Genomic DNA, 56,948 nt, shown 5'->3' with positions numbered 1-56,948 from the left:
TGCCCGTGACGGAGAGAGTCGCGTTGGCGGGGGTGATGGTGATCGACTTCAGGGTGCTCCCCCCGTCGTCGGGTTCGACGGGGTTGCCGTCGCCACCGTCACCACCGTCGTTACCCGTGGAGTCCCCGCCGTCCCGCCCGCCATCCGCCGTTGTATTGCCGTTGCCGTTTCCTCCAGGACCAGGGGAGGTACAGCCAGACAGCGCCAGGGTTGTCATCAGGATGCCGAGTAGCCAGTTTGTCTTCCACATGACTGGCGAGAGTAGCGCTAATCCTGACGTCCTGCTCGTGGTTCCGGACAGATTCCTCCCGGCGCATGCACTTGCATCGCAAGCTTGAAATGTCGCGATAAAGCGCGTGTATCTGTGTTGAGAATTTCCCGGATTCTCACAACGCGTTGTGAGTGATTCCTACCGCCTTGGACGGCAGACGGAGCCCATGACCGAGTCGGTGCAGGCGAAACCCTCGGGACACTCGGCGTCCGCGGTGCAGCGGAAGGTGCAGGCCTGCTCGACGCACAGGCCCTGGACGATGCCCCGGGATCTGCAGCCCTCGTCGCCCTCACAGAAAGCGCCCACCTGCCGGTAGGCGAAGCAGCTCGAGAGCTGGGCCTGTGGGGGCAGGCACTTCGCCCCCTGGCAGGTGAAGCCCTGCGGGCACGGCGCCTTTCCCTCACACCGGGTCACGCAGGCCGTGTTGCCCCTGGGAAGCGTCTCGCAATGCGTGCCGGGCATGCACTGCCAATCCCCATTGCAGGAGGAGCACAGGGCACCGGCGCCCTCGCACCGCTCGCCCCGGCAGGAGAAGCCCGGCGCGCACTGCTCATCCGAGGCGCACTCCACGCACCGGCCATCCGCGGCGCAGTGGGTGCCGCGCTCGCAGCCGGTGACGGCGCAGCCAGGGGTGGTGAAGCCGCCGTCCGGCTCGGCCAGTTGGACCTTCAGGTACCTGTACTCGCGCTCGTCCACGCAGGCGTCCGTCTTCTTCACCGGGAAGCCGGGGACGGAGATCTCGAGGCCGTAGCAGCCATCCGGCAGGGGACCCAGGTTCAGACACCCATCCTCGTCGAGCGCCAGGCCCTGGAAGGGCGTGCCCTCCACGGAGACCTGTCCGCCGGGCACGCGCTGGCGCGAGGGCGTCTTCACGCGCAGCTCCAGGAAGCTGGCCTCTCGCGGCACCACGTCCTCCAGTTGTGCCGAGCCGCCCCCGGGCACCTGCACCGGCAGGCGCACCGCCTTGTCCGCGGAGGCCACGATGAAGAGCTCCACGGGGCCCGCGGGGACGTTCTTCAGCACGAAGCTGCCGTCCTCGGCCACGCTGGCACGCAGCGCCGGGTCGCCCACCAGCGACACCATGGCCACCGACGGGTCCGCCTCCGTGAGACGGCCCCTCACGGTGCCCGTCCGGAAGGGAGTGTTGTCGAAACCCCCGCACGCGCCGACCGCGAGGGCGAGGAGCATCATCACGCTGTAGTAGACGGTCTGGCGCATCAGAAGCGGTACCCCACGCCGGCCCATCCACCGGAGAAGCCCACGGCCTGCCCCTGCCCATCCACCACCACGTACGTCAACATCAGCTGCGTCTGCGCGGCCAGCTCCAGCCGGTCGCTCAGGCGCCACACCACGCCACCCACCACGCCCGGGCTGAAGGTGAAGTACTGCTGAGCCCCGGTGAAGGCCTCTGTCTGGAAGGACCGCTGAAGCAGCAGAGCGGCCACACGCGGCCCCGCGTAGAGCGACAACCGCTCCCATCGCCACGTGTAGGGAACCGCGGCTCCCAATGACACCGAGGTATAGGTGAAGGGCACGGAGCCGCCGGGCGTCAGGTGGAGGTTGCGCCGGCCCCGGCTGCCACTCACGTCGAGGACGAGGCTCAGGTCCGGCAGCGGGCGCTCCTCCAGCCGCAGCACCAGCGCCAGCTCCGGCGCGGCCGGCAGCAGCTCGTTGCGGCTGCGCGCGTCCACGAAGGAGAACATGCCGCCCATCACCGTCAGCGAGCGGCGCGGGAAGGCCTGGGACAGCAGGCGCTCGAGCGGCAGCCGCTCGCCCTCGGTGATGTCCACCACCTCGCGGATGAGGATGTCGTCGCCCTTGGTGAGCTCCACGGTGCGGCGGCCGGGCGTCACGGCGGCGCCTCCGGGCAGCTCCGTGCGCGTCTCGCCATCCACCTTCAGCGTGAAGCCGTCCAACCGGGGGTTGTACGAGAAGAGCTCCGGGCGGCCCATCCGGTCGATCCGGCCGGAGAGCACCACCGGATCCGCGCCCACCTCGAGGATCTCCGCCGAGGGCCGCTGCCGCCCCTCGGTGAAGGCGTAGGTGCGGCGGCGCGCGTAGTCATGGGCCTCGGTGGCGGTGACGGCACCGTCGACATTGCGGTCCGCGGCCCCGTTCAGCCCGTTGATGAGGAAGTGGGTGTAGATGTCGTTTCGCAGCCCCTCGTCCTCGCGGGCCGTCTCGCCCCAGTCGCAGGCGGCGAACACCATGGAGGCGCGGCTCGACTCCTCGATGGGGCGCGCGTAGAAGCCGGACTTGATGCCGGCCAGCTCGGCCTCCAGCTCACGGGGCAGCAGCGACTTGCCGCTGCCGCTGTGACACGTGGCCAGCACCATCAGCCGGCGGCGCGAGGGCAGCTGATCGAACTCGGACTTCAGCACGTCCATGGACAGCGCCGTGCGCGGAATGTCCCGGTACGCCGCGTCCGTGGTGACCAGGTATCGCTTGAGCTCGCCCGTGCCGTCGCGGGCCAGCGTGCCGTGCGCGGAGAAGTACACCACCACCACGTCATCCGGCCGGGTGGCCTCCTGCCGCAGCTGGCGCAGCGCGGCGAGGATGGAGGTCCGGGTCGTCTCCTCGGGCCGGGTGAGGACGCGCACCCGATCGAAGTGACCGCGCCCGGGATCCCTCAGCGCCGAGGCCAGATCCTCCGCGTCCTTGGAGGAGTAGCGCAGGTTGCGCCACTGCGAGTCCTGGAACTGCGACACGCCCACCAGCAGCGCCAGGCGCCGGGGGGCATAGGCGTCGGAGAGCGCCGTCTCGTCCACCCTCACGGACACGAGCCCGCCCTTGCCGCCCTTCTCGAGCGGGCCCGGGCTCGCGCAGGCCGCGAGTACCGCCAGGAGCGTGAAGAGGAAGCGTCTCACCGTGGGCCGGGATTGTGCCCTTTATCCGCGTTGACGAGGAGATCGAACCGGTTGACGGCGAGCGCCGAGAGTGCCCCCATGTCGCCATGGGTGAGTGCCTCGCGCACCTCGTCGGGAGGGAGCGCCTGTCCCGAGGGGAAGCCCACCAACCACACGGTGAGCGGACCGGACTCGCCCTCCAGGCTGAGTCCCACGAGGCCCTGGAGACCTTCCAATTCGTGCGTGCCGGCCTGGAGGGGGAACTGGCCGAGCAGCTCGGGCTGCATGCCGTCGCGCTGTTGGAAGAGGAGGGCCTCGCCGGCCTCGGTGGCGTGGTAGCGCAGCACCAGCACCTCCTCGTCCGAGGCGGTGGCGCCCGGATCCATCCGGCGCAGCTCGCCGGACGGCTCGCGGGCCACCACGGACATCTCCAGGGCCAGACGGCCCACGCCCTTCACCCCATCCCAGGCCGCCGTCTCTTGCACATGGGGCACCTGGGCGCGGGTGAGGACGACGAGCCCCGCGAGGCCCGCGGCGAGCGCCACGCCCGCGGCCACCTTGCGCCAGACGGGGGCGGGGCCGCGCAGGCCCCGGCGGACGCGGGCGAACCCCACCTCGTCCAGTGGGGGCTCCTCCTGGCGGGCGGGCGCCAGGTGGAGCAGCAGGGCATCCACCTGCCCGTCGAGCAGTCCGGGTCCCGGTGTCTTCGCCAGGAACTCCATGCATTGCTCGCACGGGTGCGCCAGGTGCTCGCGGAAGTACGCCACCGACTCCGGCTCACCGGCCGTCAGGGTACGCAGGGCTTCGGCATCCAGGTGTCTCATCCCACTTACTCCCACCGTCCGGCGAGCACGCGCCGGAGCAGCTCCTGCTTGATTCGGGCCCGGAAGCGCTCCAGGCGCATCGTCACGGCACTCTTTCCCACGCCCAGCTTCTCGGCGATCTCCCGCGCGGACAGCTGGCCGTCCACATAGAAGAGGTACACGGTCTTCTTTTCCTCGCCCTCGGGAAGCTCGTCGATGAGCTGGCGCACCACGGCCATGTCGCGCTCGAGCTGGAGGGCCTCGGGCATGAGGGCGACGGTCTCCGGCTGGGGGTCGGGGTTCTCCTCGCCGAGCCGGCGCGTCTGGCCCTTGCGCTCCAGGCGGGTCCGGGCCCGGTTGCGGGCGATGGACAGGAGCCACGCCTCGAAGGCCGCTGGCTCCTTGAGCCGGGGGAGCGCCTTGAAGGCGCGCACGTAGGTCTCCTGGATCACGTCTTCCACCTCATCCGGGTCCAGCGGGGCAAAGCTGGAGGTCAAACGTGCCACCAGGGGGCGGGTCCGCCGGTACAACTCGCTGAAGGCAGGCGTTTCCCCCCGTGCCGCCCGCACCACCCACTCCCTCAGGTCCCTCGGGGAATTCACCTGGCTCATGGACCCTCCTGGCGCCGGAGCGGCCACACGCCCTGGGGTGGACGGTAGCCGCGCTTCCCGCTTCCCCTGGGGGGAGCGTTGGGCAGAATGGCCGCGCGGTTGTTCACTTTCGTGAGGACACAGCCATGCGCGTCATCAACTTCAACCCCGGTCCCGCTGGACTGCCCCTGCCCGCCCTGGAGCGGGCGAGGGACGAGTTGCTCGACTTCCAGGGCTCCGGCATGTCCATCATGGAGCACAGCCATCGGGGCAAGGAGTACGACGCGGTCCACACGGAGACCCTCTCCCTGCTCACCGAGCTGCTGGGCATCCCGGACACCCACCAGGTGCTCTTCCTCACGGGAGGGGCCTCGCAGCAGTTCGCGCAGGTTCCGATGAACTTCCTGCCGCCGGGAGCCAGCGCGGACTACCTCATCACCGGGGGGTGGAGCGAGAAGGCCTATGAGGAGGCGAAGCTGGTGGGGCAGGCGCGCATCGCCGCCACCACGGTGTTGCCGGACAAGCGCTACGTGCGGGTGCCTCGGTCGGACGAGGTGAAGGTGGACCCGAAGGCCGCCTACGTGCACATGACGAGTAACAACACCCTCTTCGGCACGCAGTGGCACACGTGGCCCGAGGTGGGGGACGTGCCGCTGGTGGCGGACATGAGCTCGGACTTCATGTGGAAGCCGACGGACGTGAGCCGCTTCGCGTTCATCTACGCGGGGGCGCAGAAGAACCTGGGCCCCTCGGGCGTCCTCATCGCGGTGGCCCGCAAGGACTTCATCGCCCGGGGCCGCAAGGACATCCCGAAGATCTTCCGCTACTCGACGCACGCGGAAAACAACTCGCTCTACAACACGCCGCCGACCTTGGCCATCTACCTGTGCCGCAACGTGTTGGCGTGGGTGAAGCAGGTGGGAGGCCTGGCGCAGTTGGAGAAGTGGAACCGGGAGAAGGGCGAGCTGCTCTACGGGGCGCTGGACAAGCACGCGGGCTTCTACCAGGCGCCGGTGGAGCGGGACTCGCGCTCGTACATGAACGTGGTGTTCAGGCTGCCTTCGGAGGCGCTGGACGACAAGTTCGTGGCGGAGGCGAAGAAGGCGGGGATGGTGGGGCTCAAGGGACACCGGATCACCGGAGGCATCCGCGTGTCCACGTACAACGCGGTGACGGTGGACAACGTGAAGACGCTGGTCTCGTTCATGGAGGAGTTCATCCGCAAGAACGGGTAGCGTGGAGGCCTCTACCTTCCAGGAGGGGTCATTGAAGAAGAACGCCGCGCTGTTCGCAGTCGTGATGGCCGTTGTGCTCGCGCTGCCCGCCGCCGCCAAGGAGGTGGCGGGCGTGCAGTTCCCCGAGACGGTGTCGGCCGAGGGGAAGGAGCTGAAGCTCAATGGAGTGGGCCTGCGCAAGAAGGTGGTCTTCAAGGTCTACGCGGCGGGCCTGTACGCGGAGAAGCCGTCACAGAACGCGCAGGAGGTGATCGGGTCTGACCAGGTGAAGCGCGTGCGAATGGCGATGCTGCGCGATCTGGACAAGAAGACGATCACGGATGCCATCGTGGATGGCTTCAAGAAGAACGCGAAGGACAAGCTGCCGGCGCTGCAGCAGCGGCTGGACACCTTCTCCGGGGCGATTCCGGATCTGAAGAAGGGTGACGAGCTGTTGCTGACGTACGCGCCGGGGAAGGGAACGACCATCGAGAGCAAGGGGGGACAGAAGATCTCGGTGGAGGGCAAGGACTTCGCGGACGCGCTCTTCTCGGTGTGGCTGGGGCAGAGTCCTGTGGACGAGAGCCTCAAGGACGGGATGCTGGGCAAGGAGTAGCGAGCCCCGAGTCACAACCCAGGAGCCAAACCCCTCTCCCTTCGGGGGGAGGGTCGGGGTGAGGGTATCGAGTCCCCCGGGTTTCGCCTGTGTCGACTCCCTCTCCCTCTGGGAGAGGGCCGGGGTGAGGGTCTTCGCGGGTGACGTCCCGAGCCGCCGTGTCGCACCGTGTCAATCCCTGTCGAGAAGCGGAAGGACGAAGAGCGGCGCACATCCAGGGGTTGCAGGGAGCCGTCCGCCGAGTAGGGTGCGACCCGCTTTCTTCCCGACCTGGAGAAATACTGGATGAGAAAGGCATTGCTCGCCGCCTGCTGTCTCCTCGTGTCTGCCTGCAAGACGGCGGAGCCCGCGCCGCAGCCGCCGCAGACGACCCCGGAGCAGCCGCAGCCGGCGCCGGAGGCGAAGCCGCTTCCGCCGGGACTCGATGGAGCGGCCATCAACGACAAGGCGGATCCGTGCGAGGACTTCTACGAGTACGCGTGCGGCAACTGGGTGAAGTCCACGGAGATTCCGGCGGATCGCCCCCGCTGGTCGAGGGGCTTCGACACCATCGCGGCGCGAAACGAGGAGCTCCTCCGGGACATCCTGGAGTCCACGGCGAAGGGCAAGGCCCCCGAGGGCACGCCCTACGCGCAGAAGCTGGGTGACTTCTACGGCTCCTGCATGGACGAGGCGCAGCTCGAGGCGTCGCTGCCGGCGCTCAAGGCGCAGCTGGCGAAGCTGACGGCGGTGAAGAACGCGAAGGACCTGGCGCAGGTGGTGGGCACGATGCACGCGCAGAGCGTGTTCCCGCTCTTCCGCTTTGGCTCCAGCACGGACCTCAAGGACGCCACCCAGGTGATTGGAGAGGTGGATCAGGGAGGACTGGGGCTGCCGGACCGCGACTACTACGTGAAGGAGGACGAGAAGTCGAAGGCGCTGCGTGCCGCCTACGTCGAGCACATGAAGAACATCTTCGTGCTGCTGGGCGAGACGCCCGAGCAGGCGGCGAAGAGCGCGGCGTCGGTGATGGAGACGGAGACGGCGCTGGCGAAGGGCTCGCTGACGCGGGTGGAGCGGAGGGATCCGCACAAGCTGTACCACCGGTTGGAGCGCAAGGGCCTGAAGCAGACGGCGCCGGGCTTCCAGTGGGACGTGTACTTCACGGCCGCGGGGGCCAGGGACGTGCAGCCGATCAACGTCAGCCACCCGCCGTTCTTCCAGGAGGTGGACCGGCTGGCGAAGACGCTGAAGCCAGAGGCGTGGAGGACCTACCTGACCTGGCACTACGTGTCGGGGGTCACCCCGGCGCTGCCCAAGAGCTTCCAGGACGAGCGCTTCCGCTTCACGGCGGAGAACCTGACGGGCGCGAAGGAGGACGTGCCGCGCTGGAAGAAGTGCGTGCGCTTCACGAACGGGGCGCTGGGCGAGGCGCTGGCCGTGCCCTTCATCACGAAGACGTTCGGCGAGGACGGCAAGAAGACCACGCTGCAGATGGTGGAGGAGATCGAGAAGGCCTTCGAGCGCAACCTGGACACGCTGGCGTGGATGGACGCGGCCACGCGGGAGCAGGCGCTGGTGAAGGTGCGGAAGATCGTCAACAAGATCGGCTACCCGGACAAGTGGCGCAACTACGACGACATGAAGGTGGAGCGCGGTTCGTTCCTGGGCTCGCTGCTGAACGCGTCGGCGTTCGAGCAGGCGCGGCAGCTGGCGAAGATTGGCAAGCCGGTGGACAAGACCGAGTGGTTCATGTCGCCGCCGACGGTGAACGCCTACTACAACCCGCCCTTCAACGAGATCGTCTTCCCGGCGGGAATCCTCCAGCCTCCGTTCTTCAACCGCGAGGCTTCGGCGGCGGTGAACTTCGGCGCCATGGGGATGGTGGTGGGGCATGAAATTACCCACGGCTTCGACGACGAGGGCCGCCAGTTCGACGCGCAGGGGAACCTGCGGGACTGGTGGACGCCGGCCTCGGACAAGGCCTTCCGTGAGCGAGTGGCGTGCGTGAAGAACCAGTACGACGGCTACACGGCGATAGACGACGTGAAGCTGAACGGGGCGCTGACGCTCGGCGAGAACGTGGCGGACCTGGGAGGCCTGAAGCTGGCGCACGCGGCGATGGAGGCGTGGCTGGCGAGGGATGCGGAGGCGGCGAAGAAGGCGGAGGGCTACCGCTACACGCCGAGCCAGCAGTTCTTCCTCGGCTACGCGCAGTCGTGGTGCTCGAAGTACCGGGACGCCTTCGCACGGCAGATGGCGGTGGTGGATTCGCACTCGCCGCCGTACTGGCGCGTGAACGGGCCGGTGGTGAACCTGCCGTCGTTCCAGAAGGCCTTCCAGTGCAAGGAGGGCGCGAAGATGGTGAGCCCGGCCGCGCAGCGCTGCGAGGTCTGGTAGCCGGAGGCACCGGGTTGCATCGCTGAAAAGGAAAGGGCGGGATGGCTCGTGCAGTGCCATCCCGCCTCTTCTTCGGGGCCGAACCCGGCCATTCAACGTCTAGACGTCGAGACTAGTAGTTGTAGCGGTAGACGTAGATGTTCGACACCGAGCCGTCGGACTCGTGCCAGGCGACGATCGGCTGGCCGTTCTTGTCGAGTGACAGCGTGGGCCGGAATCCGGCCGTGGAAGCACCCGTTGCCGCACTCAGCCGCGAACCCAGCTGCTGCCAGGAGCTTCCGTTCCAGCGGCTCACCCAGATGGACGTCTCCGGCGCGGCATAGCCGCTCCAGGCGACGATGGGCAGCCCATCATGATCCACGACCACCGAGGGGTGGGTGTTCGACGTGGTGTTGCCGTTGATCGTGCTTCCCAGCATCTGCCACGACTGCCCATTCCAGAGCGCGGCGTAGACGGTGCTGTTGGGTGAGCTGGACTCCTCCCAGGCAATGATGGGGAGCCCGTTCCCATTCAGTGCAAGGGAGGGGGAATTGGAGCTTCCCTTGGACGGGCTGATCAGCGGATCTCCCAGCTTGCTCCAGTTGCCGTAGATGTCCCTCTTGCTCGCATAGATGGCCCAGTGCGTGTCCGTTCCCGTCTCCCAGTGAGCGGGGTACGCCATGAACCAGTTGCCCGTGGCATCGATTGCCAGATCGGAGTTCACGGGGAAGCTACCGTCCTCGGGCGCGGTGAGCGTCTCCCAGTCATTCGACGCCAGACGGAACACTTCCAGATCGTAGGTGCCGTAGGAGGCCAGGAAGGGCGTGACGACGAGGTTGCCTGCCTTGTCGAACGCGATACCTCCAGGATTGCGACTCCCCTGATCTGCTCTGATGGCGGGGAGGAAGGGGGGAAGGCTTGCCCAGGTGGTACCCGTCCACCTGCTCCCATAAAGCTCCCGGTCACCCTTGTTGGTGCTGACCTCGTTCCACACGACCGTGGGGCGGTTCGCGGTATCGAGGACGAGGTCGGGTTCAATGGTATCGAAGCTGGCGCCAGGAACGGCATTCAGGGCGGGACCCAGATCGGTCCAGCTCGTTCCCGTCCAGCGCCGGACGTAGATGTTCTTGGCGGTGCCGTCGGACTCGGACCAGGCGATGACGGGGTTGCCGTCCGTGGCCACCTTCATGGACACGTTCTCCGCGGGGGTGGGTCCGTTCACCGCGCTGATGGCGCCACCCATCGGCAGCCAGGCGGGAACCGTGAACGTCCACGGAGTCGAGGCGGTCAGGGCATTGCCGGCCAGGTCCGTCAAGGGCGCCGTGCTCGAGCCCAGGTTGATGGTGACGGTGGCCGGCAGCGTCAGCGGCGCGCTCGGGGTGAGGGTCAGCGTCCTACCATCCGCCGACAGGGAAAGGGTCTTGGCGACATTCGACGCACCCGCCGTGCCCAGGACCACGGAGGCATCGGTCACGGTGGACGCCTTCAACGGTTCATCGAAGGTCACCTGGATGGTGTCTCGCACGGCGACGGCGGTGGCGCCGGGAGCCGGGCTCTGCGTCTTCACCTTGGGCGCCGTGTGGTCGACCTTGATGGTGCGGGCGGAGCTGGTGAAGGTGGCGCCCCCGCGCGTGGCGCGAGCGGTGAGCTGATACTCCCCCTCCGTCTCCTGGCTGGTGTCCCAGGTGTACTGGTAGGAGGGCGCGGACAGGCGCGTCAGGAAGACCGTGTCCTTGTACAGGTCGACGGACTCGGCCGTGCCTCCCTCCACCACGACCTGGAACTGGACGGAGTCCTTCACGTGGACACTGGACTGGCTGGGGCTCGCCCACTGAACCAGGAGGTCACCCTGGCCCGCCACCGAGAGGGACACGGAAACATCCTGGGAGAGGGTTCCCGCCGTGCCGCGCAGGGTGAGCGTCTTGGGGCCGGGCTCCGCGTTGGCACTGACGGAGATGGTCAGGGTGGCGGAGGTGGTGCCAGAGGCGATCGTGACGGAGGGGGCGCTGATGCCCGCCGGAGGATTGAACAGGCTGACCGTGACGTTGTCGGTGAATCCGCCGGTACGGGTGAGGGTGACCTGGATGTTCTTGCTTCCTCCCTGGAAGACGCTGGCCTGGGTCGGGTCGGCGGAGAGGGAGAAGTTGCCTACGGGCTGGTTGGGCGTGCCCTGGTCGGGGGGATCGACATCGGGCACATTGATGCAGGCGGAACCGCTCAGGATGCAGAGGGGAATCAGGGTCTTGAAGAATCGGTGCATGGGGCTCTCACAATGCACAGCGTGTTGCGACAGTGCGTGCAGGCAGCCCGAAAGCACGTGTCGTGCCAAGCGTGCGATTTCGAACCTTCCGAGGCGCCAGGGCTCCAGGACCCCGCGGTTCCTTCCGGATGAGCGTCCCGCGTTTTGGACGGCCGTACACGCGGTGAGACGGTTTTCTCAAAAGAAGCTGAGCTGAGTGCCCGGCTTCATGGGCCGGCGGAAGGGGCTCTCCTTCTCCTCTTCCTCCGTGCTCCACGAGGTGTTCAGCCCCAGGCGGCGCGCGGTGGTGTGGAAGAGCTTGTGGAGGGTGTCCGCGTAGAGGCCCTCACCGCGCATGCGGACGCGGAAGCGCGCATCGTTGAGCTCGCCCCCACGCGTCTCGCGGATGCGGTGCAGCACGCGCTCGGCTCGCAGTGGGAGCTTCTCACGCAGGCGCTCCTCGAAGACGGCCCGCACCGGACCCGGCAGCCGCAGCAGCGTGTAGAAGGCCCTCGTGGCCCCGGCCTCGCGCGCCGCGGTGAGGACTCGCACCATGTCCTCGTCGTTCAACCCGGGAATGACGGGCGCCACCGCCACTCCCACGGTGATGCCCGCCGCCGCCAGCCGCTCGACGGTCTGCAGGCGCCTCCGGGGCGTGGCCACGTACGGCTCCATCGCCCGGGCCACCTGCTCGTCGTGGAAGGGCAGGGTGATGTACACCGACAACCGCGCCTCCTGCGCGAGCGTCGTCAGCACATCCAGGTCCCGCTCGATGAGCGGCCCCTTGGTGATGATGCCCACCGGGTTGCGGTACTCGGCGCACACCTCCAGGCATGCGCGGGTGAGCCGCAGCGAGGCCTCGAGTGGCTGGTAGCAGTCCGTGACGCCGCTGAAGGCGACCGACTCCCCCTTCCAGCTCTTGCGCTCGAAGGCCGCGCGCAGCAGCTCCGCCGCCTTGGGCTTCACCACCAGCTTCGTCTCGAAGTCCGTGCCCGCGCCGAAGCCGAGGTACTCGTGGTAGGGCCGCGCGTAGCAGTACGCGCACGCATGGAGGCAGCCCCGGTAGGGATTGACGCTCCAGGTGAAGCCGACGTCCGGGCTGTCGTTGCGCCCCAGCACCTCGCGGCTGTGGTCCTCCAGCACCTCCAGCTTCGCGGGAGGAATCTCCTCCAGGTACTCCACCGCGGTGGTGTCCCAGGGGTTGGGTGGGTTGGAGACGGGACGGGGTTTCACACTCCCAGGGTGAATCTGAAAGGACGTTCAGTCAAGGCTCCGTTGGCCGCCTGTCCCCGGACCTGGACGGTCAGGAGAGCGAGCGGCCGAGCCCGCCTGCCTGCCTCGTCCTCCCGGGGTGCCTACCGTCGCCCCATGCGCTCCTGGCTCGTCCTTCTGTGCTGCCTGCTTCTCGGGGCTCCCGTGCTCGCGGCGGGAGAGCTCCCTCCCTTCGAGTCCGCGGTCCGGGCCCGGGCGGAGAAGGAATCAAGGGAGGTATCCCAGGCCCTGTTGCGCTTCTACGAGACCCGGGGCTTCCAGCCCGCGTGGTTCTCCTATGACGGCGCGGTGCGGCCCCAGGTGGACCAGTTCCTCGCGGCGCTTCGAGAGGCGGAGTCGGAGGGCCTGTGGCCGGAGCGCTACCACCGCTCGGCGCTCGAGGACTCCCTGCGACGGCTGTCGCTCGAGGGCGAGCCGGAGGACGCGTGGATGTCGGTGGAGTTGCGGCTCACGTCGAGCTTCCTCACCTACGCCTCGCATCTCCTCTCCGGGCAGGTGGCCTCGCAGCGCATCCCGTGGCGGACGAAGCCACCGGGAGCGGTGGTCCTGGCGGCGGTGATGGAAGGAGCGCTCGCCAGTGGCGATCTGCGCACGACGCTGCGGAGCTTCTCCCCGACGCACGAGGGCTTCGTGCGACTCCGGGAGGCGCTCGCCCGCTACCGCGCCATCGCCGCGGCTGGAGGCTGGCCGCTGGTGCCGGAGGGCGGGCCGCTCGAGCGGGGGATGAGGGATCCTCGCGTGGCGGTGTTGCGCGAGCGGCTGCGCGTCACGGGAGATCTGCCCGCCGCCCCGGAGGAGCGGTTGCTCTACCCGGGTGCTCCCAGTGTGAGCTCCATGGTGCTGGTGGGGGATCTCGTCCGCGCGGCGATGGAGGTGGCACCGGAGTCTCCGAGGGAGCCTGTACCGGAGGACCTCTACGACGCGAAGCTGGAGGAGGCGGTGAAGCGTTTCCAGCGGAGGCAGGGGTTGGAGGTGGACGGGAAGGTGGGCGCGGGGACGCTGGAGGCGCTGCGGGTGCCGGTGGAGGAGCGCATCGCGCAGCTGCTGGTCAACCTGGAGCGCTGGCGCCAGGCTCCGAGGGAGCTCGAGCCCCGGTACGTGATGGTGAACCTGCCGGCCTTCGAGTTGGAGGCGGTGGAGCGGGGGCGCACGGTGCTGCGGATGCCGGTCATCATCGGAGAGCCGGACTGGAGCACGCCCGTCCTCGCGGACGAGGTGGAGTACCTGGTGCTCCACCCGGAGTGGAACGTGCCGGGGAAGATCACCCAGGAGGAGGTGCTGCCGAAGCTGCGGGAGGACGCGGGCGCGGCCGAGGCGCTCGGGCTGACGGTGATCGACAAGGCCACGGGGCAGGCGGTGGACGCGAGGACGGTGGATTGGAACGCCCTGGGGGAGGGCCCGCTGTCCTACCGCTTCGCGCAAGCCCCCGGGGAGTCCAACCCGCTGGGCCAGGTGAAGTTCATCTTCCCCAACCCGTACTCCATCTACCTGCACGACACGCCCAACCCGGCGCTCTTCACGAAGGCGAACCGGGCCTTCAGCCACGGCTGCGTCCGGGTGTCCGAGCCGGCGAAGCTCGCGGACTTCATGCTGCGGGGCCACGAGGGCTGGACGGAGGCGTCCCTGGCGGCGGAGATGGAGAAGGCCGGAACGCCCCGGCGGGTGCAGCTGCCCGCGCCGGTGCCGGTGTACCTGCTCTACTGGACGGCCTTCGTGGACGCGGAGGGCCGGGTGGCGTTCCGGCGGGACCTCTACGCGCGCGACCCGGAGGTGAGGCGGGCGCTGGCGGTGAATCCAGTGCCCACCACGCGGGGTTAGCGCTTGCTCCAGCGGGCCGCGGTGCCGCGTACGTCGATGTGGACGAAGGGCCCGTGGACGCGGTTGGCGCGGTAGACGCCGTAGCCGCCGATGAGCTCGGGTACGCGCTGCTCCACCTTGTCCACGGCGCGGGCGAGCACCTCGGCGTCCTTCACGTCGACGCGCCCGTTGCCATCGAGGTCATCCATCTGCCCATCACCGTCGTCATCGAGCCAGACGTCGGCCGCGTCGCCGTAGGTGTGGCGGCTGAACTTCGCGCGGCCCTTCTCCCCGGGCCCGTTGTACTGGGGCGTGCGGAAGCCGCTCATCACGTGCAGTCCCCTGGCCGGGTAGCCCTGGGTGCGCAGCTCCTGGAGCACCAGCTCCAGCTTGTCCACCAGCCGCAGGTCGAGCACGAGGTACTTGGGCCAGACGTGGACCTGGTCCTTGGTGAGGAAGTTCCGCAGGCGGAAGTGCTCGGAGACGGCGAAGTCCTGGTTCTGGGGCGTCACCTCGATGAGGAGCTCGGGCGGGGCGTAGCTGCCGGAGCGTCCGGCGGCTCGGGCCGGCCAGCGGCCGATGTGGTAGCCGTTGAGGCGCGGGGTGGAGCCGTCGAAGTGGACGGGGGTGATGACGGCGTGCGAGCCGCCGAGCGTCCAGACTCCCGGCCGCTCTGGAGCCTTCAGTCCCTCCGCGGTCGGGGACGCGGGAGTCTGGGTTCCGGAGCCCACCGCGAGCCACCGCGCTTCCTTCAGATTCTCGGGGACGGAGAGGTGGGGCTGGAGGGATTCACCCGGGGGCACGACGACTGCGCGCAGGGCTCCGCTGTGGCCGCGGGAGAGCAGCTCCGCCTGGGTGGGGACTTGTTGAGAGGGACCCTGTACCGCTCCGGGTTTCGGGACGGACGCCATGGCGTACTGGGCCAGGAAGAGCAGGGTGGCGATGAGGATGAGGACGGCCGAACGGCCGAGGGGCAGGCGGGTACGAAAGGAATTCACGCGAGTTCTGCACAACTGGCCGCGAGAAGAAATTCCCCCTGCCGCCCGTTCGGCCTCGCGAGCTGGGGTCGACGCTGGAATGGACCTGGGAAACGACACGGCCGGTCGCTCCTTCCCAGGTGGAGGAGTGATCGGCCGTGTGTGACGGGGGAGTCCCCCGGATGAGAGCTATCTGCCTGTCGTCTCAGCGGATGACGGGGACGACCTCCGTCGTCCACTGGGCGATGTGGTTGGACGTGGAGATGTCCTGGATGGGCAGCACGAGGGCGGGGTAGCTGGGATCCTGCCCGAGCGCGACCTTGTCCGGGTCGACGGCGGCGAGCCACAGCAGGGTGCCGTTGGGGTTCTCATCCCCACCGGGTAGCGGATTGCGCAGCCCGAACCTGCGGCTGGAGGAGAAGGTGAACCACTGCAGCCGGGTGCCCGGCTCGCGGGTGCGCTGGTAGAGGAAGGGCGCCCACTTGGGGAACGAGTTGGTGAGGTTCGTCCCGGGGTCGCGCTTGCCCGGAGCGTTGGCACGGGCGAGTTCGATGGGCGTGGCACTGGCCTCGGCCTTCACGGCGAACAGCCGGGCCGAGGGGTCGCTGTCGGCGTTGCAGTCCCTCACGTAGTTGCCGCTCGGGCAGGTGGACTCGTTGAAGAGCACGAACGCGTTGTCCGGCGAGATGGCCGGGTAGTAGCGGTTCCTGCCGTCCACGGCGGGCGCGAGCGTCACCGGCGCGCTCCAGCCGGTGTCGGTGCGGCTGACCAGCTGGATGGCGCCCTTGCCGAAGCGCTGGTTGGTGCCCTTCACGCCCACGCTCACGAAGGCGATCTTCTGCCCGTCCATGGACCAGTCGGGGTGGTTGGCGGGGCTGCTGCTGGTGCCGGTGCCGGTGAGGCTCTGCACCTTCTTGCCGGTCTCGCCGTTGAAGAGCATCAGGTTGAAGTCGGTGGCGCCCGAGTCCCCATAGACGCCCACGTACTGCGAGCCATCCGGGTTCCAGGACTCGAAGATGCTCTTGTCGGGCGAGGCGCTGCCCTGGTCGAAGGGCGCGAGGAGCGACTTGGTGCCCACGTCCATCAGCACGAGGCGCCCGTCATTCTGGCCGCTCGTCTCGGCGACGAGCTTCTTGCCGTCGCGCGACAGCGCGTGGCAGCCGAGGCACTTGCCCCCCGCTGCCTCCGGACCGATGAACTTCTCGCCCGTGGTCCCCGAGGCGCTGGTGAAGTCGAAGCGCATGATCGCGGAGCCGTTGGAGGTGGTCCAATAGTAGAGGCCGCCGGTGAGGTCATCCTGCGAGAAGGACAGGGCGAGCGACGCGGACGCGCCCACCTGGGAGCCCGAGTCGTCGGTGCCGCGCAGGGAGACGGTGACGGGCTCGCCGCCGCGGTTGGTCTGGGACAGCCACAGCCAGGTGGTGTCATCCGGCCGGTAGATGCATCCGCCGTTGAGGGGCTGGGTGCAGCGCAGGTAGACCTTGAGGTCGGTGAGGGAGTTCTGGAACGCCAGCTCGAAGAGGGTGTTGGAGGTACCGGGCAGGAAGTGGATCTCCACGCCGCGCATGTTGGGGGGCAGGAGCACGCCGTCATTGGGGTAGACGAGGTCGGGCTTGCGCGTGTCGCTGGCGGGGCCGGAGAAGAGGTCCGCCGCGTTGTCGGGCACGGAGGTGGAGGCCGGATCCTTCACGCCGCCGCGGATCTTCACGGCCACCTGCGTCGAGCCGCGCACGGGGCCCGCGAGGGCCGAGACCGTCGTCACGCCGCCCTGGTTCTTGTAGGTGGTGAAGGTGTTGCCCGAGAAGCCGCCGATGAAGTTGTTGTCCACCGTGAAGCGGACGCGCGGGGTGATGTCGACCTTCGTGCCATCCTCGAAGGTGCCGATGGCGCGGTAGGTGGCGGTGGCGGACGTCTGTCCGGCCTCGATGAGCAGCAGCTGATCCGCGGGCTCGACGGTGATGGCCGTCAGCCCGACGATGGCCGCTGTGCCGGGGGTTCCACCATCGTTCGACGGGTCGCCCGAACCATTGCCTCCGCCGCCACTGCATCCAGTGGACGCCAGGAGGAGCATCGCGAGAGTCGTGGGGAGAAGAAGGGGAATGCGCATGAAGCGCATTGTGGCCCAAAAAACAGCGAAGCCGGCAATTCCTCGGTGGACCGAGGAACTGCCGGCCTGGTGAGCGGCGGACGGGATTCGAACCCGCGACCCCGAGCTTGGGAAGCTCGTGCTCTACCAACTGAGCTACCACCGCGTTGGAAGCAGGCCCAAAGTAGGGAGCCGGACGCGGCTTGTCAACGAGAAGTGACCAGGGCGGCTATTCGCCCTCCTCGACGGTGAGCTGGTAGGCATCCTGGAAGTTGGCCTCGCGGTTGCGGGCGTCGCGGACCTCCAGGAAGTAGACACCGGGCTCGGCGCTGTAGCGGATGACCTCGGGCTGGTCTCCCTTGGCGCGATCCGACGTCTGCACGAGTGTCGGCTTGCCGTCCTCTCCCTGGCGGTACAGGTACAGGCCCACGTCCACCTTGAGGATGCCCAGCAGCGTGGCCTTCAGCGCGGTGCGCACGGGCCGGTCCGACAGGTCGAGCCGGTAGTAGTCCACGTCCTTGAGCGGGTAGACGGTGCCGCGCACGGGCTTGCCCGCGGTGAGCTCCATGGCGCGCTCCGTCGTGTTGTTGGGCTCACGCTCCTCGCTGCCGTTGTCGGGAACGGTGGTGATGCTGAGGCGGTAGGGCTGGTCCGCGTTCTCGTAGTCGCGCACCCACTTGCCGTCCACCTTGCGCGCGGCGCCCTGCACCCGGAAGTAGCAGGTGCCGCCGCAGGCCACGTTGTTGAGGCGCTCGGGCTCCTTGATGGCTCCCTCGTTGACGCGCTGGACCACCGTCTCCTTCTGGCCCTCGCCCTCGGGTGGCTCCACCACGGACAGCTCCAGGTCCATGAGGTCCACGCCCGACAGCTCCACCTTGGCCAGCACCGGCTCGCTCGTCCTCAGGACGAAGTTGTCCACGTCCCCCTTGGGAGAGAGGAAGCCCTCCTTGTAGCCGGACATCGGCAGGGGCGTGGCCTTGTACAGCTCCTCGTTGGGCTCGAGCTCCGCGTTGGCCCCGGCCTCCTCCAGGGACACCTTCAGCGTGTAGGCCTTCTCCGAGCTGAAGCCGCGCTTCGCGTCCTTGCCCGTCCCCGACCAGCCGCTCTTCACCACCACGTACACCACGCGATCGCTCGCCCGCACGCCCACGTTGCGCAGCGCGAAGCCCTCGCCCTCCTTGCCCTTGGTGGTGAACAGGGGCGCCTCCGCCGCCGAGAGCACCGACAGCTCCGACCGGACGCCCTCGACGCCCGTGAGCTCGAGCCTCAGCGCCACCGCGGCGGGCTCCTCGGGCGGAGGAGCCGGCTGGCCCGGGACGGGCACGGGCACTTGAATCTGCGGGAAGCCCCCGGGCTGTGCCTGGGGGCCGGTACCGCTCGCGGTGCCCTCCCCGGTGGTGGGGGGAGCCTCCTCGGAGGAGCCGGGTGCCGGAGGCGGGGTCTCGGTCCCTTCGGGCGCCTGCGCCAGGCCCGTGTCGGATGGCGGGGCGCCGGGCGCGGCACCGGTGGCTCCACCCGCGTCCTCGGTGGGGGCCGGAGCCGGGGGCGTCCCTCCGGGGGGCTCGGGCAGCTCCAACCGGTACCAGTCCTCGTCGCCCGCATGGCCGATGAAGCCCGTCACCGCCGAGTCGAGCTGCATCGGGGTGGCGTCCACCGCCCGGTCATTGGGCTCGTGCTCCACGCCCTCCTCGGCGGGGTGGTAGCGGACGTCGAGCGTGTAGGCGCCGCCGGTACCCTTGCGCGCCGAGGCCACGCGCACCCAGCGCTCGCGCTCGACATGGAGGTTGGGGAAGCGCTCCGGCTTGTCGTTGCCCGCGCTGTTGACGCTGGCGCTGCGCACCCCGGGCGCGTCGTACACCTCCAGCACCACGTCGCCGCCGGGAATGCCGGAGACGGTGACGTCCGCTACGCTCGGGCCTCCCGGGGCGAGCCGGTACCAGTCCTCGTCGGGCTTGGACGGATCCGCGCCCAGACTGGCGCTGACCGTCGCGTCCCGGCCGAGGGTGAGGGCCTGCTCGGGCCGGTCATCCGGCTCCTTCTCGTCCAGCTGCTCGGGTCCGACGACCACCGGACCGGCGTCCGGCGCCTCGCTGTCCTTTTTCGAGCAGCCGCTCGGGCAGCCGATGAGCACCAGGGCCCACGGCCACACCCACCCCAGACGTCGCATTCCGTTCCCTCTTGGCATTCGGGCGCCTACTCAATCCCCTGGCGCCCGGGTGTCAAGGTTCGCCAACAGACTCGCGGGCGGTTTCATCCCGGCGAAGGGAAGAGACCGCGGACGGAGCCGTGGCGTTCCTGGCCTGTGGGGGACGGGCCGGGAGGGGAAGCGAAGGGGGACACCCCCGGAGGGGTGTCAGATGGCGGCCGACTTCCTCTTGGCGCCGAAGTGGCGGAAGAAGTCGATGATCTCCTGCTCGGCCACCTTTGCATCGGTGGCGTCGGCGAACTCCGACTCGAGGAAGATGCCGCCACAGGACTCGCAGGTGTCGTAGTGCAGCGGGTGCTGCCTGTCCCCGCCGTCTACACGGACGAGGTCCACCTGGCACTCGGGGCACTGACCCGTGAGAGCCTCGGCGTCGACCTTGCCGCCCTGGCTCTCGAGCCCGGGAAGATTGTTGTGGAGGAGGATCCGGTTGAGATCCGCGACGTCGATCCACAATCCGCCGCACTCTCCACACTTGCGCAGCGTCTCATGCTCCCCTTCGAGCTCGGCCATCTCGACGCTGCAACCGGGGCAATTCATGGGGTGGGTCATTCTCCTGTAGGGGGGAGCCGAGCTCCCGTGGGTTCGTCCGGGAACGGCTTGGTCCCCGGACGTTCAGAGAATGATAGGTCGCATGAATTTTAGGATGCAACCCGACTGCGCAGATGTGTTCACGCCAGCAACTCCGGGCACCCCCCAGTCAGGCCTTCACCCGGCGGATGTCGGCTCCCAGCTTGCGCAGCTTGTTCTCCAGGCGCTCGTACCCCCGGTCCAGGTGGTAGATGCGGGCGATCTCCGTCTTCCCCTCGGCGCGCAGGCCCGCCAGGACGAGCGAGGCGCTGGCGCGCAGGTCCGTGGCCATCACCGGCGCCCCGGACAGCCTCTTGACCCCCTTCACCACCGCCGTGTGGCCCTGGATGGTGATGTCCGCTCCCATCCGGTGCAGCTCCGGCACGTGCATGAAGCGGTTCTCGAAGATGCTCTCGGAGATGACCGAGGTGCCGCTGGCCACCGTCATGAGCCCCATCAGCTGAGCCTGCATGTCCGTGGGGAAGCCAGGGTGCTCGGTCGTCTTCACGTCCACCGAATTGACGACCTTGGGGGCCTTCACCCGCAGGCCGTGCTCCTCGGCGGTGATGGTGCAGCCCGTCTCGCGCAGCTTGAGGATGACGGACTCCAGGTGCTCGGGGACGGCGTGCTTGACGAGCACGTTACCGCCGGTGATGGCCGCTGCCACCATCAGCGTACCCGCCTCGATGCGGTCCGGGAGGATGGCGTGGTCCACCGGCTTGAGCGACTCCACCCCGTCGATGGTGATGACGGAGGTGCCCGCGCCCTCGATGCGGGCGCCCATCTTGTTGAGCACCCGGGCGAGCTCCTCCACCTCGGGCTCGCGCGCGCAGTTCTCCAGCACGGTGCGGCCCCTGGCCAGCACGGCCGCCATCATCACGTTCTCCGTCCCCGTCACGGTGATGACGTCGAAGTTGATGGTGGCGCCCTTGAGCTGCTTCGCCTTCGCCTCGACGTAGCCCTCGGTGAGGGTGATGTCCGCGCCCAGGGCCTTGAGGCCCTTGAGGTGCTGGTCGATGGGGCGGGCGCCGATGGCGCAGCCACCCGGCATGGACACGCGGGCCCGGCCGAAGCGGGCCACCAGGGGGCCGAGCACCAGCACCGAGGCTCGCATCGTCTTCACCAGGTCATACGGGGCCTCGGGGGTGATGGGACCCTCGACGGACACCTCGCACACGTCCTTCTTGCGGCCGGTGAGCCGCACGGACTGGCAGCCCATGGTGTCGAGCACCTTGAGCATGGTGACGACGTCGGCCAGGTCCGGCACGTTGCGGTAGATGCTCTTGCCGTCGGCCAGCAGCGCCGAGGCGAGGATGGGGAGCGCGGCGTTCTTGGCTCCCGATACGTTCACCTCGCCCTGCAGCGGGTTGCCACCCTTCACGATGATCTTGTCCATCTGTTCCGTCTCTTCCCGTGGCTAGGTGGCCACGGGCTGTGTCCCAAAAGCGAGGCGATCCCGCCGCTCCAGGTCCTTCTCCACCCGCGCGTCGTCGTAACCCGCGGCCTGGAGGAGGGCCTTCACGGCGTCGCCCTGCGTCTCGCCAATCTCCATTGCAAGCAGCCCGCCAGGTTTGAGGACGCGGCGGGCGCCCTGGATGACCTTGCGGATGAGCACCAGCCCGTCCGGTCCGCCATCGAGCGCCATACGGGGCTCGCGGCGCACCTCGGGGGACAGGCCGGCGATCTCCCCGGTGGCGATGTAGGGGGGATTGGAGACCACCACCTCGAAGCGGGCGTCCGGGGGCAGGGGCGCGTAGAGGTCGCCCTGCAGCACCGTGACCCGCTCCGCCACCCCGAGCGCCTGGGCGTTCTCCCGGGCCAGCGCGCACGCGTCCGGGGAGAGATCCGTGGCCAGCACGGTGGCCTGTGGCCGCTCGGCCGCGAGGCTGATGGCGAGGCAGCCGGAGCCGGTGCACACGTCCAGCGCGGTGCCGGGCGCGTCCTTGGGCAGCCGGTGCAGGGCGGCCTCCACGAGCAGCTCCGTCTCCGGCCGGGGGATGAGCACCCGCGGGTCCACCTTGAAGGGGCGGTTGTAGAACTCCCGCACGCCGGTGAGGTACTGGGTGGGCTCACCGGCCATGCGCCGCTCGATGAGGGCGCGGAAGGTGGTGAGCTCGGTCTTCTCCATCGGCCGGTCGAGGTCCACGTACAGGCGCACCCGGGTCGTCTTCAGCACGTGGGCGAGCAGCACCTCGGCGGTGAGCCGGGGTGCGTCCACGCCACGCTTCTCGAAGTGCTGGGTCGTCCAGGTGAGGACCTTGCGGATGGTCCAGGTGTCGCTCATGCGCCGTTGCCGGGGCCTCCGCCCATCTGCTGCTTGAGGGCCTCGGCCTGGTAGTGGGTGCGGCAGGCGGTGATGACGTCCTCGACCCCGCCGGACATGATGGCCGGCAGGTTGTGCACCGTGAGGCCGATGCGGTGGTCCGTCAGCCGGTCCTGCGGGAAGTTGTAGGTGCGGATCTTCTCGGAGCGGTCGCCCGTGCCCACCTGGCCCCGGCGCATGGAGTCGCGCTCGTTGCGGATGCGCTCCTGCTCGATCTCATAGAGCTTGGCGCGCAGCATGCGCTCGGCCATGGCGCGGTTCTTCGTCTGGCTCTTCTCCTGCTGGCACTTCACCACGATGCCCGAGGGCTTGTGGATGAGGCGCACCGCGGAGTCGGTGGTGTTCACGCTCTGGCCGCCCGAGCCCGTCGAGCGCATCACCTGCATCTCGATGTCGGCCGGGTTGATCTTGATGTCCACGTCCTCCGCCTCGGGCATCACCGACACGGTGATGGTGGAGGTGTGGATGCGGCCCTGAGCCTCGGTGGCCGGCACGCGCTGCACCCGGTGCACGCCCGACTCGTACTTCAGGTGGCTGTAGACGCCGTCGCCCGACAGGGTGATGGTGACGTCCTTCACGCCGCCCACGCTGCCGGGGCTCATGTCCAGGATGTCCGCCTTCCAGCCCTTGCGGTCCGCGTAGCGGAGGTACATCTGCATGACCTCCTCGGCGAACAGGCCCGCCTCGTCTCCACCCGCGCCGGCGCGGATCTCGAGGATGACGTTCTTCTCGTCATTGGGGTCCTTGGGCAGCAGGAGGATCTTCAGCTGACCCTCCAGCTCCTCGCGCTGCTCCTTGAGGCCCGGGAGGGCCTCGCGGGCGTAGGCCTTCTCGTCGGGGTCCGAGCTGCCGAGCCAGGCCTCGACCTCCTTGAGGTCGGCGAGCACCTTGCGGTAGGTCCGGAAGGTGTCCACCAGCTTCTCCAAGCCGGCGCGCTCCTTGGAGACCCGCTGTAGCTTGGTCGTGTCGGAGATGATGTCCGGGTTGGACAGGTCGGCGGTGAGGCGCTCGAACTTGCGCTCCACCTCTTCGAGTTTGTCAATCATCGGTCTGGGGTCGGGGTTGTGCCCCGTTGTCTGGCCCCTGGCAAGGCCGGACGGGGTCAAGAAATTCCGTGGACTTCCGGGCCAGGAGCGTGAAAAAAGGGCGGTTCGCTGCCGCCAGTGCGGCCCACTTCCGCTAATACGGAGTACCAGAAGATGCCTGCCCAGAAGGGAAATCGCAGCAAGAAGAAGCTGTCCAACCGCGCTTCCTCCAAGAAGGCGGCCCTCAAGCGCCGTCGCGCCCGCGAGCGCCGCAAGTAGTTCGCTGTCCGCCTCCTCCCCTGGTGAGCAGGGGAGGGGGCGAGCACCCGTTTCCCGCGCTGGACTCCTCAGGAGCGGACCCGTCGGTCAGCCCGGGGGTGGACCCGCCGAGCCCTTGGCGGGAGGCATTACTCTTCGTTGCGCCCCGAGAGAGGCGGCGCGTAGATTGCCCCGCGAATTCATGGCCCGGGAAAACGACAACATCGTAGCTTCCGACGAGCACAACTCGCGCGGCATCGAACTGGCCGACCGCGGATGGCTCGACGAGGCGATCAAGGAGTTCAAGAAGGCGATCGACCTCGATCCGGACTCCGCCCACGCCCACGACAACCTCGCCACCGTCTACGCGGAGAAGAAGCTCTACCGCGAGGCCCTGGGCGAGTACCTCACGGCGCTCAAGCTGGAGCCGGAGAGCCCCACGGCGCACTACAACCTCGCCTGCTTCCTCTCCACGCACGCGGGGGAGATGGCGGTGGCGGAGTACCGTGAGGCCATCGAGCTGGATCCGGAGTACCCGGACGCGCACCTCAACCTGGGCCTCACCTACGCGGACCAGGGCCGGGTCGAGGACGCGATGCGCGAGCTGCAGACGGCCATCGAGCTGGAGCCGCAGGATGCCTTCCCCCGGCACGAGCTCGCCGCGCTGCTGATGGACGAGGGGGACTACCGCTCGGCCATCACCCAGCTGAAGGAAGTGGTGCGCCTGGACGCGGAGAACTTCGAGGCCCACCTGGACCTGGGCATCTGCTACGCGCAGAAGGGCTTCTACGCCGAGGCCGAGCGCTCCTACGAGAAGGCCAAGGCGCTCAACGCCGAGGACCTGCTGCTCAACTACAACCTGGCCGCCCTGTACGCGCTCTGGGGCCGCCGGGCGGATGCGTTGGCATTCCTTCAGAAGGCGGTGACGGTGGATCGCCAGAAGGTGCAGGGCTGGCTGGCCACGGATACGATGTTCGACTCGCTGAAGGGCGATCCGGAGTTCGACGCGCTCTTCTAGCGTCTGAACTATGGAATGGATCTTCCTCGGACTGGCGCTCCTGCTGGTCATCGCGAACGGGTTCTTCGTGGCGACCGAGTTCGCCATCGTGAAGGTCCGTCACACCCGGCTGCAGGCCCTGGTGGACGAGGGCCGTCCGGGTGCCGGCACGGCCCTGAAGATGGTGGACAAGCTGGACGCCTACCTGTCCGCCACGCAGTTCGGAATCACGCTGGCGTCACTGGGCCTGGGCTGGCTGGGTGAGCCGGCGTTCGCGCACCTGCTGGAGCCGGTGCTGACGCGGGTGGTGCCACCGGCGGCGGGCGAGGCGCTGGCGCACTCGCTGTCGGTGGCCATCGCCTTCGCCATCATCACCTTCCTGCACATCGTGGTGGGGGAGCTGGCGCCCAAGAGCCTCGCCATCCAGCGCGCCGAGGCCACGACGCTCGCGGTGGCGATGCCGATGCGCGCCTTCTACATCCTCTTCTACCCGGCCATCTGGCTGCTCAACGGCGTGGCGGGCTGGGTGCTGAAGGCCTTCGGACTGGGCACCGCGCACGAGTCGCACGACGCGCACAGCGAGGAGGAGCTGCGCGTCATCCTGCACAGCTCGGCACAGGCGGGGGCCATCACCACGTCGCGCGCGGAGCTGCTGGAGCGCTCGCTGGAGATGGCGCAGAAGACGGCGCGCCAGGTGATGGTGCCGCGCAACCAGGTGAAGTTCCTCGACATGGAGGAGCCGCTGGACAAGTGCATCGCGGACGCTCGGGCCGCGGGCCACACGTGGCTGCCGGTGTGCCGGGGGAACATGGACGCGGTGGAGGGGGTGGTCAACGTGAAGGACCTCTTCTTCCTGCTGTCCAGGGGCGAGCTGCGCAGCCTGTCGCAGGTGCAGCGGCCGGTGCTGTACGTGCCGGAGCACGTGACGCTGGAGCAGCTGCTCAACGAATTCCGGCGGCGGCGCCGGCAGACGGCGCTGGTGGTGGATGAGCACGGCGGCACGTCGGGGCTGGTGACCATCGCGGACGTGGTGGCCGAGGTGGTGGGAGACGTAGCCGAGCTGGGCCGGCGCATGGACGAGGTGCGCTCGCTGCCGGGCGGACGCTTCGAGCTGCCGGGCACGGCGCAGCTGGACGACCTGGAGGACCGCCTGGACGTCTCGTTCGAGGTCGAGGACGAGGTCGAGGTGACGACGATCGCCGGCTACCTCATGGCGAAGTTGGGGCGCATTCCGGAGAAGGGGGACGCGCTCAAGCTGGACATGTGGCGCATCCAGGTCGAAGAGGTGGAAGGGCCGCGCGTGGTGCGGGTGACGGTGGAGCCGCAGTCGGGCCCCAAGCCCCCCGTGACAACGGCGACGCCCGAGGCTGCTTCCTGAGTCAGATTTCCTCGTCTGGCAGGAGCGTGCGCAGCAACTCGTCTTCAGGTCCGAGTGGACGCATGCCCCGCACCTGGGGCCCGTTGCCCAGCGCCTCTCGCACTCCGCTGGGCGGTTCGTCGTGCGCCTGCGCCATCATCACCTGGCCCGCCTGAATCCGCACGGCGGCGCTGACGACGGGAAGGGCAGAGCGGGGATGTCTTTCGCCGCTGCCTCCACCTGTCCTGACTTCGCAGTGACGCTTCGTGCGCGATGAGAGGAATTGGGACAACGACACGGTCCCAACTGCCCGCCACGCACGTTTTGCCGTCGTGCCCTCCGGTGTTGCAGGGCGAACACCGCGCGCAGGAAGAGGGTAAGGACGTTCGAGATGGGACATGAGTCGTGCGACCCGGGTACGACTGTCACTCCATGAATTTCCGCGTAGAAACCCAGACGCGCCATTCAGTGCTGGCGCTCAATGCTTCCTCCGGGAAGCAGAACCAGGAGCACGTCATGGCTGCAATGGGGATGCAGTGGAAGGTCGGACTGGCTGTGGTGCTCGCGGTTGTGGCCATTGCCGCTCCTGGCCCGGTCGCGGCGATGCCCCCGGACTGCTCCATCGCCGCCGCTCGCCAACAGCCCCTGGGCACCACCGTGACGGTGGTAGGGGTGGCGACGTCATTCACGGGAGCCTTCTTTCCCAATGACAATGGCTTCGCCATCCAGGAAAAGAAGGTCGGCATCTACATCCTCGACTCGCTCGACGCGAACATCGCGGTCGGCCAGGTGGTCCGTGTGACGGGCACGCTGACCAACTCCTTCGGGCAGGTGCTCAGCGTGGCACCGACGTCCATCGAGGTGCTGGGGGAGGCCCACGAGCCCTGGCCCTACCCCGTGAAGACCAGCGACGTGAGCGAGGAGACCGAGGGCCGCCTCGTCCGCATCAGGGGTACCATCGTCAGCGATATCGAGGATGACCTGCCCTTCGGATACAAGTTCGCGGTGGATGACGGCACCGGTCCCACCTTCGTGTTCGTCAATGCCGGCACGGGCATCGACGTGAGCGAGCTCGAGGAGGGGCAGCGCGTCGTCATCCAGGGCTTCAGCGGAGAGTTCCTCGGCGAGTACGAAGTGGACCCCGTGTTCCCGGAGGACATCCGCATCCTCCCTCCACGGTAAGGGAGTGGCTCAATCCAATCACGAGAGCTTTCATGGTTGCAGCGAGCGCGGCTCCGGGGGCTTCTGCCTGACGGGCATGTAGCACTTGCCTTCAAACTCGGCCGTGCTCCTGGGACAGGGGGCCTTGGCCTCGAGCAGTACCCAGCATCCTCCGTGGATCTCCACCTCCGTTCCCTTGAGGCAGGGCGGCTTTCGCTGTCCCTCGAAAGGGGCGCTCGGCATCGGGTAGCCGATGATGGGTTGGGTGTCGTCTTGCAGATCGACCCAGGCCACGGGCTCATTCCACACGGCTTTGGCCACTCCAGGACTCCACTTGTCGGTAGAGCTGGGAGAACGGGGCCAGAGCGTCACCGCCGCCAGTACGAGCGCCACCGCCGCGAGTGCTCCAACCCCCACGCGCTGCCACTTCTTGCGTAAGGCTTCTCGCCTGGGAGGCCGTGGCAGGGGCTCTCGATTGAGGTGCGCTCCCGTATCCGCTCGCTCATCGACACAGGCGAGCGCGCCCGACAGCCTGATGAACATCCGCGTCAGTTCCGAGAGGGCCAAAGCCTCCGCCCTGGGCGCGTGCTGCATCTCCAGTGCCAGGAACGGAGGATCGGCATCTGCCGTGACGCGCACGGTCCACGGCGTTCGTGGACGCCACGTCCCCGCCCGTCCCGGCCTCACCACCAGCGCGAAGGCACCTGTCTCGACGTTGTGCGCCTCGTAGATGCGGCCCACTTCCGAGCCGGTATTCCGGTAGCGCTTGCGGATGTGGTACGGCCCCAGCTTGCCTCCGCTCCACTTGGGTGTGTCGCCCATGCCTGTATCTCTCCCGCGAGGTGAGATCGGGCTACTTACCCCAAGAGTCGGGTACCACGAAATCTGTTTGACTCCGCGAGGCTCGGAAGGACCGGCGCGATGACTGGCGCCACCGCGCTCCGCTACCTCGCCCATGCTCCACAAGTCGTCACTCGGCGCACCAGCATGAGCCCACGCCAGCCGGTATCGGTATGGTGGTGGCTCTCTCCCGGAGGTCGTCGTCATGCGGCTGCGGAGCCTCTTCCTCATCGGCGCGGTCCTCCTGGCGCTCCTGAGTCTGGGTTCCGCGGCTGGCTTGTTCTGGATGAGCACCCAGTTCCAGTCGCAGACCACGAGCTTGAGCGACTCCATTGGCAGGGTGCACTCCGCCGAGCGGCTGGCACACTCCCTCTTCCTGCTCCAGGTGGTCCAGGAGTTCGCGAGCATCGATGCCTCGAGCGTCGGGCCGCCCGTCAGCGTGGACGAGGCGCGCCGCCGGGTGTCGGAGCAGCTGGAGCAGGTCGATCCGTACGCGGACACCGCCCAGGAGCGGGCGTTGCTCGCGAATGTCCGCAGTCAGGTCGAGGCATACCTTCGCGCTCCAGCTCAGGAGCGGTTGTCCAGGTTGAGGGAGGCCATCCAGGCGGCCGAGGCCGTGTCCGCGTCGAGCATCGAGCGGGCCCATGCCGGCCGCGATGAGGCGACACGGGTGAGCGATGCGGCAAGGCTCATCGGAGGTCTGCTCGCGGTAGGGATCGTGACGGGTGTCGCGCTGGTCCTCGCCGCCACCCGCACGCGCCTCTATCTGCCGCTCCTGTCGATCCGCCGGGCGCTGGCGGCCTTCAAATCCGGACAGCGGGAGTCGAGATTGGAGCAGGTGGGCGTCCGCGAGCTCCGCGAGCTGGCCGCCGAGTTCAACGACATGGCCGAGACCCTGGTCAGCCAGGACGCGCGGCAGGTCCAGTTCCTGGCGGGCGTCGCCCATGATCTGCGCAACCCGCTCAATGTCCTCAAACTGTCGGTCCAGATCCTCCTCCGGGCACCGGAGCTGCCTCCACCAGAGAAGGTCCGGGAGTCACTGGTCCGGCTCTCCACGCAGCTCGATCGGCTCGAGCGCATGGTGGGAGACCTCCTGGAGCAGACCCGGATTGAAGCTGGCAATCTCGAGCTCCGCCTGGAGGACAGTGATCTGCGCGTGCTCGTGACGGAGGTGGTCGAGCTCCACCGGCCCTCGAGTCAGCAGCACCGGATCGAGCTTACCGTGCCCGACATGCCCGTTCCGGTGCGTGGGGATCCGACGCGGCTCTCCCAGGTGCTCACCAACCTCTTGAACAACGCCATCAAATACTCGCCTCGGGGAGGACTCGTGCGGGTGCTGCTCACTCAGTCCCAGGACGAGGTGCTGCTCTCCGTCTCCGACGAAGGGGTGGGCATCCCTCCCGACGAGTACGAGCACATCTTCGAGCCCTTCAGACGGAGCAAGGGCTCGAGCGCGGAGATCCCCGGCATCGGACTGGGGCTCTCCGTCTCCCGCCGCATCGTGCGGGCTCACGGCGGGGACATCGAGGTGGTGAGCCAGGTAGGAGCCGGCTCGACCTTCCGGGTCCGGCTACCGTCCCAGCACCCCCGCACGTAGGCGGAAATGAAACGGCCCACTCCCGCGAAGCTGCTCGGGGGAGTGGGCCGCTGATGTCGAGACCGCGTCAAGCCATCACCTGGTCCAGGTGTAGTTCGGAGAGTCGTACTGCGCGCCGTTCTTGTTGTAGGTGTACGAGTACGTGAGCGTCTGACCCGAGCCCAGGCCGGACACGGTGTGCTCCCAGCGGCCCGTGCCGCTGTTGTACGTCATGGTGACGTTCTGCTGCCCGAGGCCCGGGTAGCTGTAGTGCACGATGACGTAGTTCGCCGTGAAGCCCGTGGGCTTGAACCACACGAGCGCCTGGGTGGAGCTGACAGTGCTCGTGCCGTAGGTCCACTCGGTGCCGGTGCCGTTGCTGCCGCCGGTGCTGCCCGATTGCGTGGTGGCGCTGGCGGTGTTGCTGACCGCCGAGACGTTGCCGGCCGCATCCCTCGCCCTGACCGTGAAGCTATAAGTGGTCGACGCCGTCAGCCCCGTGCTGCTGTACGACGTCGTGGTCGACGTGCCGACGAGCGTGCCGTTGCGGTAGATGTCATAGCCCGTCACGCCCACGTTGTCCGACGAAGCGCTCCAGGTCAGGTTGATCTGGCTGCTCGAAGCGGCCGTGGCCGACAGGCTCGCCGGAGTGGTCGGCGCCTGGGTGTCGGTCGGCGGCGGCGTCCCCGTGCCCACGTACTCGGAGACGGTCTGCCTCATGGCCTCGGCAGGGGAGTTGGCGTAGACCCTGCCACCGATGTTGTTGACCACATGGGTGATCTCACTGCCGGCCGTTCCATTCAGCCAGATGGTGGTCATGTGGTGGAGCTTGATGCCCGGGTAGTTGGGCGCCTCGATCGCGGTGTGCAGCTTGACGGGCGCGTCCCGGAAGTACGAGTACACACCCAGGCCCCACGCCTCGTGGGTGGTCACGGTGTTGGCGATCTTGTACGACGCGTACCCGTTCACCGTGCCATTCATCCACGACGCCTGGTTGGGGACGTCATAGGGAATCTCGGACTGGTAGAAGTACACACGGCCGCCATTGCCGTTCCACACCGTCTGGTACTCTTCGTGGTGCTCGTTGAACAGGCCGTAGATCGTGACGTTCCTCCCGTTCACGACGAGGCCGCTCTTCGTGATGTTGGTGTTCCAGAAGGCGCTCTCTCCGTGGTCCGCGCGCCACAGCCAGAGCTGATCACCCACGACGTTGTTGCTGTTGATCGTGATGCCCACGTCGTTGCGGCCGGGGAACGCACCGCCGGTCCTGACGGTCAGATCGTAGAGGAAGGTCGGGTTGGCCGAGTGATCCAGCGAGCTGCCCGTGGGACCGACCTCCAGGAGGTTGGGGGAGTTGACCGTACCGGCCTCGAGGATCATGCCCGCGATCTTCACGCCGGGCACGTCGGCGACCTTGATGGCGGGCGTGCCACTCGTCGGGATCAGCGAGGGGACGCCAATGCCGAGGATGATGGTGTTGGCGTTGTTGACGCGAAGCGTGTCATTCAGCGAGTAGATGCCCGGGGTGAACAGGAGGTGCTTGCCCTGGCTCAGCGCGTTGTTGAGGCTCGCGGCGCTGTCGGTCTCCGGACGGGCAATGTAGAACTGGGAGATGGGGAGGGACTGTCCCGGCGTGGCTCCGTTGGCCCAGCTGACGCCCTGGGTATTGGTCTGCAGGGCCGGGACGAAGACGTAATACTGCCCGCCGCTGGTGTAGAGGTAGGGCTTCTCCCGGATGATCGGCGTCCTGTCGACGACCGTGTAGGCCGGCTCGGGGAACGTCCCCGTCGGCGTGTTCACGCTGCCCACGAACACCATGTTCCACACGGCGTTCGACCAGCTCGCCCATTTGCTGTTCCGGGAGAGCCACTGCTGCTGCGAGGCGGGCACGACCGTACTGTCCACGAGGGAGTCGGCGAGAAATCCGCCGCTGGCCCAGCCGGCATTCCAGTTCGAGTCGAACTCGAACAGGTGCAGCTCGCCCTTGACGTGCAGACGCCGCAGGGGGGCGGCCTGTGAAACGGCGATCCGCGTGATGCCGTTGGACGGGGTGACGGCGAAGTTCTCGAGGGTGCGCCAGAAGTTGCAGGTCGCGTTGGCGGCGGGCATCCACTTCGCGGTGACGTTCACCCCGCCGTTGATGTTCACGTCGTCGGGGTTCTGTCCCAGACCCGCGACGTGGGTGTAGAAGCCCACGTTGAAGGTGACGTTGTATGCACCCGGCTTGAAGAGCAGCGCATACCGGTCGGTGCCAAACTGATTGGCCTCCATCTTCGTGAAGACGGTGTTGGCGACATTGTTGATGTCGGTCGCCGCCATGGTCGGATCGAAGACGTAGACACGGGGGCCGAAGATGGTGGTGTTCGCCTGGGAGATGGGAGTCGCCGCTTCGGCCACACCCGGTTGAACAGCGCAGAGTCCCGCGGCGGTAGCCAGGACGGATACCGTCGATGCCAATCTTTTGATCATTGCATTGCCCCCTGAAGAACGAACCGCCCGAAGAGCGGAACGTCGCGTTCAGTCTGTCGTTGTCTCTGCTTGTGTTTCGCGCGGCGTCACGGCCCGCAGCTCAGCCCAAGGCTGCCCGGTGCTTCGCGGAATGGATTTAAAGCAGGTTATCCGGAGAGTAAAGGAATCTTTTGAAAGCGCCTTCAAATACGGCGATTCCGCCCAACAGTGAACACTGTGAGGGCTTGACGCAGCCAGACAATCCCCCTCGGATGACGCCATGCGTCTTGTGCACCGCGTCGCCTTTCAACCGGTCCGCGATGCCGTGATGCGTCAATGGCAGAGGGGTTCGTCAGCCGCGCTTTCTCGTGGTCGATTCGCGCACGATGAGCTGCAGCGGCAGTTCTGGCAGTGAGGCCTTCTTGCCTTTGATCATCCGAAGGATCGCCTCGCCAGCGACCTTCCCCAACTCGTACACCGGCTGACGCACGGTGGTGAGCGGTGGGATGGTGTAGAGCGAGCCCGGCAGATCATCGAAGCCGACCAGCGACAGGTCCTCGGGGACGCGGATGGACTTGTTGTGCAGCGCCAGGCGGGCGCCGTAGGCCATCTGATCGTTGGCGACGAACAGCGCGGTGAAGCTCAGGCGGGTGGCCAGCAGCTGGTTCAGCGCCAGCAGGCCACTGCCCTCGTGGAAGTCGCCGAAGGCGACGAGGCGCTCGTCCACGGGTAGGCCCGCCTGGGTCAGCGCGCGGCGGTATCCCGCCAACCGCTCCTGGGCATCGACATGCTGCTGGGGCCCGGCGATGTGGGCGATACGGGTATGGCCCAGCTCGATCAAATGCCGGGTGGCCTCGAAGGCCGCCTGCTCGTTGGCGAGCCGGATGCTGAGCACATTGGGGCCCTGCAGGTCGCGTCCGGTGATGACGAGCGGCACACGGTGCGCGTGGTTGAGCAGGGTCTCGTCGTCCATCGCGCCGGTCAGCACGATGACGCCCTCGACGCGGCGCGCCACCAGCAGCGCCATGCGCTCCGCCTCTTTCGCCGCGTTCCAGTGGCCGCTCACGAACAACGGCGAGTAGCCGGCATCGGCCAGGCTGTCCTCGATGCCCTTGAGCGTCTCGTTATAGAAGGCGCTGGAGATGTCCTGCGTAATCACACCCACCGACATGGTGTGGCCGAGCGCCAGTCCCCGGGCGATCTCGTTGGGGAGGTACTTGAGGTCCGCGATGGCCCGCTCCACGGCTTGACGCTTGCTCTCACGCACACGGGCGGTGCCATTGAGGATCCGCGACACCGTGCTGGGTGAGACACCGGCTCGACGGGCGACTTCCTCCAGCGTCACGGGCGGTGGACTGCGATCATCCATGTAGGGGCTCATAACATCGGCCCGCGAACTCCGTCAAAAGCGGCTTTCCAGGATGCGTCGTGGGGGAGGGGCCCTGTCTCGACTCCCGTGCCCCCCGTGGCTGCTCAGCTGGAGGGCACTGGACCGGGCGGGGGGAGGAGGGTGGCCGGGGCGCGACGGGGCCTGACCTTCGTCGCGCCCGGACCGGGGTTACCACTGATCAGGGTCGGCCTCGGCGAAGGTCGTGCCCGCGCCGATCTCGTCGAACCAGATGCTGCGCGTCCCCTGGCTGCCTTGCATGTACCCGTCGTCGTGCCAGCCGTTCGCGTAGAGGCCCACGCGGAACTGGAAGTACCGGTCGTCGGCCACGGTGGTGCTCAGGTTGTACTGCTCGAGCACCTTGGTACCGTCGAACCAGAGCTTGTAGAAGCCGGTGCCGTCGCTCGCCCACTTCGCCTGGATCACGATCTTGTGCCACTCCCCGGCGGTGACCGTGGCGAGGTTGCCGAACGTGACGGTCTTCTGATCGCAGACCGTGCCCTGCTTGACGCGCGTGAAGAGCTGATTGCCAGAGATCCAGATCATGCTGGACGGCATGTAGTCATCGCAGCCGGTATTGGAGAAATCAGCGATGAACTGGGCGATGTTGAAGGACTGTGGCTGGAATTGCCAGTCGGACTGCAGCCGGAACGCGAAGCCATAGAAGCCGGTGTCACCGCGACGGTAGACGTTGCTCTTCACGACCTCCGAGTGATAGCGGCCGCTATAGGAGGGATCGTAGATCTGGGTGACCTTGATGGCGGTCGGGCCGTTGTAGGTGACATTCGTCACCTCGTTCACGCTGCCCTTGTGCTCCCTGTTGATGGAGTTCCAGCCGGAGAGGGTGCCTGTGTTGTGGAAGATGACAGCGGCTTCCGCGACCAGGGCGAACGCGAACAGCGAGCCGCCAACAGCGGCGGCGATGTTCCGGGTCTTCTTCTTGATGTTCATGGCTCTCGGGGGTTGGGGGTTAAACAGTAAAACCCGATCAAGGTACCAAGCCCGATGTATCGGCAGCATCCCCATTTCGAGGGAGTGTGGCACCAGCGGCCCCCGCCCAGCCCTCAGCGGATCCGAAGACGGTAGAGACTTACCGGCCAGACGGTCTTCGACTGGCCCTGGTTGAACAGGCCGACCCGATCCATCTGCGGTACGGGCAACCAGATGAAGCCCTGCTCGTCGATGACGGGAGCATCGACCCAGTGGAGGCGCGGATCCTGGAGCACTGTCTCGATCCGGCCGTCTGGCGTCCGCTTCTGGAGGGAGTCTTGCGCGAGATTGGTGAAGTAGAGATCTCCATTCCCGTCCATGGCCGTGCCCCCCACCGGAGGCAGGTCGGCCCAGGGCTCGACGTGGGCGGCGAGCGCCTCGGGAGTGAGGTTCGAATCGTCCAGCCAGCGGGTCTCGATGCGCGACCAGGGACCGCTCAAGGGGGCGAAGTAGAGCCAGCGGCCGTCGGGGCTGAGCTCCAGCGGATCCGCGTTCACCTTCAGGTTCGAGCCATCGGGGGCTTTCACGGTCTGTCCGCCGAGCACGATGGGCCGGTCGGCGCGGGCCGCGGTCGCCGGCACCCCGTCCAGCACCCGGCGTGTCCTTCCCGTCTCGAGGTCGAGCACGACGAGCCCGGGTTTGCCAGCATCGGTCAGATAGGCGTGGCGGCCGTTGAATCGGATGTCATCGATGTAGCTGCCCTCCTGGGCTGCCTCCGGCCCGAAGGGATAGATGCGTGAGACACGGTGGGTCTTCAGGGAGATGCGAACCACCTTGGCGCCTCCGGGCAGCGGATTTCCGCCGAAATCGGGCGCACCAGTGTCCACCACCCACAGATCTCCGGACGGATCCCGGTGGATGGCATTGATGTTCACGAAGACGTTGCGCGGATCATCGCCTGGCTTCCAGGCATTCCAGCCGGCGTCGGGATAGGGTTTGGGTTGGCCCTTGGCGTCGAGCCTGGCCAGTGCCGGGCCCTTCGAGCCGGTCCACCGCGGGCCGCTGACGAAGATGTTTCCGCCGGCGACGGCCACGCCGTTCCAGATCATGGAGTTGCTCTCGGCGGCCACGAGCAGGGACGGCCGAGGAGTCTGTTTCTGGGTCTGAGCCTGGGCTCCGGGGGCGATGAAGGCGAAAGAGAGCCACGCCGTCATCGCGAGCGATGCGGATTTCATGAGAGGGATTTCCTTGTTGGATGTGAAAAACTAGAAGCCGCTCAGGACCACTTTGCCCATGGCACGGCCACTCTCGATGAGCGCGTGGGCGCGCTTCAGGTTGGCCGCGTTGATGGTGCCCAGATGGGTCTTGAGCGTGGTGCGCAAGACGCCCGCGTCCACGAGGTCGGCCACCTCGTTCAACAGGTGGTGCTGGGCGATCATGTCCGGCGTCTGGTACCGCGCGCGGGTGAACATGAATTCCCAATGGAGGGAGGCGCTCTTGCTCTTCAGCTTGTTGATGGGCAGGGGCCGGGCCGGATCGTCGATCAGCGCGAGCGCTCCCTGGGGGGCGAGCACCTCGACGATCTCCTCGAAGTGGGCCTCGGTGTGGGTGAGCCCGAGCACGTACTCGACGCCATGGGGAACGATGGCCTTCACCTGCTGGGCCCAGGGCTTGCCGTGGTCGATCACGTGGTGGGCGCCCAGCTCGCGGACCCAGGCTTGCGTCTCCGGACGCGAGGCGGTGGCGAACACCTTCAGCCCCGTCAGGCGCCGGGCGAGTTGAATGGCGATGGAGCCCACTCCACCCGCGCCGCCCAGGATCAGCACCGAGCCGGCATCGGCGGGCTTGCCCTTGCTCACGCGCAGGCGGTCGAACAACAGCTCCCAGGCGGTGATGCTGGTCAGCGGGAGGGCGGCGGCCTCCGCGAAGCTCAGCGACTTCGGCTTGCGGCCGACGATCCGCTCGTCCACGAGCTGCTGCTCGGCGTAGGCGCCGGGCCGCTCCAGGGCTCCGGCGTAGAACACCTCATCGCCCGGCTTGAACAGCGTGGTGTCCGGACCGACCGCGAGCACCGTTCCCGCGGCGTCCCAACCCAGAATCTTCGCCTGCCCCGAAGGATCGACCCCGGCTCGCACCTTGACGTCCACCGGGTTCACCGAGATGGCTTCCACCCTCACGAGCAGCTCCCTGCCCGTGGGCTTCGGTGCTGGGACCTCCAGGTCGATCAGGCTCTCGGGGTTCTCGATGGGGGCTGGCTGGCGATACGCGACGGCTTTCATGTGACTCTCCTCGGACGCGGCCCGTGGCGGCCGCTTTCGAGGGAGACAATGCATTTGTGATGTCAATATTCACAATTGATAGTTGATATCGTCACCATAAACGCCCTATATGGGCCGCATGGGCTACACCGACCTGGACATGGACCTGCTGCGCTCCTTCGTGACCGTGGTGGATGCCGGAGGGTTCACGGCCGCGGGCGCGAGGCTCGGCCGGACCCAGGCCGCCATGAGCATCCGGATCAAGCGGCTCGAGGAACTGCTCGAGCGGCGCGTGTTCGATCGGACCAGCCGGACGCCGACCCTGACACGGGATGGCGAGCTGCTCCTGAGCTATGCGCGCCAGATCCTGAAGTTGAATGACGAGACGGTGCAGCGTTTCGCGGAGCCCGGTAACGAAGGGGAGCTCCGGCTCGGGGTCGCGGAGTACTTCGTGCCGCAGCACCTGCCCATCATCCTGTCCCGCTTCACCCAGACCTACCCCCGGGTCCACATTCAGGTGAAGGTCGGTTTGAATGACAATCTCTTCCAGACGCTCGAACGGGGTGAGCTGGATCTGGTGATCGCCCGGCGTGACAAGCCCCAGCAGGGAGGGCGCCTCCTTCGCCGGGAGCGGCTGCTCTGGATGACCGCACAGAACCTCCGGATCGACCCCGTGGCCGCGCTTCCCATCTGCACGTTGCCACCCCCCTGCATCTTCCGCGCGCGCGGGTTCGCGGCCCTGGAGGCGATGGGGCGGCCCTGGCGGGTGGTCTACACGAGCGAGAGTGTCGTCGGCGTCGTCGCCGCGGCACGGGCTGGATTGGGCGTCGCCATCCTACCGGAGAGCGCCATGGAGCCAGGCTTGACGACGCTCTCCGCCGAGGAGGGCTTCCCGGAGCTCGGCGACATCGAGCTCGCTCTCTTCGGTGAGAACAAGGAGCGGCGCCGCCTCACGTCCACGCTCGTCCGCTTCATCGAAGAGAGCCTGCAGCCACTCCATCACTCCCAGCTCGACGCATAGAGCCACCCCTGGAGAGGAGCCCACCCGTAGCGGGCCGAGGGGGCGGCGGTGCTACAGGTGGCTTCAGTGCTGTTCGACGCCTGCCTGGGGAGCGGCCATGTCAGACGGGGCTGCTATGCCCGCAAGGTCACTTTTCCGAGGAGGAGCGAGGAAGCGAGCAGGGGCTCGGGCGCAGGTCGCCTCCAGAAACGATTGAGGAAGGGTAGGGTCTGTTCTCGCTCGGACAACCCCCCGGTCGCCAGCCCGGTGGGTTCGCCATGCCTGCCTGCTCGCCTATGGTCATGCATGGCAGGGTCATGCTTGATCGCTTGAGATCCAGCGTGCTACTCGTCTGATCGCTCCGAGGCCGATTTTTCGGCCTTCGGCGCGCTTCCTCCCTCGCCTGCCCACCTTTCGGGAGCCCGTTTCACATGCGAATCAAGCGCCTGGACATCACCGGCTTCAAATCGTTCATGGAACGCAGTGTCTTCACGTTCGATGACGGGGTGACGGGCATCGTCGGACCCAACGGGTGCGGCAAGTCCAACGTGGTGGACTCCATCCGCTGGGTGATGGGCGAGCAGAGCGCCAAGAACCTGCGCGGCCGCGGCATGGAGGACGTCATCTTCAACGGCTCGGAGTCCAAGCCGCCCCTCTCCATGGCCGAGGTGTCGCTCACCTTCCACGTGGACGAGACGGACACGCTCCCGGCCCACCTCTCCGGCCTCTCCGAGGTGACCGTCACCCGCCGTCTCTTCCGCAGCGGCGAGTCCGAGTACCTCATCAACAAGACCATCTGCCGCCTGCTGGACATCACCGAGCTCTTCCTCGGCACCGGCGTGGGCACCAAGGCCTACTCCATCATCGAGCAGGGCCGCGTGGGCCTCATCGTCTCCAGCAAGCCCGAGGACCGGCGCCACCTCATCGAGGAGGCCGCGGGCGTCACCAAGTACAAGGCCCGCCGCAAGGCCGCCGAGCGCAAGCTGGAGGCCACCCAGGCCAACCTCCTGCGCGTCACCGACATCACCTCCGAGCTGGAGCGCCGCCTGGAGAGCCTGTCGCGCCAGGCCAAGAAGGCCGAGAAGTACAAGAAGCTCAAGACGCGCATGCGGGAGATCGAGCTGCACTCGGCCTCGCACCGCTTCCTGGCGCTGAACGTGGAGGCCAAGCAGCTCCAGGAGCGGCTGGGCAGCCTGGGCGGCGAGGAGCGCGAGGGCCTGGAGAAGATGCGCGAGATGGAGGCGGTCATCACCTCCCGCCGCGCCGAGCTGGAGGCCGAGGCCGAGGCCCTGCAGAAGCTGTCCGCCGAGGTGCACGCGATGGAGAGCGCCGTGCAGCGCGCGGACCAGGACCTGGCCTACTGGCGCAAGGACCTGGAGGAGACGACCGCCCGCGTCACCCAGTCCGAGACCGAGCTGCACGCCCTCAAATCCCGCCAGGAGGAGGTGGCCGGCACCATGGCCGCCCGCGAGGCCGAGCTGAGCAGCATCGCCGGCTCCTGGAAGGAGGACGAGGTCGCCATGAAGGTGGCGCAGGAGGAGCTGCGCCGGGTGAGCCAGCTGCAGACGGAAATCTCCATGCGGCTGGAGCAGGAGCGCGCCGCGCTCGTCACCGTGGCCAGCCGCCTGGCCAACCACGAGAGCAACCTCGTCAACCTGGCCCGCCAGAAGACGGACCTGGAGGCCCGCCGCGCCCGCAACCGCGCCGAGGCCGAGTCCCTGCGCGAGCAGGAGAAGCAGCTCGAGGACGTGCGCCAGGAGGTGGCCCGCCGGGTGGAGGAGAGCCGCCACCTGTCGCTGGAGCTGGCCGAGCGCAAGGGCCATGAGGAAGAGGCGCTCGTGCGCACGCGCCAGGCCTTCATGGAGAACGAGGTGCAGGTCATCGGCCTGCGCGAGGAGCTGAGCGACAAGCGCAGCCGGCTCGCCTCGCTGGAGGCGCTGCAGAAGGACTACGAGGGCTTCGACAAGGGCGTGCGCGCGGTGATGGTGCGCGCCGGCGAGGACGCCCGGCAGCAGGGCATCTTCGGTCTGGTGGCCGACGTCATCTCCACCACGCCCCGCTTCGAGCGCGCGGTGGAGGCCGTGCTGGGCGAGCGGCTGCAGCACGTGGTCGTCGAGAGCCGCGACAAGGGCGTCGAGTTGGTGGAGTACCTCAAGGACGCCGCCGAGGGCCGGGGCAGCTTCCTGCCCGTGCCCCCGCCCGAGCGTGTCCCCTCCACGGTCCAGCCGGACCTGTCGCGCCCCGGCGTGCTGGCCGTCGCCTTCAACGAGGTGACGTGCGAGGAGTCGCTCAAGCCCGTGGTGCAGCTGCTCCTCGGGGACGTGGTCATCGTGACGGACCTGGTCGCCGCGAAGGCCTACGCGGACGCCGAGGGCACCGCGTACACGCTCGTCACCCTGGACGGCGAGGTGTTCCGCCCGGACGGCACCATCACCGGCGGTGAGCGCGAGGGCGCCGCGGTGGGCGCCCTGCAGAAGAAGCGGGAGATCGCCGAGCTGGCCGCCGAGGTGGCCCGGGTGGAGGAGCGCTACAACGAGATCCTCACCCGGCACTACACCCTGCAGAAGCAGATGGGCGACACGGAGGACGTGCTCAAGGGGCTGGCGAAGAACCAGCACGCCGAGGAGCTGAGCCTCGCCCACCAGGAGAAGGACCTGCACAAGGCGAGCGAGGACCTGGCGCGGGTGCGTGACCGCATCCGGGCGCTGGACGCCGACGAGTCGCAGCTCGCGCACATGTACGACGGGCTGGCGCACGAGGAGGAGAACAGCCGGGGCGAGGTGACGCACGGCCAGGCGGACCGCGAGTCGCGCGAGGAGCGCGTCAAGCAGCTGGTGGGCGAGCTCGAGTCGCTCAAGCAGCGGGCGGAGACGGCCACGTCGAACCTCACGTCGCTGAAGGTGAAGGTGGCGGCCGGTGGCGAGCGCGGTGAGTCGGCGCGCAAGGAGCTGGAGAGCCTGCTGACCCAGAAGGAGGAGATGGCGGGCCGGGTGCGCAAGCTGGAGAACGCGGTGCGCGACGGCGCGGCGCGGGTGGCGGAGTTCCAGCGCCGCATCTCCGAGACGGAGGCGGAGCGCGCCCAGAAGACGGAGGAGCTGCGCGGGGCCGCTGAGGGCCTGGAGGCCCGCCGCATGGCCCATGGCGCGGCGTCCGGCGCGGTGCGCGAGCAGGACAACGTGCTGCGCGAGCTGCGCACGAAGCTGGACGGGCTGACCCAGGGCCTGTCGCAGATCACCCTGCGCGAGCGGGAGATCGCCCTGGAGCTGGAGCACCTGGTGGCGGGCATCCGCGAGCGGCACGCCCTGGAGCTGCAGGAAGAGGTGCACCGCTACCACATGCTGCCGTCGCTGAGCGAGGAGGCGGAGCAGGAGCTGAAGGACCTGCGCGCGCAGGTGGAGAAGATGGGGGAGATCAACCTCACGGCCATCGACGAGCACACGGAGCTGGCCCAGCGCTCCGAGTTCCTGCTGACGCAGAAGAAGGACCTGACGGAGTCGATGGAGAAGCTGCAGGAGGCCATCCGGCGCATCGACGCGTCGAGCCGGGAGCGCTTCAAGCAGACGTTCGAGATCGTCAACGAGAAGTTCCAGGCCATCTTCCCGCGGCTGTTCGGCGGCGGGCGGGCGAGCCTGGTGCTGACGAACGAGGGGCAGGGCGGAGAGCCGGGCGTGGAGATCGTGGCGCAGCCGCCGGGCAAGAAGCTGCAGAGCATGAACCTGCTGTCCGGCGGCGAGAAGGCGCTGACGGCGGTGGCGCTCATCTTCGCCATCTTCCTCATCAAGCCGACGCCCTTCTGCCTCCTGGACGAGGTCGACGCGCCGCTGGATGAGGGCAACGTGGGCCGCTACAACGACATGGTGAAGGAGATGAGCAAGCAGTCGCAGTTCATCCTCATCACCCACAACAAGCGGACGATGGAAGTGGCGGACACGCTGTACGGCGTGACGATGGAGGAGCCGGGCATCTCCAAGCTGGTGAGCGTGAAGCTGCGCGAGGCGAAGGCGGCCAACGACAACATCACCGCGGCGTAACTTCCCCTCTCCCCCTGGGAGAGGGACGGGGTGAGGGTATATCCAGCCCCCGGGTTGGACCCCTCGAGAAAAAAAGGCGCGGAACCCAGGTTCGGGTCCCGCGCCTTCGTCATTCCGGGCTCACCGGTGAGCGGCTACTTGAGCTTCTCGCAGATCTTCTTGTCGTCCTCGAGGCGCTTCTTGGAGTTGTCGAGGTCCTGCTGGGTGGCGCCGACGGCCTCCTGGAGACGGGTTTCGATCTCCGCGAAGCTCGGGTCCTTGGCCTTGAGCTCCTGGGTGAGGGTCAGGGTCTGCTGGTCCACCTGGAGCTGGGCGGAGATGGCGTCGACGATCTTCTGCGAAGCGGTGACGAGCGCACCGCACTTGTTGCTCAGCTCCGACAGCAGATCGAGCTGCTTGCGCTTGGAGGCGGTCTGGTACTGGGTCACCACGGCGTCATAGGCGGCGGCGGCGGCGTCACGACCGCCGATGGCGATGGCGGCATCGGCGGAGCGCTGGCCGCGCATCAGATCCATCTGGAAGAAGCGCATCTCGGGGGCCAGGTGAGAGGCGGGCTCGGTGGCGCGCGAGTTGAGGTGGGCGAAGCGGTAGGTGAACTTGAGCTGATCCGTCTCCAGCTTCATCGGGACGGTCATCATCTTCTCCTTGAGGCAGGCGGCGAGCTGGTCACCCTCGGGAGTACCCGCCGGGTCGAAGGTGATGTCGACGGCGACGGGCAACGACTTCTCGATCTCCTCGGCGGCCTTCCGGGCCTCGCGCGCATCCCCTCGCTGTCCAGCGGGAATCGGAAGCACGCGCGCCTCTCCGAGGGCCTGTTCCTGGGCGGACTTGATGCGGCGCAGGTGCACGGCGGCCTGGAGGGTGGGCGGAACCTTGTTGGCGAAGCCCGCGTAGCAGTCGCACCAGGAGGCCTGGCCGAGCCGCACGCCGCCCGAGTAGTCCGAGCCCGAGTTGAGGCCGAACTTCACGCTGATGCCGGTGTCCTGATCGTGGGTGAACTCGGTCTGGTACTCCACCGGCTGGGCGCCCGCGGGCAGGGCGGTGAGCGGCACGCGCGTGTTCAGGGCCTTCTGGATGCACGCCTGGCCCTCGGCGGTGAGGTTCTCACCGGAGATGGCGTGGGTGCCGCCCTGGTCGGTGATGGTGTCCTTCACGATCACCTTGGTGGCCTTCGCCTCGCCCCGGGACTTGGGGTCCACGAGGCACTCCATCACCTCGGGCTGGGAGGAGAAGAGCGCTCCCACGAGGGTGTTCGGGTTGAGGGGCTGGGGCAGGGCAAGTGCCTGGGACTGGCACACGGCCGTGTCGAACGGGAACTGATTGGCGATGCGCATCCGATCCTGGCTGCTGCCCGTCTGTGCGTCCTGCATGGTGGCACAGCCGGTCGCGAGGGCGAGGGATGCGATGGCGATACGGCGCATCATGTGGGGGATCTCCCTTGAGGTTGGGACAGCGGAACCTCGTTTATCAAGTCCGCCGCGTTCTTGAGATCCCCGGGTCTTCGAAAACGAAGAGGCGTGGGACCCGGGCCGGATCCCACGCCTTCGTCGACACGGGAGTGTCGCCCGGGAGTGCGCGCTACTTGCGCTCCTTGGGGCAGATGGACTTGTCGTCCGCCAGGCGCTTCTGGGCGTTGTTCAGGTCCTGCTGCGTGGCGTTGATGATCACCTGCAGCTTGGTCTCGACGTCGGCCCAGGACTCGTCCTTGGCCTTGAGCTCCTGGGCGATGGCCAGGGAGCTCTGGTCCACCTTGAGCTGGGCGTCGATGGCGTTCACCATGGACTGGGTGGCCTCCACGAGCACGGCGCACCTGGCCTTCAGCTCGTCGACCAGCTTCCAGTCCTTGGTCTTCTGGTACTTGGAGACGATGGCGTCATAGACCTCGGCGGCGTTGGAGCGGGTGCCGAAGGCGATGGCGGCGTCGGCGGTGCGCTGGTTGCGCACCAGCTCGAGCTGGAAGAAGCGCTGCTCGGGCGGCAGGTCCGCGGCGAGCTCGGGGGCCTGCGAGTTGAGGTGGACGAAGCGGTAGGAGAACTTCAGCTGCTCCGCCTCCAGCTTCGCCGGCAGGGCCACCATCTTGCCCTTGAGGCAGGCGGCGAGCTGGTCGCCCTCGGGGGTGCCCACCGGGTCGAAGGTGATGTCCGCGGCGGTGGCCATGCCCTTCTTCAGGTCCACGTTGGCCTTGAGGAGGGGGGGAATCTTGCTGGTGAAGCCCGCGTAGCAGTCACACCAGGTGGGCTGACCGAGCCGCACGGCGCCGGAGAAGTCCGAGCCCGGGTTGAGGCCGAGCTTCACGGCGGGGCTGTTGTTCAGCTCGTGGATGAAGGAGCTCTCGGACTGGACCGGCTGGGCGCCCGCGGGCAGGGCGGTGAGCGGCACGCGCGTGTCCAAGGCCTTCTGGATGCACGCCTGGCCCTCGGCGGTGAGGTTCTCACCGGAGATGGCGTGGGTGCCGCCCTGGTCCGTGACGGAGGTCTTCACCACCACCTGGGTGGTCTCGGCGGTGCCGCGGGACTTGGGGTCCACGAGGCACTCCATCACCTCCGGGCGCGCGGCGCTGATGGCGCCCAGGAGGATGTTCTGGTTGAGCGGCTGGGGCAGGGAGAGGGAGCGGGGCTGGCAGACGCTCACGTCGAACGGATGCTGGTTGGTGATGCGCATCCGCTCTTCGGTGGTCGTCGAGCCCTTCTGGGCCTGCTGCTGGCTGGCGCACCCGGCCGCGAGGAGGACGGAGGCGATGGCGATACGGCGCATCATGTCGGGGATCTCCCTTGGGATTGGAACGGCGGGGGCCTCATTTATCAAGGCCCTCGGCGTTCTTGAGATCCTTCAGGCGCAGACCGTTCTTCTTGAGCAGACGGTAGAGGCTCTGCATGGACAGGCCGGTGTGCTGCTCGGCCGTCTTCATGTCGAAGTTGGACTGGCGCATGACCTCGGCGAAGTAGAGGCGCTCGAAGTCCGCCACCACCCGGTCCTTGGCCTCGTGGTAGGGCATGCCCGTCACCAGCGCGGCCACGCTGGTGGTGGGCTGCTCTCCACCCTCCACCTTGCGCTGGGGCTGGGCCATGAAGTCCAGCCAGCTGACGTTGCCCGTCTCCTGCATGAGGGCACCGCGCTCCAGCACGTTGCGCAGCTCGCGCACGTTGCCGGGCCAGTCATAGCCCTCGAAGAGGGCGATCGTCTGGGGGGTGAGTTCGAAGGAGGACTTGAGGCCGCGCAGCAGGGACTGGGCCAGCACGGGGATGTCCTCGCGCCGGGTGCGCAGCGGGGGCAGACGCACGCGCGCCACCGCCAGCCGGTAGTAGAGGTCCGCCCGGAAGCGGCCCTGGCGCACGTCCTCCTCGAGGTTGCGGTGCGTGGAGGCGATGACGCGCACGTCCACCGGCACCGGCGCTCCGTCCAGCGAGGGCACCTCGCGCGACTCCAGCACGCGCAGCAGCTTGGGCTGCAGCGACAGCGGCAGCTCGCCCACCTCGTCCAGGAACAGGGTGCCACCCTGGGCCGCCTCGAAGACGCCCTTGGTGCCCTTGTCGTCCTCCTCGCCTCCGGAGCGCAGGCCGCCGAACAGCTCGCGCTCGGCCTTCTCCTCGGTGATGAGGTTGCAGTCCACCACCTTGAAGGGGCCGTGCCGCCGGCGCGAGTGCTCGTGCACCGCGCGCGCCGCCAGCTCCTTGCCGGTGCCCGTCTCGCCCTCCACCAGCAGGTTCATGTCCTCGCGCGCGATGCTGCGCAGCTGCGAGAAGACGACCCGCATCATCTCCGAGGTGGCCACCAGTCCGCCGAAGGCGTCCGCCCCACCCATCACCTCCACCTCGGTGGCGCGGGCCTCCTGCTTGATGGCCAGCTTCGTCTTGCCCAGCACCACCTTGTCGCCCGGCTGCAGCAACACCTGCATCACCTGGTGCCCGTCCAGGAAGGTTCCGTTGCGGCTGCCCAGGTCGCGCAGGAGGATGCCCTTCGACGTGCGCTCCAGCTCGATGTGCCGCCGGCTCACCGTCTGATCGCTGAGCACCAGATCCGTCGCCGGATCCGAGCCCACGCGCAGCAGCGCGTCCTGCGTGGTGGCCTTCTTCCCCTTGTCCGGGCCGGCCACCACCTCCACCGTCCACTCACGCACCTGGATCCGTGTCGACCGTCCCTCGGGACCCGTCTGCACGGTCTGGGTGACCTCCGGCCTGTCGTCGCTCATCGGCGTTGCTCCTCCCAACCCGCTGCGGACGGAGCGAAACTCCGCCCGGGTCGCGGGAGTTGCCTGTTTATGGGGCCTCTCACTCCTGGGCAAGCCTTAGTGACGGAGAGTCGAGGGTAGGGGAGAAGCGCACGCGGACAAGTGTCCAGGCAGCTCGGCCCCTCCTCAGTGCCGGTGGAATGGTGCGTTGGGTGTGAGATCAGGACGGCGCACGCGAGGGGCGATTCGCACCAGCCACGGACTGGGAGTGAAGACGACTCCCTCTCCGGCAATCCAGCCCCTCGCGCGCATCTACTTCCGAGCCCGCTAGTACCTGGCGGGAGAGTCGCTGGCCGGGAAGGACTCCTTGGACTCCTCGTCCACGATGTCATCGTTCGGCCGGCCGCCGGACTTCACCTGGGCATTCGTCTGGGCTCCGGGCGAGCCGCCCTGCTGGGCCTGCATCGCCTTCTTGCTGGCGCCACCGCTCTTCTGGAGGCTCCCGGCCTGGACGCCCTCGGTCCGAATCAGCCGGGCGCCCAGCAGGTTCTTGGCGCGCTCGGCCAGATCGCGCTGCGCCTCCTGGTAGTCACGGAAGAAGTCCACCAGCTCCTGGTCGCCGTTCCTCTCGGCGTCCTGGATGTACTGGCCGACCTCCGAGGCTCCCTGGAGACAGTGATAGAGCACGCTGATGACGTCGTAGTTCTCGTCCTTCGTGCCCGTGACCTGTTCCCCTGCCTCAGCCATCGTCCACCTCCGTCGTGCGTGAAGATTGCTCCCGGCAACCTGCACACGGACGGAGGTGGGTGCCCATTGACGGCCGGCCGCCTGCTTCCGGGCGGCTCAGGCCTGGAGCATGGGATCGAGCCGTCCCTCGCTGTCCAGGCGGGCGAGGTCCGAGTAGCCACCCACGTGGGTGTCGCCAATCCAGATCTGCGGCACGGTCCGCTGGCCACTCATCTCCACCAGCTTCGCGCGCATCTCGTCATCGCCGGTGACGTCCAGCTCCTCGTACTTCACGCCCTTGCGGGTGAGCAGATCCTTCGCCCGGACGCAGTAACCGCAATAGGTCGTGGTGTAGATTTTCACGGGCTTCAAGCGTGTGTCCTCCTCGTGTCTCCCTCCAAACTAAGAGGGCGGGGAACGCCACGCCACCTGGTTGGTACCTCGGTTGGTGCCCGGGGACGTCCGAAACGCGAACGGCCCCCGGCTCCACGAGGGAACCGGAGGCCGTCCGAGAGACCTCGGAGCGCGGGACGAACCGCGCTCCGGAGCCTGGGGCGGGGACTACATGCCCATGCCGCCCATGCCGCCCATACCACCCATGCCGCCCATGCCACCGCCGGCGCCAGCGCCCTCCTTCTCCTCCTTCGGACGATCCGCCACCATGGCCTCGGTGGTGAGCATCAGGGAGGCAACGGAGGCCGCGTTCTGCAGCGCGGTGCGGCTCACCTTGGCGGGGTCGATCACGCCCGCGGCCAGCAGGTCCTCGTAGGTGCTGGTGGCGGCGTTGAAGCCGAACGAGCCAGTGCCCTCCTTGACCTTGTTGACGATGACGCTGCCCTCGAGACCGCCGTTGGCGACGATCTGACGCAGCGGCTCCTCGACGGAGCGGCGGATGATGTCCACGCCGAACTTCTCACCGGCGTCGACCTTGAGGGTGTCCAGCGCCTTGGAGCAGCGCAGCAGGGCCACGCCACCGCCAGGCACCACGCCCTCCTCCACGGCGGCGCGGGTCGCGTTGAGGGCGTCCTCGACGCGAGCCTTCTTCTCCTTCATCTCGGTCTCGGTCGCGGCGCCCACGTTGATGACGGCCACGCCGCCCACCAGCTTCGCCAGACGCTCCTGGAGCTTCTCGCGGTCGTAGTCGCTGGTGGTCTCCTCGATCTGGGCGCGGATCTGCTTCACGCGCGCCTCGATGTCCTTCTGCGCACCGGCACCGTCGACGATGGTGGTGTTGTCCTTGTCGATGGTGATGCGCTTGGCGCGGCCCAGGTCGTTGAGGGTCAGCGTCTCCATCTTGATGCCGAGGTCCTCGGCGATCATCCGGCCGCCCGTCAGGGTGGCGATGTCCTCGAGCATGGCCTTGCGGCGGTCACCGAAGCCCGGGGCCTTCACGGCGGCCACGTTCAGCACGCCGCGGATCTTGTTGACCACCAGGGTGGCCAGGGCCTCGCCCTCGATGTCCTCGGCGATGATCAGCAGCGGCTTGCCGGAGCGCGCCACCTGCTCGAGGATGGGGAGCATGTCCTTCATCGAGGAGATCTTCTTCTCGTTGATGAGGATGAGAGCGTCGTTGAGGACGACCTCCATGCGCTCCGGATCCGTCACGAAGTACGGGGAGAGGTAGCCGCGGTCGAACTGCATGCCCTCGACCACGTCCAGGGTGGTGTCGAGACCCTTGGCCTCCTCCACCGTGATGACGCCCTCCTTGCCGACCTTCTCCATCGCGTCGGCGATGATCTGCCCGATGGTGGTGTCGCCGTTGGCGGAGATGGTACCGACCTGGGCGATCTCCTTCTTGTCCTTGGTCGGCTTGGCCAGCGTCTTCAGCTCGGCCACGATGGCGGCCACGGCCTTGTCGATGCCGCGCTTGATGTCCATCGGGTTGTGACCGGCGGCCACCAGCTTGGCGCCCTCGCGGAAGATGGCCTGGGCCAGCACGGTCGCCGTGGTGGTGCCGTCACCGGCCACGTCGGAGGTCTTGGAGGCGACCTCCTTCACCATCTGCGCGCCCATGTTCTCGAACTTGTTCTCGAGCTCGATCTCCTTGGCGACGGTCACGCCGTCCTTGGTGATCGTGGGCGAGCCGAACGACTTCTCGATCACCACGTTGCGGCCCTTGGGGCCCAGGGTGACCTTCACCGCGTCGGCCAGGATGTTCACGCCGCGCAGGATGGCCTCGCGCGCACGAACGTCGAAAAGAATGTCCTTCGCCATGTTGATGGATTCCTTTGGGTAGAGAGGAGGAGCGGGTGGGGATTACTTCTCGATCACGCCGAGCACATCCTCCTCACGGAGAATGAGGTGCTCCTCGCCGTCGATCTTGATCTCGGTGCCCGCGTACTTGCTGAACAGGATGGTGTCGCCGGCCTTGATGTCGAGCGGGCGGACCTTGCCGTCCTCGAGCACCTTGCCGTTGCCGACCGCGAGCACCTTGCCCTCGAGGGGCTTCTCCTTGGCGGTGTCGGGGATGAACAGACCGCCCTTGGTCTTGTTCTCCTCGGCAACGCGCTTGACGATCAGACGATCCTGCAGGGGACGAATCTTCACGGTTGTCTCCTTCCGATGAGCACTCCAGGGGTCCGGAGTGCCGTGGGGGTTGGAATAAGGGCCGTCTGGCCCGGGCCGTTAGCACTCGCACTACGCGAGTGCTAACTGGCAAGCGCGCGGGATAATAACCAGCGAAGTCGACCCGTCAAGCACGCCTGGACCGGAGGGCTGGCTCCCGCCAAGTCCCCGTCACAATTCGGGTTTTCCACTCTGTCATCTGGGAGACGCTCCACCGGCCGCTGGGCTCACGCGCCCCGGTTCTGGCAGTCGATGGGGGTGAGTGCCAGCGTAAGTGGCTGGAATGATTGAAGGTCTCTTTGCGAGGCGGGGGGGGCCGTTGGTAGCTTTTTCAGTGTCGTTCCCCGGCTCGCAATCCCGGGGAACCGGGAGGAGGTCGAGAACCCATGAGTCAACTGGTGACAGCCCCATCGTTGAAGGAGTTCTTCAAGACACTGTTGGAAGAGGTCATCCGGCGGCAGCGGGTGGCGGTTGCGGAGACGACCGAGTTCTACCTGGTGAACCTGCTGGCGGAGTTCGCCACGTCCGACAACCTGTTCAGCAAGGGGGAGGACGGGCGCAAGGAGCAGGAGCCGCTGGCGATGCTCTACCACCGCGCCCTCCAGCAGCAGCGCGACGAGCGCATCCGCACGCTGCGGCGGCTGGGGGACGTGTCGCTCTACCAGGCCGGCTTCTTCTCGGGCGCGCTGCGCGAGGGGCCGGTGGGGCAGGACTACTACATCCAGATGGGCGGGGCGGCGTACGGACAGGTGGCGGAGCTGGCTCCCGCCGCGGGCTTCGCCGCCGTGTACCGGGAGCTGAGCGCCCGGTTCCGCGCGCTGGTGGACGTGCTGGAGGAGATCGCCGCGCGCGGGCTGGTGAGCAATGGCCCTTCGGGCGCCCTCAAGGTGTACGAGTCCTGGGTGCGCACGGGCAACGACCGGCTGGAGAAGGTGCTGGTGGATGCCGGGATGGTGGTGCCCAAGGGTCTGCCCAACTGAATCCCGGAGGTGGTGGATGGTCGATCGTGTGCAGGCGCACCTGGAAGCCATCTATGGGATTACCTGCGCCGCGCGCGCGGAGGGCTTCGTGGTGGACACGGAAGCCGCCGTGCAACTCGGCGCCACCGGACGGGCGGAGGAGGAGCTGCTGGTGCACGAGGGAGATGGGGAGCTGGAGCTCGCCCTCTACCTCGCTCCCGCGCTGCTGCACCGCCTGAAGCCCTACGAAACCGGCCCCCTCCACTCGTTGCTGGAGCTCGAGCTGGACGGCTTCTGCCAGCTCGCCGAGGGCGTGTCCCACTTCGTCTATGTGGCGCACACGGCCACACATGGGCGTACCGTCTCGCTGCTGGAGCTGGAGGCCCAGGCGGAGGTGGACAAGTTCGCCCTGTGCCTGATGCACCGGTGGGGGGAGGGGGTGGGGGGCTGGGCGGAGGAGCTGCTGCGGAGGCTGTTCGACCGGGTGTCCTACCGGGAGGCGCTGTCCGAGGCGGAGCGCTGGCGCTACCAGCAGGCCAACCGGCTGTCTCGCAACTTCTGCTCCCGGCTGATGGGGCACGTGATGGGGCGGCGGCTGGAGCGGCTGCTGTCGGACCTGCGTTACGCGTACCGGTTGGGCGCAGAAGCCAAGCTGCGGCACTTCGCGCAAGTCTCCTGAACGCGGCGCCCGGGCATCGGTTACCTTCCTGGCATATGCCCCGTGAGGCGTCCGCCGGAGGAGTCGTCGTGCGAGACCTGGGGAGCGAACTGGAGGTGGCCGTCATCCGGCCCCACGGCCGCTCCCTCTGGGCGCTTCCCAAGGGTCATGTGGACCCAGGGGAGACGCCCGAGCAGACGGCGGCCCGCGAGGTGTGGGAGGAGACGGGCCTGAGGGCCTCGCTCGTCGCGCCGTTGGGGGAGATCCGCTACGTCTACCAGTTCCGCGGCCAGCGCATCTTCAAGCGCGTCCACTTCTACCTGTTCCGCTACCAGTCGGGCGTCCTGGGAGACATCCAGCACGCGGGACACCGGGTGGAGGTGGATGAGACGCGCTGGGTGCCACTGGCGCGGGTGGCGGCCCTGCTGGGCTACAAGGGCGAGAAGGCCATCGCCGCGCGCGCGGCGAGGATGCTGCTGCGCGCGGGGGCCAGTCTCGTCCTCTCCGGGGTGCGCCCGGAGGGCACCGGGGACTAGATGCTGCCGTCCTGCTGGGGCTTCTCGCCCTGGGTGTACTTGCCGGTGAGGGCCTCGCGCACGTCGCGGTCGAACTTCACCCGGCCGGTGGCCACCTCGCGCAGGGAGAGCACGGGCGGCTTGTTCTTGGAGGTGTCGATGATGGGGCGGGCACCGGCCATGAGCTGGCGGGCACGCTTGGCCGCCAGCAGCACGAGCGCGAAGCGGTTGTCGACCAGGGGGAGGCAGTCTTCGACTGTAACGCGAGCCATGGTGCGGAAGTCCTTCGCTGGGTACGGATGGAGAAGGGAGTCAACCTAAAGAGTGACCCCCACCGAGTCAAGGAAGGATGGAGCCGCCAGCCGAGCGGGGGAAGTGGGACCGGAGGAAGGACGCCCGTGTGCTAACTTTTCCGGAGTTCAATGGCTTTCCAGTGGATGATGCTCCGCTCCTTCTTCTCGTGTGACTTCTTCGATGCGTGCCGTCCCTGAACTCGAGCCAGCCTCGTCCGAGGTGAATTGGCGGCAGGGTGTGTGGAGCTCCCGGACGGTCGGGCTGCTCTGCGGGATCATCCTCGGCTTCTTCGCGGTGGATACGCTCTTCCTGGACCGCTTCAGCGCCTGGGTCCTGGGACTGCGCGCGGTGTGGGCCCTGAACATCATGGCCTACCCGATCCTCATCCGGAGGGGCTCCGACTCCTGGCTGGGCCCGCTCACGGATCTGAACGCGCTGATCTCCAGCGTGTGTGTCCTGGGGATCTGCCAGGCGATGGGAGGCGTGGGGAGCCCCTACTTCGTCATGGTGTCCACCCAGCCGCTGGCCACCGCCCTGGTGCACCACCGGCGCAGGCGGGCGACGCTCGTGAGCGGCACGGTGTGCTGCGTGGGAACCCTGATGCTCCTGCGGAGCTGGGGGGAGCCGTCCACCATCGAGGCGCTGACGTGGATGTTCATGATGCTGGGGATGACCCTGCTCGCGGTGTACTTCTCCCAGCAGACGCTCAAGGTCCAGCAGGCGGAGCATCAGGCCCGGCTCGAGCGCGCGCGCCGCGAGTCACTGGAGGCGCTGGCCCTCAGCGAGCACCGCCGGGCCCAGTCGGAGAAGCTGGCCATCGTGGGCCGGCTGGCGTCGGGCGTGGCGCATGAGATCAACAACCCCCTGGCCTACGTGGGCTCCAACGTCGACTTCGTGCGCAAGGAGCTGCTGGCCAACCAGGGGGAGTCCTCCCGCGAGGAGCTGGCCGAGGTGCTCGCGGAGACACGCGTGGGCATCCAGCACATCCGCCAGGTCGTCGCGGACCTGAGGGGCTTCGCGCGCATGGACGCCAACGAGCCGACCGAGTGCCGCCTGGCGGATGTGGTGGCCGATGCCATGAAGCTGGCCTCGCTGCGGCTCAAGCACGTGCCGTTGCGGCGGGTGGACGTGCCCCTGGATCTGCCGGAGATCTTCGTCGTGCGGCAGCGGCTGGTGCAGGTGGTGCTCAACCTGCTGGTCAACGCCGGGGACGCGCTGGAGTCGCACAAGGTGGAGCGTGGCGAGGTGGGGGTGGTGGGGCGCTGCGAGCAGGGGCGGGTGGTGCTGCTCGTCGAGGACAACGGGCCCGGCTTCCCCTCGCACGTGCTGTCCCGGCTCTTCGAGGCCTTCTTCACCACCAAGAGTCCCGACAAGGGCACCGGCCTGGGGCTCAACCTCTCGCGCGAGCTGGTGGAGCAGTTCGGCGGCACGCTCACCGCCTACAACCGTCCCCAGGGCGGGGCGTGCCTGCGCATCGAGCTGCCCGCCCATCAGTCCGACTCCTCCGATGAGGAGGAGCCGGAGCCCAAGGGGAAGGGTCAGGGCGTCACGGGCTGCGCGTGAGCCGGCCGCAAGCGCAGGATGAGCCACAGGCTGAAGAGGGCGAACAGGGTCACTACGCCCTCCGCGGCGAAGGGGCCCCCCGCTTTCATCGCCACCACGGCCGCTCCGTTCATGAGCGCGTGGGTTCCAACGGCGAGCCAGTACCAGCGCCGTTGGTTTCGCAGGAACCGCTGGAGCACCAGCACCGTCATGGCGATGTGGAGGAGCATCGCGCCCACGCGCTCGTAGGCACCCAGCAGCGGCTCCCACCATCGGATCGCGGAGATCTGCGCCTTCGCCGCACGCACCTGCTCGAGCTGCTCGGGCGCGAGCGGCAGCGTCGAGACGTCCATCCGCGAGAGGACCACCACGTTGATGAGGCCGATGATGGCGAGCCCGCCGATGAGCACCGCCGACTCGAGCCCTCCGTGCCCGGCCCCGAAGCCGATGGCGTTCCTCCACGTCCGCTGGTCCTTCAACGGGTACTTGAACGCGATGAGCCGCGCCGTCTCCTCGAAGAGCCCGGCGGTGAGGCTCAGCACGGCGATCCAGACGTTCATCAGGACGGCCGAGGCCTTCAGCTCGTCCATCAACAGGTACTGGATGACCTGGATCGCCGGCACCCGGGTGAAGAGCTGCGAGAGGGCAAAGGCCAGCGCGCCGATGCCGATGACCCGCCAGGCCACGCCGAACCTCCGCCGCACCCACAGCACCACCACCACCGGCATCAAGATGTCGAAGGTGATCGCCGCCACGAAGCTGGCGATCAGCCGTACGTCGAGTCCAGAGAACACGCACACCCCTCCCTGGGCCCGAACCTAGAGCGGAAGGGGCGTGGGCCCAAGGGACTACGCTACCCGTTCCACCTCTTTCGACTCCTCGTCGAAGCGCTCCACGAGCCGCTGGGGCGTGTCGTTGAACATCAGCCGGAGCACGTCCGGGCGCGAGTAGTGCCCCGCCGGATCCGCCACCGCCTTGGCGAGCGGGATGAGCCCCAGGTCGAGCTCCGCGTACACGAGGCCCTCGGTGCGCTCATCGAGAGGCTGTGACAGCGGCCGGCCATCCGGGCCGTAGATCATCGCGAAGCCGCCTCCGGCCAGCAGCATCTGCGCGCGGTCCGGCGCGTCGCACAGCAGGGCCGTCATCTCCTCGGAGACCGTGGCGCACGAGCCGATGACGAAGCACTGCCCCTCCACCGCGTACATCTGGCTGGCGGCGAGGTTCACCTCGGGCCCCAGCGCGTACGCCATGCCCCGGTAGAGCGAGAAGCTGGGCCAGGAGGCCACGTGCACCTGCTCGCCCTGGCTGAACATCGCCTGCTTCACCAGCGGTTGGATGTGCTCCCAGCAGTTGAGCGCCCCCAGCTTCCCGAGCGCCGTGGCGTGCACCTTCAGGTCCCCACCGTCGCCCTCGCCGAACACCGTGCGCTCGGCGTGCGTGGGCTTGAGCTTGCGCCGCGCGGCGATGAGCTGCCCCTCGGGGCCGATGAGGGCCTGGCCCATGTAGAGACTGGCCCCGGAGCGCTCGCTGTAGCCCATCACCACGTGGATGCCGTGCCGCCGGGCCGCCTCGCGCAGCCGCCCCATCTGGGGACCATCCACCTCGAGCGATTGGTCGAAATAGCGCTGCACGAACTGCATGCCCCAGCCGGGCGCGCCGAGCCAGATCCAGAACGGATAGCCGGGCAGCCACGTCTCCGGAAAGGCGATGAGCGAGGCACCCTTGTCGGCGGCCTCGGCGATGAGGCGCACCGCCTTGTCCACACCGGCGTCGAGGTCCAGGAACGCGGGAGCGGCCTGCACGGCCGCGGCCTTGAATCGGGGATGGGTCTTGGTCATGGCCCATCCGTATCGCACGTCACGGAGGACCGCTCGACCGGGTGGCGGTGAAGAAGGCGGGTGTCGCTCGCGGCCATCGAGCGCTGAGTCGCTCACCGGCCCGGCGATCAGGGAGGCGCTCGCCCGGACGAAGGACTTCCCGGGGGCCTCCGGAACCCTCACGCAGGATGCCCACCGCAACCCCGTGAAGCCGGCCGTGGTGGCCGCGTCGCGGCGAGGGGCTGGCAGGCTTCCTTTTCTAGCGGCGGATGCCCGCTGCCCGGGTGCCCCGGAGTGCCGATGTTGGAGGAGGACACGCTGCGGGGGCGTCCGAAATGCAGGATGTGCGCGACATGAGAGCCGCTCGAGGGGTGGCACACGAGACAGCCGCTGAAGGTTCGGTGAGCAAGGTCGTGCTGATCGCCTCGGTGGCCGCCGTGGGCGGCTTCTTGTTCGGTTTCGACACGGCGGTCATCAACGGTGCCGTCGGCGCCCTGGCGTCGACCTTCCAGGCTGGAGACGCTGCCATCGGCCTCTCGGTGTCATCGGCGCTCCTCGGCTCGGCCCTCGGGGCGTTCATGGGCGGACGCCTGGCGGATCGTCTTGGACGGATCCGGACGATGGTGGTGGCCTCGGTGCTCTTCACCGTGAGCGCGCTGGGCTCCGGCTTGGCCTTCAGTCTCTGGGACTTCAGCGTGTGGCGCCTGATGGGCGGCATCGCGGTGGGCATGGCCAGCGTCATCGCCCCCGCCTACATCGCGGAGATCGCCCCGGCCCACCTGCGGGGACGGCTCGGTTCGCTTCAACAACTGGCCATCGTCGTCGGCATCTTCTCGGCGCTGCTCGTGGATTACGGCATCGCCGCCGGGGCCGGCTCCGCCGAGAATCCCTTCTGGCTGGGGCTCGGGGCGTGGCGGTGGATGTTCCTGTCCGAGCTGCCCGTCGCCATCCTCTATGGCGTGGGCGCGCTCATGATTCCCGAGTCCCCCCGCTACCTGGTCGCGAAGCAACGTGATGACAAGGCGCGGGAGGTGCTTCGCTCCATCATCGGGCGTGCCGCGGCCGCGAAGGTGATCGAGATCCGCCAGAGCCTCTCCTCCGAGCAATCCACCAAGGCCGTGAGCCTCCGGGGCCGGTTCGGGTTCCTCCCCATCGTCTGGATTGGCATCGGCCTGTCGGCGTTCCAGCAGTTCGTGGGGATCAACGTCATCTTCTACTACTCGAGCGTCCTCTGGCAGGCGGTCGGGTTCTCGGAGAGGAACTCGCTGATCATCACCGTCATCACCAGCGTGACCAACATCGTCACCACGTTCATCGCCATCGCCACGGTGGACCGCTTCGGGCGCAAGCCGCTGCTCATCATCGGCTCGGTGGGCATGGCGCTGACACTCGGGACGATGGCGTACGTGTTCGGTACGGCCGGCGTGGACCCCTCGGGCAATCCCGTGCTGCACGGGGCGGCGGGGCCCATCGCGCTGGTGGCCGCCAACCTCTACGTCTTCTGCTTCGGACTGTCCTGGGGCCCGGTGGTGTGGGTGCTGCTCGGAGAGATGTTCAACAACCGCATCCGAGGCCATGCGCTGGCGATCGCTGGCTCCATGCAGTGGATCGCCAACTTCGTCGTGTCCGCCACGTTCCCCGCGCTGCGGACCGCGGGCCTGGGACTGGCCTACGGCCTCTACACCGCCGCCGCGGTGGCCTCGTTCATCTTCGTGCTCATGTTCATCCGCGAGACGAAGGGCAAGGAACTGGAGGAGATGTAGCGGCGCGGCTCGTCCGCGCCCTCAGTCCTCCAGCGCGGACACGTCCGGGCAGGTCGAGGCACTGCCCTCCTCGGAGTCATCCCAGCTCCGCTTCGAGTAGGTGAGGCGGAAGCTGGCATCCCAGCACTCCACCTGGTTGGCGGTGCGTCCCGCGGGCAGGTCTCCGCCCGTCACCGACGCGAACCCCACGCCCCCCTGGTCGCGAGTCCATCGGCTGACGATGGCCACGTCCTCCCTCCGTCCTCCGAGGATCATGTCGACGTCGCGGATCAGGAACGCCATCTCCGCCAGTCCCCCGGGAATCTCACGGTATGTGTAGATGAACTCGGGCTTCAGCGAGCGCTCGGAGGGTACGAAGTGCATCTGCACGCGGATGGGCAGCGCGCGCGTCTGGTAGAGGATGTTCAGCTGATCCAGGTCCCTGTGCCCTTTCGTTTCGTAACCGTGGTCCCTCGCTTCCGCGAGGAGCAGCTGCACGGTGCCCTCGCCCTTGCGCAGCCCGCCCTCC

At 67.8% G+C, this 56,948-nt stretch carries 47 protein-coding genes and 1 tRNA gene (2 of these 48 cut by a window edge); 15 read left to right on the top strand and 33 right to left on the bottom strand.

All coding sequences use genetic code 11. The features are described from left to right. The 5 genes from NR810_RS31895 to NR810_RS31875 form a co-directional block, all read right to left on the bottom strand. Positions 1-250 carry the 5' portion of a TolB family protein gene (locus NR810_RS31895; RefSeq protein WP_257458193.1) on the bottom strand. 2,123 nt of this gene lie to the left of the window's left edge, so the window shows 250 of its 2,373 coding nt (coding positions 1-250); it begins with the start codon at positions 248-250; the stop codon falls past the left edge of the window. Between the two features lie 159 nt (positions 251-409). Next, positions 410-1,489 carry a carboxypeptidase regulatory-like domain-containing protein gene (locus NR810_RS31890; protein ID WP_257458192.1) on the bottom strand — a complete coding sequence of 360 codons (1,080 nt, stop codon included), beginning with the start codon at positions 1,487-1,489 and terminating at the stop codon, positions 410-412. Next, positions 1,489-3,138 (bottom strand): caspase family protein, encoded by a 1,650-nt coding sequence (locus NR810_RS31885; RefSeq protein WP_257458191.1) that lies wholly within the window; start codon positions 3,136-3,138, stop codon positions 1,489-1,491. Before NR810_RS31885 ends, NR810_RS31890 begins: the two co-directional genes overlap by 1 nt. Continuing rightward, positions 3,135-3,941 carry a hypothetical protein gene (locus NR810_RS31880; RefSeq protein WP_257458190.1) on the bottom strand — a complete coding sequence of 269 codons (807 nt, stop codon included), beginning with the start codon at positions 3,939-3,941 and terminating at the stop codon, positions 3,135-3,137. The genes NR810_RS31885 and NR810_RS31880 overlap by 4 nt, the downstream gene beginning before the upstream one ends. Before the next feature lie 5 nt (positions 3,942-3,946). Next, a complete protein-coding gene (locus tag NR810_RS31875; protein WP_257458189.1) occupies positions 3,947-4,531 on the bottom strand; it encodes an RNA polymerase sigma factor in 585 nt (194 codons plus the stop codon). 125 nt (positions 4,532-4,656) lie between these two features. Here NR810_RS31875 and serC point away from each other — a divergent pair, with 125 nt between their 5' ends. The 3 genes from serC (at position 4,657) to NR810_RS31860 (ending at position 8,719) form a co-directional block, all read left to right on the top strand. Next, positions 4,657-5,745: a 3-phosphoserine/phosphohydroxythreonine transaminase gene (gene serC, locus NR810_RS31870; RefSeq protein ID WP_257458188.1), complete on the top strand. Its 1,089-nt coding sequence runs from the start codon at positions 4,657-4,659 to the stop codon at positions 5,743-5,745. 64 nt (positions 5,746-5,809) lie between these two features. After that, the gene (locus NR810_RS31865; RefSeq protein WP_257458289.1) at positions 5,810-6,340 is read left to right on the top strand and encodes a chalcone isomerase family protein; all 531 of its coding nucleotides are present in this window, start codon (positions 5,810-5,812) and stop codon (positions 6,338-6,340) included. A gap of 285 nt (positions 6,341-6,625) precedes the next feature. Beyond that, positions 6,626-8,719 carry a M13 family metallopeptidase gene (locus NR810_RS31860; protein WP_257458187.1) on the top strand — a complete coding sequence of 698 codons (2,094 nt, stop codon included), beginning with the start codon at positions 6,626-6,628 and terminating at the stop codon, positions 8,717-8,719. Between the two features lie 112 nt (positions 8,720-8,831). On the opposite strand, the gene NR810_RS31855 is transcribed toward NR810_RS31860, so the two are convergent. Together NR810_RS31855 and NR810_RS31850 are read right to left on the bottom strand one after the other, a co-directional pair. Then, complete coding sequence (locus NR810_RS31855) at positions 8,832-10,958, bottom strand: Ig-like domain-containing protein (protein ID WP_257458186.1); 2,127 nt, start codon at positions 10,956-10,958, stop codon at positions 8,832-8,834. A 177-nt stretch (positions 10,959-11,135) separates the two neighbouring features. Further along, on the bottom strand, positions 11,136-12,170 hold the full coding sequence (locus NR810_RS31850; protein ID WP_257458184.1) for a PA0069 family radical SAM protein: 1,035 nt from the start codon (positions 12,168-12,170) through the stop codon (positions 11,136-11,138). Between the two features lie 135 nt (positions 12,171-12,305). On the opposite strand from NR810_RS31850, the gene NR810_RS31845 reads away from it, so the two are divergent. Next, entirely contained in the window at positions 12,306-14,027 is a 1,722-nt protein-coding gene (locus tag NR810_RS31845) for a L,D-transpeptidase family protein (protein WP_257458183.1), read from the top strand. On the opposite strand, the gene NR810_RS31840 is transcribed toward NR810_RS31845, so the two are convergent. The 8 genes from NR810_RS31840 to prfA all read right to left on the bottom strand — a co-directional run bounded on the left by NR810_RS31840 (position 14,024) and on the right by prfA (position 23,211). Further along, the gene (locus NR810_RS31840; protein ID WP_257458182.1) at positions 14,024-15,004 is read right to left on the bottom strand and encodes a D-Ala-D-Ala carboxypeptidase family metallohydrolase; all 981 of its coding nucleotides are present in this window, start codon (positions 15,002-15,004) and stop codon (positions 14,024-14,026) included. The two genes, NR810_RS31845 and NR810_RS31840, sit on opposite strands and share 4 nt — an antisense overlap. A 184-nt stretch (positions 15,005-15,188) precedes the next feature. Continuing rightward, positions 15,189-17,090, bottom strand: a complete 1,902-nt coding sequence (locus NR810_RS31835) for a TolB family protein (protein WP_257458181.1) — start codon at positions 17,088-17,090, stop codon at positions 15,189-15,191. A gap of 72 nt (positions 17,091-17,162) precedes the next feature. After that, positions 17,163-17,235 (bottom strand) — tRNA-Gly (locus NR810_RS31830). Between the two features lie 63 nt (positions 17,236-17,298). Next, positions 17,299-19,236: an ABC transporter substrate-binding protein gene (locus NR810_RS31825; protein WP_257458180.1), complete on the bottom strand. Its 1,938-nt coding sequence runs from the start codon at positions 19,234-19,236 to the stop codon at positions 17,299-17,301. 186 nt (positions 19,237-19,422) lie between these two features. Then, positions 19,423-19,812: a zf-TFIIB domain-containing protein gene (locus NR810_RS31820; RefSeq protein WP_257458179.1), complete on the bottom strand. Its 390-nt coding sequence runs from the start codon at positions 19,810-19,812 to the stop codon at positions 19,423-19,425. 160 nt (positions 19,813-19,972) lie between these two features. Next, complete coding sequence (gene murA, locus NR810_RS31815) at positions 19,973-21,238, bottom strand: UDP-N-acetylglucosamine 1-carboxyvinyltransferase (RefSeq protein WP_257458178.1); 1,266 nt, start codon at positions 21,236-21,238, stop codon at positions 19,973-19,975. 21 nt (positions 21,239-21,259) lie between these two features. Beyond that, positions 21,260-22,126, bottom strand: coding sequence for a peptide chain release factor N(5)-glutamine methyltransferase (gene prmC / locus NR810_RS31810; protein WP_257458176.1), 867 nt, complete (start codon positions 22,124-22,126; stop codon positions 21,260-21,262). Next, a complete protein-coding gene (gene prfA / locus NR810_RS31805) occupies positions 22,123-23,211 on the bottom strand; it encodes a peptide chain release factor 1 (protein WP_257458174.1) in 1,089 nt (362 codons plus the stop codon). Before prfA ends, prmC begins: the two co-directional genes overlap by 4 nt. A gap of 439 nt (positions 23,212-23,650) precedes the next feature. On the opposite strand from prfA, the gene NR810_RS31800 reads away from it, so the two are divergent. Then, positions 23,651-24,466 (top strand): tetratricopeptide repeat protein, encoded by an 816-nt coding sequence (locus tag NR810_RS31800; RefSeq protein ID WP_306818678.1) that lies wholly within the window; start codon positions 23,651-23,653, stop codon positions 24,464-24,466. Positions 24,467-24,476: 10 nt separating this feature from the next. Continuing rightward, positions 24,477-25,823, top strand: coding sequence for a hemolysin family protein (locus NR810_RS31795; protein ID WP_257458172.1), 1,347 nt, complete (start codon positions 24,477-24,479; stop codon positions 25,821-25,823). A gap of 1 nt (position 25,824) precedes the next feature. On the opposite strand, the gene NR810_RS52880 is transcribed toward NR810_RS31795, so the two are convergent. Next, positions 25,825-25,986 (bottom strand): hypothetical protein, encoded by a 162-nt coding sequence (locus NR810_RS52880; RefSeq protein ID WP_407653861.1) that lies wholly within the window; start codon positions 25,984-25,986, stop codon positions 25,825-25,827. A gap of 332 nt (positions 25,987-26,318) precedes the next feature. On the opposite strand from NR810_RS52880, the gene NR810_RS31785 reads away from it, so the two are divergent. Next, positions 26,319-26,984: a single stranded DNA-binding domain-containing protein gene (locus NR810_RS31785; protein ID WP_257458171.1), complete on the top strand. Its 666-nt coding sequence runs from the start codon at positions 26,319-26,321 to the stop codon at positions 26,982-26,984. A gap of 30 nt (positions 26,985-27,014) precedes the next feature. Here the strand turns inward: NR810_RS31785 and NR810_RS31780 are convergent, their stop codons facing one another. Continuing rightward, positions 27,015-27,785, bottom strand: coding sequence for a protein kinase (locus tag NR810_RS31780; RefSeq protein WP_257458170.1), 771 nt, complete (start codon positions 27,783-27,785; stop codon positions 27,015-27,017). 223 nt (positions 27,786-28,008) lie between these two features. Between NR810_RS31780 and NR810_RS31775 the strand changes: the two genes are divergently transcribed. Then, positions 28,009-29,400, top strand: coding sequence for a sensor histidine kinase (locus NR810_RS31775; RefSeq protein ID WP_257458169.1), 1,392 nt, complete (start codon positions 28,009-28,011; stop codon positions 29,398-29,400). Positions 29,401-29,475: 75 nt separating this feature from the next. On the opposite strand, the gene NR810_RS31770 is transcribed toward NR810_RS31775, so the two are convergent. From NR810_RS31770 to NR810_RS31750, 5 genes are all read right to left on the bottom strand, one after another. Next, positions 29,476-31,848: a fibronectin type III domain-containing protein gene (locus NR810_RS31770; protein ID WP_257458168.1), complete on the bottom strand. Its 2,373-nt coding sequence runs from the start codon at positions 31,846-31,848 to the stop codon at positions 29,476-29,478. Positions 31,849-32,179: 331 nt separating this feature from the next. Continuing rightward, positions 32,180-33,196, bottom strand: a complete 1,017-nt coding sequence (locus NR810_RS31765; protein WP_257458167.1) for a substrate-binding domain-containing protein — start codon at positions 33,194-33,196, stop codon at positions 32,180-32,182. Positions 33,197-33,385: 189 nt separating this feature from the next. Then, a complete protein-coding gene (locus tag NR810_RS31760; protein ID WP_257458165.1) occupies positions 33,386-34,165 on the bottom strand; it encodes a polysaccharide lyase in 780 nt (259 codons plus the stop codon). A 113-nt stretch (positions 34,166-34,278) separates the two neighbouring features. Further along, a complete protein-coding gene (locus NR810_RS31755; protein ID WP_257458164.1) occupies positions 34,279-35,379 on the bottom strand; it encodes a major royal jelly family protein in 1,101 nt (366 codons plus the stop codon). Between the two features lie 30 nt (positions 35,380-35,409). After that, positions 35,410-36,423, bottom strand: a complete 1,014-nt coding sequence (locus NR810_RS31750) for a zinc-binding alcohol dehydrogenase family protein (protein ID WP_257458163.1) — start codon at positions 36,421-36,423, stop codon at positions 35,410-35,412. Positions 36,424-36,541: 118 nt separating this feature from the next. On the opposite strand from NR810_RS31750, the gene NR810_RS31745 reads away from it, so the two are divergent. Further along, positions 36,542-37,423, top strand: a complete 882-nt coding sequence (locus NR810_RS31745; protein ID WP_257458162.1) for a LysR substrate-binding domain-containing protein — start codon at positions 36,542-36,544, stop codon at positions 37,421-37,423. Positions 37,424-37,833: 410 nt separating this feature from the next. Further along, positions 37,834-41,433, top strand: a complete 3,600-nt coding sequence (smc, locus tag NR810_RS31740) for a chromosome segregation protein SMC (RefSeq protein WP_257458161.1) — start codon at positions 37,834-37,836, stop codon at positions 41,431-41,433. A gap of 134 nt (positions 41,434-41,567) precedes the next feature. Here the strand turns inward: smc and NR810_RS31735 are convergent, their stop codons facing one another. The 7 genes from NR810_RS31735 to groES all read right to left on the bottom strand — a co-directional run bounded on the left by NR810_RS31735 (position 41,568) and on the right by groES (position 48,874). Further along, entirely contained in the window at positions 41,568-42,857 is a 1,290-nt protein-coding gene (locus NR810_RS31735; RefSeq protein ID WP_257458160.1) for a hypothetical protein, read from the bottom strand. A 154-nt stretch (positions 42,858-43,011) separates the two neighbouring features. Further along, a complete protein-coding gene (locus NR810_RS31730; protein WP_257458159.1) occupies positions 43,012-44,190 on the bottom strand; it encodes a hypothetical protein in 1,179 nt (392 codons plus the stop codon). Between the two features lie 37 nt (positions 44,191-44,227). Beyond that, entirely contained in the window at positions 44,228-45,622 is a 1,395-nt protein-coding gene (locus NR810_RS31725) for a sigma 54-interacting transcriptional regulator (RefSeq protein WP_257458158.1), read from the bottom strand. A 306-nt stretch (positions 45,623-45,928) separates the two neighbouring features. Beyond that, positions 45,929-46,348, bottom strand: a complete 420-nt coding sequence (locus NR810_RS31720; protein WP_257458157.1) for a hypothetical protein — start codon at positions 46,346-46,348, stop codon at positions 45,929-45,931. A 96-nt stretch (positions 46,349-46,444) separates the two neighbouring features. Beyond that, positions 46,445-46,699, bottom strand: a complete 255-nt coding sequence (grxC, locus tag NR810_RS31715) for a glutaredoxin 3 (RefSeq protein WP_204227262.1) — start codon at positions 46,697-46,699, stop codon at positions 46,445-46,447. Positions 46,700-46,888: 189 nt separating this feature from the next. Further along, the gene (gene groL / locus NR810_RS31710; RefSeq protein ID WP_257458156.1) at positions 46,889-48,541 is read right to left on the bottom strand and encodes a chaperonin GroEL; all 1,653 of its coding nucleotides are present in this window, start codon (positions 48,539-48,541) and stop codon (positions 46,889-46,891) included. 42 nt (positions 48,542-48,583) lie between these two features. Next, complete coding sequence (gene groES, locus NR810_RS31705) at positions 48,584-48,874, bottom strand: co-chaperone GroES (protein WP_204227264.1); 291 nt, start codon at positions 48,872-48,874, stop codon at positions 48,584-48,586. Positions 48,875-49,278: 404 nt separating this feature from the next. On the opposite strand from groES, the gene NR810_RS31700 reads away from it, so the two are divergent. Genes NR810_RS31700 through NR810_RS31690 form a run of 3 tightly spaced genes read left to right on the top strand, consistent with a single transcriptional unit; the run spans position 49,279 to position 51,045 of the window. Then, positions 49,279-49,872: a hypothetical protein gene (locus NR810_RS31700; RefSeq protein WP_257458155.1), complete on the top strand. Its 594-nt coding sequence runs from the start codon at positions 49,279-49,281 to the stop codon at positions 49,870-49,872. A 16-nt stretch (positions 49,873-49,888) separates the two neighbouring features. Then, positions 49,889-50,530: a hypothetical protein gene (locus NR810_RS31695; protein ID WP_257458154.1), complete on the top strand. Its 642-nt coding sequence runs from the start codon at positions 49,889-49,891 to the stop codon at positions 50,528-50,530. Positions 50,531-50,565: 35 nt separating this feature from the next. Beyond that, positions 50,566-51,045 carry an NUDIX hydrolase gene (locus NR810_RS31690; RefSeq protein WP_257458153.1) on the top strand — a complete coding sequence of 160 codons (480 nt, stop codon included), beginning with the start codon at positions 50,566-50,568 and terminating at the stop codon, positions 51,043-51,045. On the opposite strand, the gene rpoZ is transcribed toward NR810_RS31690, so the two are convergent. Beyond that, a complete protein-coding gene (gene rpoZ / locus NR810_RS31685) occupies positions 51,042-51,296 on the bottom strand; it encodes a DNA-directed RNA polymerase subunit omega (protein WP_257458152.1) in 255 nt (84 codons plus the stop codon). The genes NR810_RS31690 and rpoZ overlap by 4 nt on opposite strands. Before the next feature lie 259 nt (positions 51,297-51,555). Here rpoZ and NR810_RS31680 point away from each other — a divergent pair, with 259 nt between their 5' ends. Beyond that, positions 51,556-52,881: a sensor histidine kinase gene (locus NR810_RS31680; RefSeq protein ID WP_257458151.1), complete on the top strand. Its 1,326-nt coding sequence runs from the start codon at positions 51,556-51,558 to the stop codon at positions 52,879-52,881. Here NR810_RS31680 and NR810_RS31675 read toward each other — a convergent pair. Together NR810_RS31675 and NR810_RS31670 are read right to left on the bottom strand one after the other, a co-directional pair. Further along, the gene (locus NR810_RS31675; protein WP_257458150.1) at positions 52,857-53,654 is read right to left on the bottom strand and encodes a YhfC family intramembrane metalloprotease; all 798 of its coding nucleotides are present in this window, start codon (positions 53,652-53,654) and stop codon (positions 52,857-52,859) included. The genes NR810_RS31680 and NR810_RS31675 overlap by 25 nt on opposite strands. A gap of 54 nt (positions 53,655-53,708) precedes the next feature. Further along, positions 53,709-54,698 (bottom strand): carbon-nitrogen hydrolase family protein, encoded by a 990-nt coding sequence (locus NR810_RS31670; protein ID WP_257458149.1) that lies wholly within the window; start codon positions 54,696-54,698, stop codon positions 53,709-53,711. Positions 54,699-55,012: 314 nt separating this feature from the next. On the opposite strand from NR810_RS31670, the gene NR810_RS31660 reads away from it, so the two are divergent. Further along, positions 55,013-56,440, top strand: a complete 1,428-nt coding sequence (locus tag NR810_RS31660; RefSeq protein WP_407653859.1) for a sugar porter family MFS transporter — start codon at positions 55,013-55,015, stop codon at positions 56,438-56,440. Positions 56,441-56,461: 21 nt separating this feature from the next. On the opposite strand, the gene NR810_RS31655 is transcribed toward NR810_RS31660, so the two are convergent. Beyond that, positions 56,462-56,948: the 3' portion of a hypothetical protein gene (locus tag NR810_RS31655; protein WP_257458147.1), read on the bottom strand. 473 nt of this gene lie beyond the right edge of the window; only the last 487 of its 960 coding nucleotides appear in the window; its start codon lies beyond the right edge, outside the window; the stop codon is at positions 56,462-56,464.

Origin of the sequence: Archangium lipolyticum (assembly GCF_024623785.1) — a bacterium.
GTDB classification, from domain to species: domain Bacteria; phylum Myxococcota; class Myxococcia; order Myxococcales; family Myxococcaceae; genus Archangium; species Archangium lipolyticum.
This window is presented reverse-complemented; position numbering and strand designations above follow the sequence as displayed.

Excerpts from the sequence above, each read along its gene's own strand:
- groL (WP_257458156.1), bottom strand. The coding sequence starts at position 48,541 with ATGGCGAAGGACATTCTTTTCGACGTTCGTGCGCGCGAGGCCATCCTG.
- NR810_RS31880 (WP_257458190.1), bottom strand. The coding sequence starts at position 3,941 with ATGAGACACCTGGATGCCGAAGCCCTGCGTACCCTGACGGCCGGTGAG.
- NR810_RS31725 (WP_257458158.1), bottom strand. The coding sequence starts at position 45,622 with ATGAGCGACGACAGGCCGGAGGTCACCCAGACCGTGCAGACGGGTCCC.
- NR810_RS31860 (WP_257458187.1), top strand. The coding sequence starts at position 6,626 with ATGAGAAAGGCATTGCTCGCCGCCTGCTGTCTCCTCGTGTCTGCCTGC.
- NR810_RS31755 (WP_257458164.1), bottom strand. The coding sequence starts at position 35,379 with ATGAAATCCGCATCGCTCGCGATGACGGCGTGGCTCTCTTTCGCCTTC.
- prmC (WP_257458176.1), bottom strand. The coding sequence starts at position 22,126 with ATGAGCGACACCTGGACCATCCGCAAGGTCCTCACCTGGACGACCCAG.
- NR810_RS31855 (WP_257458186.1), bottom strand. The coding sequence starts at position 10,958 with ATGCACCGATTCTTCAAGACCCTGATTCCCCTCTGCATCCTGAGCGGT.
- NR810_RS31720 (WP_257458157.1), bottom strand. The coding sequence starts at position 46,348 with ATGGCTGAGGCAGGGGAACAGGTCACGGGCACGAAGGACGAGAACTAC.
- NR810_RS31660 (WP_407653859.1), top strand. The coding sequence starts at position 55,013 with ATGCAGGATGTGCGCGACATGAGAGCCGCTCGAGGGGTGGCACACGAG.
- NR810_RS31735 (WP_257458160.1), bottom strand. The coding sequence starts at position 42,857 with ATGATGCGCCGTATCGCCATCGCATCCCTCGCCCTCGCGACCGGCTGT.
- NR810_RS31670 (WP_257458149.1), bottom strand. The coding sequence starts at position 54,698 with ATGACCAAGACCCATCCCCGATTCAAGGCCGCGGCCGTGCAGGCCGCT.
- NR810_RS31775 (WP_257458169.1), top strand. The coding sequence starts at position 28,009 with ATGCGGCTGCGGAGCCTCTTCCTCATCGGCGCGGTCCTCCTGGCGCTC.
- NR810_RS31785 (WP_257458171.1), top strand. The coding sequence starts at position 26,319 with ATGGCTGCAATGGGGATGCAGTGGAAGGTCGGACTGGCTGTGGTGCTC.
- NR810_RS31745 (WP_257458162.1), top strand. The coding sequence starts at position 36,542 with ATGGGCTACACCGACCTGGACATGGACCTGCTGCGCTCCTTCGTGACC.
- murA (WP_257458178.1), bottom strand. The coding sequence starts at position 21,238 with ATGGACAAGATCATCGTGAAGGGTGGCAACCCGCTGCAGGGCGAGGTG.
- NR810_RS31700 (WP_257458155.1), top strand. The coding sequence starts at position 49,279 with ATGAGTCAACTGGTGACAGCCCCATCGTTGAAGGAGTTCTTCAAGACA.
- rpoZ (WP_257458152.1), bottom strand. The coding sequence starts at position 51,296 with ATGGCTCGCGTTACAGTCGAAGACTGCCTCCCCCTGGTCGACAACCGC.
- NR810_RS31875 (WP_257458189.1), bottom strand. The coding sequence starts at position 4,531 with ATGAGCCAGGTGAATTCCCCGAGGGACCTGAGGGAGTGGGTGGTGCGG.
- smc (WP_257458161.1), top strand. The coding sequence starts at position 37,834 with ATGCGAATCAAGCGCCTGGACATCACCGGCTTCAAATCGTTCATGGAA.
- NR810_RS31695 (WP_257458154.1), top strand. The coding sequence starts at position 49,889 with ATGGTCGATCGTGTGCAGGCGCACCTGGAAGCCATCTATGGGATTACC.
- NR810_RS31865 (WP_257458289.1), top strand. The coding sequence starts at position 5,810 with ATGGCCGTTGTGCTCGCGCTGCCCGCCGCCGCCAAGGAGGTGGCGGGC.
- NR810_RS31730 (WP_257458159.1), bottom strand. The coding sequence starts at position 44,190 with ATGATGCGCCGTATCGCCATCGCCTCCGTCCTCCTCGCGGCCGGGTGC.
- NR810_RS31820 (WP_257458179.1), bottom strand. The coding sequence starts at position 19,812 with ATGAATTGCCCCGGTTGCAGCGTCGAGATGGCCGAGCTCGAAGGGGAG.
- NR810_RS31750 (WP_257458163.1), bottom strand. The coding sequence starts at position 36,423 with ATGAAAGCCGTCGCGTATCGCCAGCCAGCCCCCATCGAGAACCCCGAG.
- NR810_RS31890 (WP_257458192.1), bottom strand. The coding sequence starts at position 1,489 with ATGCGCCAGACCGTCTACTACAGCGTGATGATGCTCCTCGCCCTCGCG.
- NR810_RS31825 (WP_257458180.1), bottom strand. The coding sequence starts at position 19,236 with ATGCGACGTCTGGGGTGGGTGTGGCCGTGGGCCCTGGTGCTCATCGGC.
- NR810_RS31835 (WP_257458181.1), bottom strand. The coding sequence starts at position 17,090 with ATGCGCATTCCCCTTCTTCTCCCCACGACTCTCGCGATGCTCCTCCTG.
- NR810_RS31780 (WP_257458170.1), bottom strand. The coding sequence starts at position 27,785 with ATGGGCGACACACCCAAGTGGAGCGGAGGCAAGCTGGGGCCGTACCAC.
- NR810_RS31795 (WP_257458172.1), top strand. The coding sequence starts at position 24,477 with ATGGAATGGATCTTCCTCGGACTGGCGCTCCTGCTGGTCATCGCGAAC.
- NR810_RS31690 (WP_257458153.1), top strand. The coding sequence starts at position 50,566 with ATGCCCCGTGAGGCGTCCGCCGGAGGAGTCGTCGTGCGAGACCTGGGG.
- NR810_RS31770 (WP_257458168.1), bottom strand. The coding sequence starts at position 31,848 with ATGATCAAAAGATTGGCATCGACGGTATCCGTCCTGGCTACCGCCGCG.
- NR810_RS31760 (WP_257458165.1), bottom strand. The coding sequence starts at position 34,165 with ATGAACATCAAGAAGAAGACCCGGAACATCGCCGCCGCTGTTGGCGGC.
- NR810_RS31800 (WP_306818678.1), top strand. The coding sequence starts at position 23,651 with ATGGCCCGGGAAAACGACAACATCGTAGCTTCCGACGAGCACAACTCG.
- NR810_RS31845 (WP_257458183.1), top strand. The coding sequence starts at position 12,306 with ATGCGCTCCTGGCTCGTCCTTCTGTGCTGCCTGCTTCTCGGGGCTCCC.
- prfA (WP_257458174.1), bottom strand. The coding sequence starts at position 23,211 with ATGATTGACAAACTCGAAGAGGTGGAGCGCAAGTTCGAGCGCCTCACC.
- serC (WP_257458188.1), top strand. The coding sequence starts at position 4,657 with ATGCGCGTCATCAACTTCAACCCCGGTCCCGCTGGACTGCCCCTGCCC.
- NR810_RS31765 (WP_257458167.1), bottom strand. The coding sequence starts at position 33,196 with ATGGATGATCGCAGTCCACCGCCCGTGACGCTGGAGGAAGTCGCCCGT.